The organism is Drancourtella massiliensis (assembly GCF_016900655.1).
GTDB classification, from domain to species: Bacteria; Bacillota; Clostridia; order Lachnospirales; family Lachnospiraceae; genus Sellimonas; species Sellimonas catena.
The window spans coordinates 115344-173014 of the sequence record NZ_JACJKH010000002.1 but is presented as its reverse complement, the minus strand read 5'-3'; the positions used below and the strand labels follow the sequence as shown (position 1 = coordinate 173014).

56 protein-coding genes and 1 tRNA gene (2 of these 57 cut by a window edge) are annotated in these 57671 nt (G+C 46.6%); 5 read left to right on the top strand and 52 right to left on the bottom strand.

Going from position 1 to position 57671, the window contains the following annotated elements; all coding sequences use genetic code 11:
• The 14 genes from H6A32_RS01865 to argS all read right to left on the bottom strand — a co-directional run.
• A protein-coding gene (locus H6A32_RS01865; protein WP_087168583.1) for an alpha/beta hydrolase crosses the window boundary here: on the bottom strand, positions 1-492 show its 5' portion. Its footprint begins 300 nt before the window's first position; 492 of the gene's 792 nt are visible here — the first part of the coding sequence; its start codon is at positions 490-492; its stop codon lies off the left edge, out of view.
• A gap of 106 nt (positions 493-598) precedes the next feature.
• Positions 599-3181 (bottom strand): FAD-dependent oxidoreductase, encoded by a 2583-nt coding sequence (locus H6A32_RS01860; RefSeq protein WP_087255155.1) that lies wholly within the window; start codon positions 3179-3181, stop codon positions 599-601.
• A gap of 129 nt (positions 3182-3310) precedes the next feature.
• Entirely contained in the window at positions 3311-4069 is a 759-nt protein-coding gene (locus tag H6A32_RS01855) for a hypothetical protein (RefSeq protein WP_087168585.1), read from the bottom strand.
• Positions 4070-4082: 13 nt separating this feature from the next.
• Complete coding sequence (locus H6A32_RS01850) at positions 4083-4769, bottom strand: ABC transporter ATP-binding protein (RefSeq protein ID WP_087168586.1); 687 nt, start codon at positions 4767-4769, stop codon at positions 4083-4085.
• Positions 4766-5131 carry a GntR family transcriptional regulator gene (locus H6A32_RS01845; RefSeq protein ID WP_087168587.1) on the bottom strand — a complete coding sequence of 122 codons (366 nt, stop codon included), beginning with the start codon at positions 5129-5131 and terminating at the stop codon, positions 4766-4768. Before H6A32_RS01845 ends, H6A32_RS01850 begins: the two co-directional genes overlap by 4 nt.
• Before the next feature lie 175 nt (positions 5132-5306).
• Positions 5307-6650, bottom strand: a complete 1344-nt coding sequence (locus tag H6A32_RS01840; protein ID WP_138372433.1) for an MATE family efflux transporter — start codon at positions 6648-6650, stop codon at positions 5307-5309.
• 4 nt (positions 6651-6654) lie between these two features.
• The gene (locus tag H6A32_RS01835) at positions 6655-7692 is read right to left on the bottom strand and encodes a hypothetical protein (protein ID WP_204863605.1); all 1038 of its coding nucleotides are present in this window, start codon (positions 7690-7692) and stop codon (positions 6655-6657) included.
• A gap of 9 nt (positions 7693-7701) precedes the next feature.
• Positions 7702-8997, bottom strand: a complete 1296-nt coding sequence (locus H6A32_RS01830) for a WD40/YVTN/BNR-like repeat-containing protein (RefSeq protein WP_204863604.1) — start codon at positions 8995-8997, stop codon at positions 7702-7704.
• Positions 8998-9163: 166 nt separating this feature from the next.
• On the bottom strand, positions 9164-10084 hold the full coding sequence (tsf, locus tag H6A32_RS01825; protein WP_204863603.1) for a translation elongation factor Ts: 921 nt from the start codon (positions 10082-10084) through the stop codon (positions 9164-9166).
• A 34-nt stretch (positions 10085-10118) separates the two neighbouring features.
• Entirely contained in the window at positions 10119-10874 is a 756-nt protein-coding gene (rpsB, locus tag H6A32_RS01820; protein ID WP_087169689.1) for a 30S ribosomal protein S2, read from the bottom strand.
• A 180-nt stretch (positions 10875-11054) separates the two neighbouring features.
• Positions 11055-12311 (bottom strand): NlpC/P60 family protein, encoded by a 1257-nt coding sequence (locus tag H6A32_RS01815; protein WP_087169682.1) that lies wholly within the window; start codon positions 12309-12311, stop codon positions 11055-11057.
• 187 nt (positions 12312-12498) lie between these two features.
• Positions 12499-13392, bottom strand: coding sequence for a CPBP family intramembrane glutamic endopeptidase (locus H6A32_RS01810; protein ID WP_191426879.1), 894 nt, complete (start codon positions 13390-13392; stop codon positions 12499-12501).
• The gene (locus H6A32_RS01805) at positions 13382-14548 is read right to left on the bottom strand and encodes an alanyl-tRNA editing protein (RefSeq protein WP_204863602.1); all 1167 of its coding nucleotides are present in this window, start codon (positions 14546-14548) and stop codon (positions 13382-13384) included. The genes H6A32_RS01810 and H6A32_RS01805 overlap by 11 nt, the downstream gene beginning before the upstream one ends.
• A gap of 4 nt (positions 14549-14552) precedes the next feature.
• Positions 14553-16319 (bottom strand): arginine--tRNA ligase, encoded by a 1767-nt coding sequence (argS, locus tag H6A32_RS01800; RefSeq protein WP_204863601.1) that lies wholly within the window; start codon positions 16317-16319, stop codon positions 14553-14555.
• A 166-nt stretch (positions 16320-16485) separates the two neighbouring features.
• Between argS and H6A32_RS01795 the strand changes: the two genes are divergently transcribed.
• Positions 16486-17388 carry a deoxyribonuclease IV gene (locus tag H6A32_RS01795; protein WP_087169686.1) on the top strand — a complete coding sequence of 301 codons (903 nt, stop codon included), beginning with the start codon at positions 16486-16488 and terminating at the stop codon, positions 17386-17388.
• Between the two features lie 52 nt (positions 17389-17440).
• Here H6A32_RS01795 and H6A32_RS01790 read toward each other — a convergent pair.
• Positions 17441-17512: transfer RNA gene (locus tag H6A32_RS01790), tRNA-Arg, on the bottom strand.
• 167 nt (positions 17513-17679) lie between these two features.
• On the opposite strand from H6A32_RS01790, the gene H6A32_RS01785 reads away from it, so the two are divergent.
• The gene (locus H6A32_RS01785) at positions 17680-18255 is read left to right on the top strand and encodes a xanthine phosphoribosyltransferase (protein WP_087169687.1); all 576 of its coding nucleotides are present in this window, start codon (positions 17680-17682) and stop codon (positions 18253-18255) included.
• A 62-nt stretch (positions 18256-18317) separates the two neighbouring features.
• On the opposite strand, the gene H6A32_RS01780 is transcribed toward H6A32_RS01785, so the two are convergent.
• From H6A32_RS01780 to H6A32_RS01675, 22 genes are all read right to left on the bottom strand, one after another.
• Positions 18318-19382 carry an XdhC family protein gene (locus H6A32_RS01780; RefSeq protein WP_204863600.1) on the bottom strand — a complete coding sequence of 355 codons (1065 nt, stop codon included), beginning with the start codon at positions 19380-19382 and terminating at the stop codon, positions 18318-18320.
• Positions 19336-20091 (bottom strand): selenium cofactor biosynthesis protein YqeC, encoded by a 756-nt coding sequence (gene yqeC / locus H6A32_RS01775; protein ID WP_204863599.1) that lies wholly within the window; start codon positions 20089-20091, stop codon positions 19336-19338. The genes H6A32_RS01780 and yqeC overlap by 47 nt, the downstream gene beginning before the upstream one ends.
• Positions 20064-21431, bottom strand: coding sequence for a selenium-dependent molybdenum cofactor biosynthesis protein YqeB (gene yqeB / locus H6A32_RS16785; RefSeq protein ID WP_204863598.1), 1368 nt, complete (start codon positions 21429-21431; stop codon positions 20064-20066). Before yqeB ends, yqeC begins: the two co-directional genes overlap by 28 nt.
• Positions 21428-23707, bottom strand: a complete 2280-nt coding sequence (locus tag H6A32_RS01765; RefSeq protein ID WP_138372440.1) for a xanthine dehydrogenase family protein molybdopterin-binding subunit — start codon at positions 23705-23707, stop codon at positions 21428-21430. Before H6A32_RS01765 ends, yqeB begins: the two co-directional genes overlap by 4 nt.
• A gap of 4 nt (positions 23708-23711) precedes the next feature.
• The gene (locus H6A32_RS01760; RefSeq protein WP_087168187.1) at positions 23712-24179 is read right to left on the bottom strand and encodes a (2Fe-2S)-binding protein; all 468 of its coding nucleotides are present in this window, start codon (positions 24177-24179) and stop codon (positions 23712-23714) included.
• Positions 24180-24926, bottom strand: a complete 747-nt coding sequence (locus H6A32_RS01755) for an FAD binding domain-containing protein (RefSeq protein ID WP_330616746.1) — start codon at positions 24924-24926, stop codon at positions 24180-24182. It abuts the gene before it with no gap.
• 80 nt (positions 24927-25006) lie between these two features.
• A complete protein-coding gene (locus H6A32_RS01750) occupies positions 25007-25894 on the bottom strand; it encodes a DUF5688 family protein (protein WP_087168189.1) in 888 nt (295 codons plus the stop codon).
• A 209-nt stretch (positions 25895-26103) separates the two neighbouring features.
• Entirely contained in the window at positions 26104-26661 is a 558-nt protein-coding gene (efp, locus tag H6A32_RS01745; protein WP_087168190.1) for an elongation factor P, read from the bottom strand.
• Between the two features lie 147 nt (positions 26662-26808).
• Positions 26809-27561, bottom strand: a complete 753-nt coding sequence (gene aroD, locus H6A32_RS01740) for a type I 3-dehydroquinate dehydratase (protein ID WP_204863597.1) — start codon at positions 27559-27561, stop codon at positions 26809-26811.
• Between the two features lie 17 nt (positions 27562-27578).
• Positions 27579-27932, bottom strand: coding sequence for a hypothetical protein (locus H6A32_RS01735; protein WP_087168192.1), 354 nt, complete (start codon positions 27930-27932; stop codon positions 27579-27581).
• Between the two features lie 83 nt (positions 27933-28015).
• Positions 28016-28522: a YqeG family HAD IIIA-type phosphatase gene (locus H6A32_RS01730; RefSeq protein ID WP_087168193.1), complete on the bottom strand. Its 507-nt coding sequence runs from the start codon at positions 28520-28522 to the stop codon at positions 28016-28018.
• The gene (locus H6A32_RS01725) at positions 28516-29493 is read right to left on the bottom strand and encodes a PfkB family carbohydrate kinase (protein WP_087168194.1); all 978 of its coding nucleotides are present in this window, start codon (positions 29491-29493) and stop codon (positions 28516-28518) included. The genes H6A32_RS01730 and H6A32_RS01725 overlap by 7 nt, the downstream gene beginning before the upstream one ends.
• Before the next feature lie 61 nt (positions 29494-29554).
• Positions 29555-30163 (bottom strand): N-acetylmuramoyl-L-alanine amidase, encoded by a 609-nt coding sequence (locus tag H6A32_RS01720; RefSeq protein ID WP_204863596.1) that lies wholly within the window; start codon positions 30161-30163, stop codon positions 29555-29557.
• Between the two features lie 379 nt (positions 30164-30542).
• Positions 30543-31997 (bottom strand): IMP dehydrogenase, encoded by a 1455-nt coding sequence (gene guaB, locus H6A32_RS01715; protein WP_087168195.1) that lies wholly within the window; start codon positions 31995-31997, stop codon positions 30543-30545.
• 88 nt (positions 31998-32085) lie between these two features.
• Positions 32086-32574 (bottom strand): DUF6106 family protein, encoded by a 489-nt coding sequence (locus H6A32_RS01710; protein WP_087252763.1) that lies wholly within the window; start codon positions 32572-32574, stop codon positions 32086-32088.
• A gap of 94 nt (positions 32575-32668) precedes the next feature.
• Positions 32669-34288, bottom strand: a complete 1620-nt coding sequence (gene groL, locus H6A32_RS01705) for a chaperonin GroEL (protein WP_087168197.1) — start codon at positions 34286-34288, stop codon at positions 32669-32671.
• A gap of 55 nt (positions 34289-34343) precedes the next feature.
• Positions 34344-34631, bottom strand: a complete 288-nt coding sequence (locus tag H6A32_RS01700) for a co-chaperone GroES (protein WP_087168198.1) — start codon at positions 34629-34631, stop codon at positions 34344-34346.
• A gap of 144 nt (positions 34632-34775) precedes the next feature.
• Complete coding sequence (locus tag H6A32_RS01695; protein WP_087168199.1) at positions 34776-35072, bottom strand: hypothetical protein; 297 nt, start codon at positions 35070-35072, stop codon at positions 34776-34778.
• A gap of 81 nt (positions 35073-35153) precedes the next feature.
• Positions 35154-35936, bottom strand: coding sequence for a GTP-sensing pleiotropic transcriptional regulator CodY (gene codY, locus H6A32_RS01690; RefSeq protein WP_087168200.1), 783 nt, complete (start codon positions 35934-35936; stop codon positions 35154-35156).
• A gap of 121 nt (positions 35937-36057) precedes the next feature.
• Complete coding sequence (gene topA / locus H6A32_RS01685) at positions 36058-38130, bottom strand: type I DNA topoisomerase (protein WP_087252764.1); 2073 nt, start codon at positions 38128-38130, stop codon at positions 36058-36060.
• A gap of 30 nt (positions 38131-38160) precedes the next feature.
• Positions 38161-39288 (bottom strand): DNA-processing protein DprA, encoded by a 1128-nt coding sequence (gene dprA, locus H6A32_RS01680; protein WP_242958980.1) that lies wholly within the window; start codon positions 39286-39288, stop codon positions 38161-38163.
• Entirely contained in the window at positions 39285-40811 is a 1527-nt protein-coding gene (locus H6A32_RS01675) for a YifB family Mg chelatase-like AAA ATPase (protein WP_346342219.1), read from the bottom strand. The genes dprA and H6A32_RS01675 overlap by 4 nt, the downstream gene beginning before the upstream one ends.
• 194 nt (positions 40812-41005) lie before the next feature.
• On the opposite strand from H6A32_RS01675, the gene sigK reads away from it, so the two are divergent.
• Complete coding sequence (sigK, locus tag H6A32_RS01670; RefSeq protein WP_430749564.1) at positions 41006-41641, top strand: RNA polymerase sporulation sigma factor SigK; 636 nt, start codon at positions 41006-41008, stop codon at positions 41639-41641.
• 44 nt (positions 41642-41685) lie between these two features.
• Here sigK and H6A32_RS01665 read toward each other — a convergent pair whose 3' ends face one another.
• The 7 genes from H6A32_RS01665 to mtaB all read right to left on the bottom strand — a co-directional run bounded on the left by H6A32_RS01665 (position 41686) and on the right by mtaB (position 47662).
• Positions 41686-42909 carry a peptidase U32 family protein gene (locus H6A32_RS01665; RefSeq protein ID WP_087168205.1) on the bottom strand — a complete coding sequence of 408 codons (1224 nt, stop codon included), beginning with the start codon at positions 42907-42909 and terminating at the stop codon, positions 41686-41688.
• A gap of 6 nt (positions 42910-42915) precedes the next feature.
• Complete coding sequence (locus tag H6A32_RS01660; protein WP_087168206.1) at positions 42916-43560, bottom strand: O-methyltransferase; 645 nt, start codon at positions 43558-43560, stop codon at positions 42916-42918.
• Between the two features lie 20 nt (positions 43561-43580).
• Positions 43581-45251, bottom strand: a complete 1671-nt coding sequence (locus tag H6A32_RS01655; protein WP_087252767.1) for a ribonuclease J — start codon at positions 45249-45251, stop codon at positions 43581-43583.
• A 67-nt stretch (positions 45252-45318) separates the two neighbouring features.
• Complete coding sequence (locus H6A32_RS01650; RefSeq protein ID WP_087168208.1) at positions 45319-45579, bottom strand: DUF1292 domain-containing protein; 261 nt, start codon at positions 45577-45579, stop codon at positions 45319-45321.
• Position 45580: 1 nt separating this feature from the next.
• Positions 45581-46012 carry a Holliday junction resolvase RuvX gene (gene ruvX, locus H6A32_RS01645; protein ID WP_087168209.1) on the bottom strand — a complete coding sequence of 144 codons (432 nt, stop codon included), beginning with the start codon at positions 46010-46012 and terminating at the stop codon, positions 45581-45583.
• Positions 46013-46014: 2 nt separating this feature from the next.
• Positions 46015-46278 carry an IreB family regulatory phosphoprotein gene (locus H6A32_RS01640; protein WP_087168210.1) on the bottom strand — a complete coding sequence of 88 codons (264 nt, stop codon included), beginning with the start codon at positions 46276-46278 and terminating at the stop codon, positions 46015-46017.
• Between the two features lie 52 nt (positions 46279-46330).
• Complete coding sequence (mtaB, locus tag H6A32_RS01635) at positions 46331-47662, bottom strand: tRNA (N(6)-L-threonylcarbamoyladenosine(37)-C(2))-methylthiotransferase MtaB (protein WP_204863595.1); 1332 nt, start codon at positions 47660-47662, stop codon at positions 46331-46333.
• Positions 47663-47799: 137 nt separating this feature from the next.
• Between mtaB and H6A32_RS01630 the strand changes: the two genes are divergently transcribed.
• The gene (locus H6A32_RS01630; protein WP_087168212.1) at positions 47800-48030 is read left to right on the top strand and encodes an HPr family phosphocarrier protein; all 231 of its coding nucleotides are present in this window, start codon (positions 47800-47802) and stop codon (positions 48028-48030) included.
• Positions 48031-48127: 97 nt separating this feature from the next.
• Here H6A32_RS01630 and thiI read toward each other — a convergent pair whose 3' ends face one another.
• The 8 genes from thiI to pheA all read right to left on the bottom strand — a co-directional run bounded on the left by thiI (position 48128) and on the right by pheA (position 56756).
• Positions 48128-49312 (bottom strand): tRNA uracil 4-sulfurtransferase ThiI, encoded by a 1185-nt coding sequence (gene thiI, locus H6A32_RS01625; RefSeq protein ID WP_087168213.1) that lies wholly within the window; start codon positions 49310-49312, stop codon positions 48128-48130.
• An 11-nt stretch (positions 49313-49323) separates the two neighbouring features.
• On the bottom strand, positions 49324-50481 hold the full coding sequence (locus H6A32_RS01620) for a cysteine desulfurase family protein (RefSeq protein WP_204863594.1): 1158 nt from the start codon (positions 50479-50481) through the stop codon (positions 49324-49326).
• Between the two features lie 62 nt (positions 50482-50543).
• The gene (locus tag H6A32_RS01615; RefSeq protein WP_204863593.1) at positions 50544-51284 is read right to left on the bottom strand and encodes a 16S rRNA (uracil(1498)-N(3))-methyltransferase; all 741 of its coding nucleotides are present in this window, start codon (positions 51282-51284) and stop codon (positions 50544-50546) included.
• A 5-nt stretch (positions 51285-51289) separates the two neighbouring features.
• Entirely contained in the window at positions 51290-52261 is a 972-nt protein-coding gene (prmA, locus tag H6A32_RS01610; RefSeq protein WP_204863592.1) for a 50S ribosomal protein L11 methyltransferase, read from the bottom strand.
• On the bottom strand, positions 52258-52977 hold the full coding sequence (locus H6A32_RS01605) for an NUDIX domain-containing protein (RefSeq protein ID WP_087252771.1): 720 nt from the start codon (positions 52975-52977) through the stop codon (positions 52258-52260). The genes prmA and H6A32_RS01605 overlap by 4 nt, the downstream gene beginning before the upstream one ends.
• An 18-nt stretch (positions 52978-52995) precedes the next feature.
• On the bottom strand, positions 52996-54282 hold the full coding sequence (locus tag H6A32_RS01600; RefSeq protein ID WP_204863591.1) for a serine dehydratase subunit alpha family protein: 1287 nt from the start codon (positions 54280-54282) through the stop codon (positions 52996-52998).
• A gap of 26 nt (positions 54283-54308) precedes the next feature.
• Positions 54309-55601 (bottom strand): ATP-binding protein, encoded by a 1293-nt coding sequence (locus tag H6A32_RS01595; RefSeq protein WP_204863590.1) that lies wholly within the window; start codon positions 55599-55601, stop codon positions 54309-54311.
• A 24-nt stretch (positions 55602-55625) separates the two neighbouring features.
• Positions 55626-56756, bottom strand: coding sequence for a prephenate dehydratase (pheA, locus tag H6A32_RS01590; RefSeq protein WP_087168220.1), 1131 nt, complete (start codon positions 56754-56756; stop codon positions 55626-55628).
• 144 nt (positions 56757-56900) lie between these two features.
• On the opposite strand from pheA, the gene pyrB reads away from it, so the two are divergent.
• On the top strand, positions 56901-57671 hold the 5' portion of the coding sequence (gene pyrB, locus H6A32_RS01585; protein ID WP_087168221.1) for an aspartate carbamoyltransferase. Its footprint extends 150 nt past the window's final position; only the first 771 of its 921 coding nucleotides appear in the window; the start codon lies at positions 56901-56903; its stop codon lies off the right edge, out of view.

Sequence of the window (57671 nt, the reverse complement as noted above, 5' to 3'; positions counted from 1 at the left end):
CGCAGCCTCTTCTTTTACCCTTCTTGCTACATCCAGTACTCCGGACATAGATGCCGCTGCACCGAATGTCTCCGGTGCTCCAAGGCCAAGTTTCCACGCTCCGTATCCTCCCATGGAAAGTCCGGCTGCCAGCGTATCCTCCCTCTTTTCCGACAACTGTGGAAAAAATTCACGGCAGATTTTTGGAAGCTCCTGTGAAAAAAAAGTCCAGTAAGGAAGTCCGTATTTCGTATCTGTATAAAATCCAAGCCCTGCATCCGGCATAACTACCGCAATCCCGTATTCACTGACATATCGTTCAATGGACGTCCTCCGCTGCCAGGTTGTATGATCATCACTCATTCCATGGAGCAGATAGACTGTTTTGTATTTTCCAGCCTTTGCATTTCCTTTCATTCCAATCTGACTGGTCGTATTCTGCGGAAGGATCACATCCATATTCATACACTTTTCCAGAACTTCCGAGAAAAAATCCACATGTAATAATGCCATTTCCTTCTTCCTCCTTTTCCTCGCTTTTCTTACTTTTAATTATAGCTTAAAAACAAGAGCAGGGACACAGTAAAATACTGCATCCCTGAACTCTTCTCCTTCATCCTTAACAGGTTGCTCCGCCTTTCAAATGTTTCTGTGCAGCCAGATTTTCCTGCTTTCTTTCAAGAAGTTCATCAGAAAGAAGCTGACTCTGTACGTTTTCAAATCCGAGACGTTCAATCGTATCGGCAAAACGCTCTCCGGTAATTCCCTGTTCACGGAAGAGAAGAATTGCCTTTTCTACAACATCCAGTACTTCTTCTTCACTTGTAAATACCCTTTCCAGAGCACGTCCGTGAGCCACTTTCTTACCCCATCTTCCTCCGATGTAAACTCTGTATCCTTCCGTCTCCGTATTCACTGCGCCAAATGGGCATTTCCCCACACAACGTCCGCAGTGATTACACTGACTTCCATCGATCCGGATCTTTCCATCTTCCATCCTTGCCACATGGATCGGGCAGTTGTTTTCCACCTGGCAGACTTTACAGCCGCGGCACCTGGAGAGATCCACAGCCGGAACTCTCTGCCCGATAATTCCAAGATCATTAAGATCCGGTTTCACACAGTTATTCGGACATCCGCCTACCGCAATCTTGAACTTGTGCGGAAGCTTCACCTGATTGTAGCCGTGATAAAACCGCTCATGGATCACTTCCGACAGATGGAAGGTATCAATCAGTCCATACTGGCAGGTCGTTCCTTTACAGGATACCACCGGACGTACCTTCGATCCGGTACCGCCCGTTTCCAGTCCTGCATCCGCCAGGAATTCCCGCAGCGGTTCGATATTCGCATATGGTACTTTCTGAATCTCAATGGTAAGCCGGGAGGTCATGGTGATTTCCCCGCTTCCGAACTTCTCTGCCGCCTCGGCAATTACACGGCTTTCCTCCGCGGTAATCTTTCCGTTTCGTGTGATGACGCGGGCGTTAAAGCAGTCCTCGGTCCGCTTATCCTGAAGAAATCCCAGAGCCTTTACTCTCGTAATATCTTCCGGGGAAACCTTGAATTTTACCCCTTCTACTTTGACATCATTAAAGTACTGGGCACCTTCAAGCACGACTGTGTTTGTATATCCATATGCCTTTAACCGGTTCTGAAGGAAATAGCTTCTTTTGCCTTTCAGGCAGACAAGCAGCAGCTTTTCGTCTTTGTCAAGCCCGTCAATCGGTCCGTTGACTGAGGAAAGATTCACATAAAATGCTCCTGCAATCTGCGGATTCGGGCAGACGTCTACCACCTTATAGCCTTTTGCTTTTCCTTCGGCATACTCCGCCGGAGTCATGCTGACCATTTCTCCGCTGATTTTGTTTTCCAGAATATACGCTGCCTGTACAAGCGGATGGATCGCCGTGGAAAACGGCGGCGCATAGGCCAGATCCAGATTCTCCAGATCTTCCAGCCGGGCATCCATCGCAATTGCCGTTGCGGCAATATCTGTCATCTTATCTGCTGCTCCGGCCCCAAGCACCTGGATTCCAAGAAGTTTGTGGGTTGTACGGTCTGCAATCATCTTTGTCGCAAAGGAATCTGCATCCGGATAATAATGGGCTTTATCATCTGTCACGGCAAGAACCGTTTCTACATCATACCCTGCTTCCTTTGCCTGCACCTCGGTAAGGCCGGTTCTTCCTACATTCATTCCCGGGAGCTTTACGACGCCTGTCCCAAGTACGCCCGGATAGTTCTTTTCTTTTCCGGCAAGAATCTGTGCCAGTGTTCTTCCTTCATAGTTTGCGGAAGATCCCATGGCTGACCACTGCGGTTTCCCGGTAATCCGGTTCTTTACGACAACGCAGTCTCCTGCCGCGTACACGTCCGGAAGGTTCGTCCTCATCTGTCCGTCCACTACAATGGTTCCTCTGTCCATCTTAATTCCGCTGTCCTTCAAAAATGCAGTATTCGGACGGATTCCGATTGAAACAACGACCATATCTGACTGAATCGTTCCCTGATCCGTCTGAATACCGGACGCCTTTTCCCCGCCAAGTACTGCTTTCAACGCAGTGCCTGTCTGAATCCGGATTCCCTTCTTCTGAAGATGGCGCTTCGCATAGGCCGCCATTTCCGGGTCAAGAACATTTGGCATGATCTGAGGCGCCATATCAATGACCGTCACTGCAATTCCTTTGGCATGGAGGTTTTCCGCAATTTCCAGTCCGATGAAACCGCCTCCTGCCACCACCGCACGTCTGACCTCATGCTCCTCCATATAGGACCTCATATTTTGGGCATCCTCCGGTGTCCGCATCTGAAATACCCCCGGAAGGCGGATTCCCGGCACATCCGGGACAATGGCAGACGCTCCGACAGCAAGAATCAGGTTGTCGTAGGTATACTCCTCTTCCGTGCCGTCATCCAGATTTTTTACATGTACGGATTTCCGTTCCGGATCAAGACCAACCGCCTCTCTCCCGGTCAGCACCTGCACACCTGTGAGACCTGCAAATTTTTCCGGTGTATTAACAATCAGCTCCTCTTCTGTTTCAATCAGTCCTCCTACATAATATGGAAGACCACAGCCTGCATAGGAGATCTCTCTGCTTTTTGTAAGCAGGGTCACCTCTGCGCTGCGGTCTTCTCTTTTCAGTTTTGCAGCAGCCTTAGTTCCGGCCGCGACACCTCCGATCACGAGTGTTTTCATTTCTTCTTTTCCTCCTGTGGATGAATCTCTTTCTTTTCCAGTGTTACATCCATTATATACCCGAATCACACTCGTGACATATTATGATTTTTAATTATATTATAAGTATTTTTTATGATCTTCCTTCTATCAGACACTCAGCTTCTCATCTGCAATCCATCCGGTCAGGAAAAATGCCAGGACTGTCATGACAATATAGAAAATGTAGTCAAAGAGGCTGACTCCGCCCATCCCGCCAAGCGGTGCCATATCAATGAGGGAATCGAAAAGTACATAGATCCTCTCAATCCCGATGTTGATCAGGAAAAATACGATCACTGCAATCACTCCTCCAAATCTTGCATTCAGCAGCACCGTTCTTGTCAGAATGATTGCGAGAAAACCTACCATCATTACATTAATCCAGGAGATCAGAAGAAGCAGGCAGACTCCGAAAAAAGCCCCCCAGTCAACATTACTGTTTGTGACTTCCTTAAAGAGCCGTCCCAAAGATCTCAAAAGATCTCCCAGAGATCCTTCACTTGCCGCTGTCACAGTGACGGTTACCACTCCTGCAGCAAAAAATGCAAGAAAGACAAATACCATCTGAAGAATTCCTGCAATCAGTTTTGCTCCAAGAATCTCGTATGTGGAATGCGGTACCATCCAGAGCATATAACTCTGCTTTGTCTTCAGGTCCCTGTTTAAAATCACCAGATTTTCAATTCCTACGTAAAAGATGCCAAACATCCCTGCGAATGTGATAATTAAAATACTGACCGCAACTATGGTTTCATTTTTGATCAGACCGCCGATTAAAAAAAGTACAATAAAAGCCAGAAGGCAGGCCAAGATCAAAATTCTAGTCAGTCTTTGCTTTCTCCATTCATACTTAATCAGATTTCCCATTTTCCTTCCCCCTTTACATCAGTTCCCTGTACAGATCAGCCGCGCTTCTTCCGGAACGCATTCGTTCTTCTTCTACGTCACATTCATAAATCACACTGCCGTCTTTCATAAAGATGGCGTGGTCGATAAAGGACTCAATCTCCTCAATCAGATGTGTAGAAATGATCACTGCATTTTTCTCGCTGACTGTTGTCAGAATGACATCAATAATCTCTTCTCTTGCCTTCAGATCGATACCATTTAGCGGTTCATCCAGCATGTACAGCATCGCTTTTCTCGAAAGCGTTGCGATCACCTTCAGCTTTGCCATCATACCGGTGGAAATCTCCCGCATTTTCATTTCTTCCGAGAGACCTACTTTAGCAATCAGATCGTGGAACTTTTTCTGATCAAATTCTTCAAAAAAGTCGCTGTAGTATTTTCCTACCATGCCGATATTCATAAAATCGTAGTAAAACGGCTCTGTTGACATGTAGGCAACCTGATTCTTCGCCCGGTAATTCCATGGAGCCCCGTCAAAAACAACTTCCCCCTGTGTCGGCTTGATAAATCCTGTCATCATCTTCATCCAGGTTGTTTTCCCGCTTCCATTCGGTCCAAGAAGCCCGTAAATTGATCCACTTCGTATCTTCAGCGAAACATCCTTTACCGCTTTCTTTCCCATAAATGCCTTGGTCAGTCTTCTGCTTTCTGCAATCATAACTCTTCCTCCTCATCAAATGCTTCTATCCGGGTAATGATTTCGTTTTTACTAAATCCAAGATCCAGCATTTCTTTTATAAATCCACTTAATAGTGCCTCTGCCATCTCTTTCCTTAACTCTTCCTGCATCTTTTCGTCCTCCGTAATGAAAGTTCCAAGTCCCCGCTTTGTATAACAATATCCTTCCGCTTCCATCTCTTTATAGATTCTTGCCGCCGTATTCGGATTCACCTTATAAAGAACGGCAAGCTCTCTGTTGGACGGAAGCTTTTCTCCGGGAAGCAGCTGTCTGCGGACGATCCGCTTTTTAATATCTCTGATAACCTGCATGTAGATCGGTGCTTCAACACGATATTCCATTCTTGTCCTCCTTTCTGTATCAGTGAACTAGTTAAATAGTACACTAGGATATTATGTTTGTCAATCTGCTTCGACCAATCTTTCGTTTTTCTTAATAATCTTCATAAATACACAAAAAAGCTCCGGTCTGAATCTCCTGTGTATCGGACAGTTCAATACCGAAGCTCTCTTTGTCTTAAAAGGCATACAGCCAGTTTGCCTTTTTATAGTAGATAAAAAATGCGACAGAACTCAAAGTCCATGTCAGCGGATAGATCCAGTAAACTACCGCAATAGACGGAATCAAAATCGACACGCCTGTCAGCACCGCCACACGGATCACGCACCAGAAAATCATCATGACAATCATAGGTATAACGGATTTGCCGGCTCCTCTCAGTACCGCCGCTATAGAGTGCGAATACGCCAGCAGGAAGTAGAACAGCGCAGATGTCCGTGCCCTCTCGGTTCCAAATACAATCACCTCCGGTGTCCGGTCAAACGCCGCGACAAAGACCGGTGCCGCAATAAAGATAATAATGCCAATGACCTCCGCCAGAATCATGGCACAGGCAATACCGAATCTTGCACCCTTTTTCGTGCGCTCATAATTCTTCGCTCCCAGATTCTGACTGACAAATGTGGTAAGTGCCATTGTGAAGCTGGTGATCGGCAGGAATCCGAACCCCTCGATTTTGGAGTATGCTCCGCATCCTGCCATGGCCATTTCGCCAAAGGAATTGATATTGGACTGTACTACAACATTTGCAATGGCGATGATGGAATTCTGAAATCCGGATGGAAGACCGAACTGAATCACCTGTTTAAAGATATCCCATTCAAACCGGATTTTCCGCAGGTTCAGACGGTATTCCGCTTTGGACCGCATCAACTGGATCATACAGAGTACAGCGCTGACCACCTGAGAAATATCGGTAGCAAAGGCAGCTCCGCCCACTCCCATATCAAATACCGTAATAAACACAATATCCAGAACTACATTAATTATGGATGACAGAATCAGATAATACAATGGATGTTTGCTGTCTCCCACTGCCTGCAGGATTCCTACGAACATATTGTACATGACAAATCCCGCGGATCCCATAAAGTAGACCCGGAAATATTCCGTTGACTCCGGCATGACATTAGCCGGCGTCTGCATCCAGACAAGAATCTGAGGGGCAAAGAATACTCCGACAATCGTCAGGACAATACTCGCCACGATTCCGAAAGCTACCGTTGTATGTACTGCCTTCTCCACGTTCTCCTGGTCTCTTGCCCCAAAATATCGCGCAATCACAACTCCTGCTCCAAGTGCGATTCCATTGAAAAATCCGATCATCAGATAGATCAGATTTCCTGACGAGCTGACCGCAGCCAGCGCATTGCTTCCAAGAAAATTACCGACTATCAGCGAATCCGCTGTATTATACATCTGTTGAAACAGATTGCCCAGAAAAATGGGCACTGCAAAAAAAGTAATCTTCTTCCAAATTGATCCCTCAGTCATTAGTGTGGCGGAATCACTCTCTCTCATACCATCATTCCCCTTTCTCTTTCCATATTCTTTCGTATGACTGATACTTCTCTTCCATCTCAGCACGTCTTGCTTTCGGCATATGAGGAATTGCCTCTTTCAGTTTTCCAAGCGTCTCTTTCAGGGCACCCCAGTCCTCTTTTGCCTTCAGCGCTTCTGCCTCCCATACAAGATAATACGCCTCTTCCTCCGGCCGTTTCTTCATACACGCAAGCAGGTCCAGCGCTTTATCGTATTCCGAGCTCTGGCAGAGTGCAATCGGAAGATAGATCTGCAGTGTCGGAATCATGCTTTCCCACCGTCTTTTGGCCCTGCTGTAGTAGCACAGGAAAAAAATAATCATCTCTCTGCTCTGCTGCCTTTCCACAAATTCTGACAGAATTCTTGCCGTGTGGATACTGTCTCTTCCGCAAAGCCACGCAAATCCCACTGCAATGACCAGTCCAAGGAACCAGATCTGCCAGTTCCCTCTAATATTCGCCGCCAGGCCTGCAATCAGTCCCACGGCCAGAAGTCCAATACACCATCTGAGCTCCCAGATCTGCATTTTTACCAGAAGAGTCTTCTGCACCTGCTCATCAATCCGGGGGGCTTCTGTAAGCTGAGTCTGATCGCGGCATTCCGGGAACAGCCCCATCAGTGTCTTTTTCATCTTTTCTTCCTGCAACCGTCTGCTTTTTCTGCTGAACAGGCTCTGCCAGATAAAAACCAGAGCCGCACACAGTACAATTCCGGCAGTCCTGAACTGAAAACCCAACGGCTGATACCGGAATACATAAAGGGCCGCCCCTGTGGAGACAAGTGCAGCACTCCCTTCCGCAAGAGCCATCTTCCAGGTTTTGTATTCTTTCTGTCCTTCTTCTCCAAAGCTTCTCACAAATGCAGTCAGGAAAAACAGTGCGGCACATCCTCCTGCAAAAGCGGAGTAAAGGCCTTCCCGTCTTGCCCCATACTGAAAAAACAGGATTCCTCCTTCAAATAAAAGCATTCCCGCAAGAAACAGCGAAAGAATGCAAAGTAATCTCCAAATTTTCTTCGTCATCTTGTCCTCCTATCCTGCTTCCTGCAAAGAATCTGTGATTTCTTTTTCAAATGTAAACTGTTCTCCATCCTCGGACCGGAACAATGCTTTGATCAGATTTCCCTGATCCGTATAATCTCCATCGTCCCCCTGCCCAACGACCATATAATAAACACCGTTTTCCAGATAGAACTGCTCCACCTGGTCAAATGGATTGTATCCCATCTTTTCGATAACCGCATCCGCCTGAGGAAGCGTGATTTCCTGCCAGGTCTGTCCCTGATCGACAGTCCGGTAAAATACACTCTGCTCCTGTCCGGATGCATAATATCCTGTCTGAGCATCGACCCAGAACGCGGCACTTACATTGGTCATCATGCTCTCGCCAGTGGAAATCTGTCTCCATGTTTTCATATCGTCCGTCATCCAGATCCCATAATAATCCGTTCCGAGCGACCGGTCCATAGCAAAAACCGCCACACAGCCATCTCCGATTCTTGACAGGTACGTACCCGCTTTATATCCCAGATCTGTGATCCTGCTCTCCTGCCAGACTGCTCCCTGATCGGTACTGTAAATCATAACAGTCCCCTCACTGTCAAATCCGAGAAATGCGGTAAACTCCGGAGATATCAGATAACTTCCATCCTCCAGGTTTTCATCATACAGGCCGTTTGTCTCCCGGCAGACTCTTTCATAGCCATCCGGTACCTCTGCAAAGGTCCCTCCGCCGTCATAGGTAACATAAAGCACTCCGTCATCAATATAATAGGTCTCTTCTCTGTCTGTCCGCATCGCATAATGCTGGGTTTGAGGTGTCCGGATCTCCTCCTGAAATTCCGGAGACTGAATCTGATAATCCACCGGACGCATTTTTTCCGTAATCTTATAGATTCCGTTTTCCTCCTCCAGTCTTACTACCATCTGTCCCAGGTAAAGATATCTTGAATCAATACCGGACAGGGCATGGTCCGCTCCCTGACCGCCCAGATACACCAGTTCCAGATTCTGAATGATTTCACTGTTCACAGCGGCCGGTACCATGGTGTAATCCAGCTGCACATAACCATTGCCGTCCAGCACTTCCACCTGATTCAGAACGGCATCGTAAATCCGGTATTCGTACGGCACATTCATTCCCTGAAGCGCATCTGTATAATCCGAAAACCATTCCCGGCATGCTTCATCCTCGGATTTTCCCACACCGGCAATTTCCGAACCAATAATCTCAGGTATCTCAAACTGATTCCAGCGAAATTGCGTCCAGGCTCCACAAAGGAGCACCGCTCCTGCAAGGCAGAGAATCCCCGCAGCCAATCGTTTCATCCTTCATCTCCTTTTTACTTTAAGTCGCTGTCACTTTAAGTCACTGTCTTGAAACATTATATCACCTTTTGTTGTGTTATAAAAGCGGTCAATTTTCTTCGATACAAAAAAGCCCTTGAAAATCCCGCAAAACGGGTATCTTCAAGGGCCCTAATACTTTTAAAAATTACATACCAGCCTGAGCTGCTACTTCTGCTGCAAAGTCGTCAACTTTCTTTTCGATTCCTTCGCCTGTTTCAAAACGAACGAATTTCTTAACAGTAACTTCTGCGTTGTTCTCTTTTGCAACTTTTTCTACATATTTTCCAACTGTCAGGTCACTGTCCTGAACGTATACCTGATCTAACAGACAGAACTCTTTGAGTTCTTTGTTGAGACGTCCGATGATCATCTTTTCGATAATGTTGTCCGGCTTGTTCGGATTTTCTTTCTTAGCCTGAGCAAGAAGGATTTCTTTTTCGTGATCCATGAATTCCTGAGAAACTTCATCACGGGATACGTACTTCGGAGACATAGCTGCTACCTGCATTGCTACGTTCTTTAAGCATGCTTTGATTTCATCGTTTACAACGTTTGTATCAGCTTCTACAAGAACACCGATTCTTCCGCCGCCGTGAATGTATGCAACAACGCATCCTTCAGATGTGATTTTCTCAAATCTTCTGATGTTCAGTTTTTCTCCGATCACAGAGATCTTTTCTGTCAGGGCATCCTGAACTGTCTTGGACGGATCTGCGTTCCATGCTTCAGCCATGAATGCGTCCATATCAGCTGCTTCTGTATTCAGAGCCTGGTTTACTACAGCATCAACAAATCCCTGGAACTCTGCGTTCTTTGCAACGAAGTCTGTTTCAGAGTTTACTTCTACGATTGCTGCTACCTTGTCATCTTTTACAGCTGCTTTAACAAGACCTTCTGCTGCGATTCTTCCAGCTTTCTTCTCAGCCTTTGCCTGACCATTTTTTCTTAAAAATTCAACGGCTGCGTCCATGTCGCCGTTTGTTTCATTAAGAGCTTTTTTACAGTCCATCATTCCTGCGCCTGTCATTTCTCTTAATTCTTTTACCATGCTTGCTGTAACTGCCATTTTGCTTTCCTCCTGAATCTTAGTACGAAATGGATTATTCTTCTACAGTTTCTTCTGCTTCTTCAACTGCTTCTGTATCTTCGCCTTCGAATACTTCTTCGCCAGTTGCTCCCTGATTTGCTTCTACAACAGCGTCTGCCATCTTGGAAACGATCAGTTTAACTGCTCTGATTGCATCGTCATTTCCCGGGATTACATAATCCAGTTCTTCCGGATCACAGTTTGTATCAGCGATACCGATCAGCGGAATTCCAAGTGTATGTGCTTCCTGAACACAGATTCTTTCTTTCTTAGGATCTACTACGAAAATAGCGTCAGGCAGTCTCTTCATGTTCTTGATACCGCCAAGGTTTTTCTCAAGTTTTTCCCATTCTTTCTTTAATGCGATAACTTCTTTCTTCGGAAGCACGTCAAATGTTCCGTCTTCAGCCATTGCTTCGATCTCTTTTAAACGCTCGATTCTGCTCTGGATTGTCTTGAAGTTTGTCAGCATACCGCCAAGCCATCTTTCGTTTACATAGAACATTCCGCAGCGCTCTGCTTCTGTTTTGATAGCATCCTGAGCCTGTTTCTTTGTTCCTACGAAAAGGATTGTGCCGCCTTCTGCTGCGATATCGGATACTGCCTGATAAGCCTCATCTACTTTTCCAACGGATTTCTGTAAGTCGATGATGTAGATTCCGTTTCTCTCTGTGTAGATGTACTCAGCCATCTTAGGGTTCCATCTTCTTGTCTGATGTCCAAAGTGAACACCGGCTTCCAAAAGTTGTTTCATTGAAATAACGCTCATGTTTTTTCCTCCATATTTGTGGTTTTTTACTTCCGCATGTTTCTGCCTTCCGGAACCGCGCTTTTGCCGGCACCGCCGAAAGTAACCGCATGCGTGTTTTTTTGCAACATTCGTAGTATAACATAGAAAAAACGGCCATGCAAGCCGTTTTTTCATGAATTCTTATATTTTACGTTGATTTTACCAGTATCTTCTGTACCATGGGCTTCCGTAAACGCTCTGAACCTTTACGACATCTCCCGGCTGCGGTGCGTGAATCATCTGTCCGCCTCCGATATAGATACCAACATGTCCAACATAGCATACGACATCTCCCGGCTGCGGGCTGGATACTGCCTTACCGCCTGCTCCAAGAGCGGAGGATGTTCTCGCTACGCTGATACCTGCCACACTGTGGCAATATTTTACAAGACCGGAACAGTCAAGTCCTGATCCCGGTGTGTTGCCGCCCCATACATACGGTGTACCAAGACAGCTTCTTGCAGCGCTTACAATCACACTTGCAGCACTTGCATTGCTTGTGCTGGATCCGCCTGAACTGCTGGAACTGGATCCGGAACCTGTACTCGGTTTGGATGTGCTGCTTCCGCTGTTAGATGTTCCACTATTAGAACTTCCACTGCTGGAACTTCCGCTGTTAGAACTTCCACTGCTGGATGTCGTATTCCCCGAGGATGAGCCAGAGGATGTATTGCTGTTCTGGTTTCCCGATGAACCTGACTGGCTGGAAGTCGTATTGGAACTGGAAGAGCTTTCCGCCGCTGCTGCAGCCGCTTCCTCCTGCGCCTTTCTCCGGGCTTCCTCTTCCGCCTTTCTTCTTGCCTCTTCTTCTGCTGCTGCCTGCGCAATCGCTGCCTGAAGCTCCTGATCAAGATTTTCTACTTCTGCCTGTTTCTCAGCCAGTGTCTGACTTAATTGTTCTTTCTGGCTTTCGAAAGATGTCTGCATCTCTTCCAGATTTGCAAGATCTTCTTCCAGGGTCTTTTTCAGGTTTTCAATCTTTTTTGTTGTTTCTACATATTCCTGAAGCTTTTCTCTGTCGTAATTATGTACGGTTTCAATATAGTCTGCCTGATTCAGAAAGTCTGCAATGCTGTTTGATGTAAACAGATCTTCCAGAGCTTTCGTATCGCCCTGTTCATACATATATTTAATCCGGACTTTCATCGACTCATACTGCTGCTGCTGTTTTTCCTCAGCTGCGGCGAGATCTTCTTTCGCCTTCTGGATTTCCTCTCCTTTGCTGACCAGCTTTTCTTCTGTCTCAGAAATCTTGGAAACCATCGTCTGAAGCTGTGCCTGTACAGACTCGACTTCTTTTTCTTTCTGTTCCTTTTCAGCTTTGATTTCATCGGTATTCGGTGCCGCATAAACCGGAGTTGCAAGCATTGAGCTAGCCATCAATGCTATCACCAGTCTCTTCCCAAATTTGTTCATTCTCTTCTCTCCTGTCTAAAACTGCATGTCCGAACTCTTTCGGTCCTTCTTTTTTCACTACAAGGTCTAGTATATCTTATTCTTCTATTCTTTGCAATGTTTTTTAATAATTTTGTAACATTTTTTATGACTATTCCTTCATACAGCCTGAAATCAATGAAATACGTCCAATTCGCACGCCTGAAATCTATGGCTGGCCATGCCCGCTTTTTTTTGTGTTCTCCATATTTCGAATCTGTACAAAGAACACAGACGCCGCAAATGCACAAACAACAGTAATAATTCCCATCCTCAGCGGTGTCTGGAATATCCATTCATACGCATTCGTTTCCGTCAGAAGCACTGAGCCAAGATTTGCTGCACAGTGCAGCAAAACCGGTGCTTTGATACTTTCGTAAGTCTCATAGGCATATGACAAAAGCAGTCCGAATACAAACGCATACAGAAACTGTACAATATTTCCATGCACAACGGCAAAAATCAGCGCGGAAAACAAAATGGCTTTTCTGGCATCTACCATGTCCCGGATTCTTCTGAAAATAACTCCTCTGTACAGGCACTCTTCAAGAACCGGTACAATCACTCCGAGTCCAATCACTTCGATGATCACCGGTGAAGCGTAAAGTCCTGCTGACGTTGTCTGATAAGAAGCGCTGATGCTGCTGATATTGCTCAGAATCAGGATATTGTTCAGCGCAACTCCGGCTGTCACTCCAAGCAGAACTGCATACAGATAGGTCCATGCCGGTGTTTTGCCGGAATCCGGATCCGGTACCGTAAACAACCTTCGGTATTTCTCATCCTTTCTCATCATGTAGATATAAATTGGAAGCGCCAGCACTGCCGCCGCCGACGTAATTTCCGTCGAATGGCTCAGCGCAAATGTCAGTGTTTCTTCCATAAATGTCTGAAACGCAGTCTGGCTTTCATAGGCATGTAGCAGATCCTGTGCACGCGCAGCCAGATAAGCCGCGACAACAACAATATCCACAAGGAAATTGATCGCCCAGTAAATCAAAATCGGAATAATGATTCTCGCAAACGGATTTCCCGGCTGTCTGTTTGGCTGATTATTGAACATTGATTATCTCCTCAAAATATGTTTTGATTTCCTCTTCGTCACCTGTAAGAGAGCCCTGGATCATGCCCGGCTTTCCGCCGCCCCGTCCATGAAATCTCTCGTTCAGCTTTTTGCCCAGATCACGGATATCCCTTTTCTGGCTTCCGATTACATACTGGTACTGCTCGCCCCGTTTCAGGAAAACAGCGCACACAGCAACACTTCGTTCCAGAACGTGATTCATCAGTTCCCGGATGCTGGTCTGATCCAGATCCGTCTCAAACAGGCACTGGCTGTATGTTCCTTCCGGAACCTGCTGTGCCTTCAGGGCAGTCATTTTTCTCTGCAGTTCAATGATCTGATGCTTCTGGTTTTCATTTTCATCCTTCAGTCTCCTGACTGCCTCCGGAAGTTCATCTTCTTTTGCAGAAAGCATCGCCGAAATCTCTTTCATATCTTTTTCGCGTTTTTCATGATCTGCCAGAGCTCTGTCCCCGCTTACCATTGTCACGCGGACTCCACCCTTATAATTCATCATGGCGATCACTTTGATCTGTCCGATTTCTCCGGTAGAGCCGACATGGGTAGCGCAGCAGGCACACCGGTCATACCCCGGGATCCAGACAATGCGCACCTGACCGTCGATTTCAATCTTGCTTCGGTACTCCATTCCTTCCAGTTCTTCTTCGGACGGATAGAGAATCTGAACCGGGATATTCTGGTAAACAGCCCGGTTGGCCTCCTGTTCAATCTCTTCCATCTGCTCTTTTGTGACCGGTCCGTTAAAGTCCATGGTGCACAGATCATCTCCGAGATGAAATCCTACATTCTGATATCCGAACCGTTTATGTACCAGCCCGGACAAAATGTGCTCTGCTGTATGCTGCTGCATTCTGGAAAACCGGATCTTCCAGTCTATCTCTCCGTCGATCGTGCTTCCTGCTTCCAGCGGCTCTTCCGTATAATGGATGACTTCCCCGTCTTTCTCCTGTGTATCCGTCACCCGGATCCCGGAAAGCCATCCGATATCTCCATACTGCCCTCCGCCTTCCGGAAAGAAGGCGGTACGGTCCAGAATTACTTCATATCCATCCCTGCCGGATGCTTCCTGGCAGGAACGAACCGTTGCAGTAAAGGTTTTTGTATAGACATCCTGATTATACAGTCGTTCTGTCATAGTCCTACATCCTTTCCGGCGCTTCAAATCCAAGCAGATCGATGGAGGTCTCCAGAATCGTCCTTACCAGATCAAGCAGTGCGATATATCCCTGCTTCTTTTCTTCATCCTCTTCGCCAAGGATTCTGTTATCATGGTAGAAACGGTTGAAGCTGTTTGCCAGATCGTAAATGTAACCGCAGATCTTATGAGGAGCAAGCTCTTCATATGCCTGATCCAGGACTGCGGTAAATTTCGCTGCTTCCAGCATCAGCGCCCGCTCAGAATCAGAGTGCGGTGCTTTCACGGAACATGTATCCAGATTTCCTCCGTTTTCGGCGTATTTATTCAGGATGGATTTGATCCGGACAATGGTGTACAGAATGTACGGTCCTGTATTTCCTTCAAAAGAAGAAAATTTGTCCAGATCAAAGACATAGTCTTTGGATGCCTGGTTGGAAAGGTCTCCGTATTTTAATGCTGCAAGTCCGACCATCTGAGCTGTCTTTTCAGCCTCCTCCGGAGCAACTGTCCGGTTTTCCGCAATCTTCTGGGACATCTCTTCGTTGATTTCACGAATCAGATCGGAAAGACGCATGACACCGCCTGCTCTTGTCTTAAACGGCTTTCCGTCTTTTCCATTCATTGTTCCAAAACCGATGAAAGTCAGCTTGGTATCCTCCGGAACAATTCCCGTTTTCTTTGCGCAGCGGAACACCTGTACAAAGTGAAGTTCCTGACGCTTGTCTACCACATAGATTACTTCATCCGGCTGATAGAGTTCTTCTCTTTCCACAAGTGTGGCAAGATCTGTCGTATCATAGAGGGCTGCTCCGTCTGACTTCAGAATCATGCACGGCGGAATTTCCTTCGTATCTGTTTCTTCCTTGACATCTACCACGAGAGCACCCTGATCCAGATGGGCGAATCCTTTTTCTTTGAGCATTTCCACCATATCCGGAATATACGGCTGTGCATCTGCCTCTCCTTTCCAGAGGTCAAATGTTACATTCAGGTTTTCATAATTCTTTTTCAGATCGGCAATCGATACGTTCATGATGTGCTTCCAGAGTGCACGGTATCCTCTTCTTCCGTTCTGAAGCTCAAATGTCGCTTTCAGCGCTTCTTCTTTATACTCCTCGTGCTCCTTTGCATAGGCACTTGCATATGGATAGATTTCTTCCAGGTCATTGATTGTAAACGGTGCCTCTTCCGGATATTCGCCGGTGAACTGTTCGTCAAAATACGGAAGATCCGGATTCCGTTTCTGAAGCTCTGTAATGACAAGTCCCATCTGGTATCCCCAGTCTCCAAGATGAACATCTCCGATAACCTCATGTCCCTTAAACCGCAGAATCCGTTTTAAACTTTCCCCAATTACTGCTGAACGAAGATGTCCCACATGAAGCGGCTTTGCCACGTTTGCGCCTCCGAAATCCATAATGATGCGTTTCTTCTGAGCTGCATGCTCTACGCCAAGCTGCCCGGACTTTCTCATCTCTTCTGCATAAGAAGAAAGAAACTCTTTTTTTACTTTCATATTGATAAATCCCGGATTTACTGCCTGTACATCCTCCAGTGCTTCACTCTCTTGAAGGTGAGTCAGTACGTCCCCTGCAATCATAATCGGAGCTTTGTGGTAGGTCTTAGCCGCTGCCATCGCTCCATTGCACTGATATTCACATAAATCCGGACGATTGGACAAGGTCACTTTCGCAAAGCTTCCGTCATATCCTGCTTTTTCAAATGCTGCTTTCATTTCCTCTTCCAGAAAATCTACCAGTTTTTTCATCTCATTCGTCCTTCTTTCTTTATTTCTCTGATTTTTATATAAAATTACGTTCCTTATATTCTAACATAGGAAAGAATCTCCAACAACCATATTTTTGAGCTCTTGCGCTTTTTTCTCTTTTAGTATATAATAACAGAAATCATTATTGTTTTGAGAGGAAATCACTATGACAAAAGAAAAAAGACAAACTCCGCTTCTCGGCTCCCATGTCGGGATGAGCGGAAAAGATATGCTGCTTGGTTCAGCCAAAGAAGCGGCCTCCTATCAGGCTGATACCTTTATGTTTTATACCGGCGCGCCTCAGAATACAAGACGGAAAGACATCAGCGAGCTTCGTATCCCGGAAGCGTGGGATTTTATGAACTCCCATCACATTTCTGATATTGTCGTTCACGCACCTTATATTATCAATCTTGGGAATTCTGTGAAACCGGAGACCTTTCAGCTTGCGGTCGAGTTTCTCGCTCTGGAAATCGAACGTACAGCAGCATGCCAAAGCCGCACGCTCATTCTTCATCCGGGTGCCCATGTCGGCGCCGGTGTAGATGCCGGGATTGCTCAGGTCATCAAAGGGCTTAATGAAGTACTGACAAAAGATACCCCTTGTCAGATCGCGCTGGAAACGATGGCAGGCAAAGGCTCAGAGCTTGGCCGCTCCTTTGAAGAGCTGGCCCGGATTTATAGCGGCGTCACCTATAATGAAAAGCTTCGTGTCTGCTTTGACACCTGCCACACACATGACAGCGGATATGACATCCGGAATGATTTTGACGGTGTCATCGAAACCTTTGACCGGATTCTCGGAAAAGACCAGATTGCGGTCTTCCATATCAATGACAGCAAAAATCCGCGGGGTGCACAAAAAGACCGCCATGCCAATATCGGTCAGGGCGAAATCGGATTTGAGGCTCTTGCTTCCATCGTACACCATCCGGATTTCATGGAAGTACCAAAGATTCTGGAAACACCTTATATCCCTTCCGTCGAAAATCCAAAGAAAACGCTCCCGCCTTACCGCCGCGAAATTGAGATGCTCCGAAACCGCAAGTTTTCTGAAGAACCTGCGTAACATTTCCCGGACAACAACAAAAAAACCTGTCGGAAAATCCGACAGGTTTTTACACACCTAGGCGGATTCGAACCGCCGCACCCGCCTCCGGAGGGCGGTGCTCTATCCCCTGAGCTATAGGTGTATTTCTGCGTCATGTGAACGCATTGATTATAATACCACATCTTTTGCAGATTGTAAAGAGAAAAAATTCGACGAATTTCCGGATATTTTTCAGTTTTTCATTGAAATTTTTCTTTCCATTCAGTATGATATATGTTAAATAAAAAATCTTGTAAGGAAGGAATTATCATGCAGCTTCTTAAAGAACGTATATTAAAAGACGGGGTTGTCAAGCCGGGAAATGTCCTGAAGGTCGACAGCTTCCTGAATCATCAGATGGACATTGACTTAATAAATGAAATCGGAAAGGAATTCCGCAGACGGTTCCCTTCTGAAAAGATTACAAAAATATTGACAATCGAAGCTTCCGGAATCGGGATCGCCTGTATCGCGGCACAGTATTTCCATGTTCCGGTTGTTTTTGCGAAAAAGGCACAGAGCATCAATATCGACGGAGAAGTTTACCATTCCAAGGTAGAGTCTTTCACACACAAACGGACTTACGATGTGATTCTCTCCAAGAAGTTCCTCGGACCGGACGATCATGTTCTGATCATCGACGATTTTCTGGCAAACGGATGCGCCCTTCTCGGGCTGATCTCCATCGTCAAGGATGCGCAGGCTACCATTGAAGGTGCCGGAATCGTTATTGAGAAAGGCTTCCAGCAGGGCGGCGACAAGATCCGTGATCTTGGTATCCATCTGGAATCTCTTGCGATCATTTCATCCATGACCGACACTTCTCTCACATTTAAAGAAGATTAGATAAGGCAAAGCAGAAACCAGCGAGGACTGTGCCATCCCGGCACAGTCCTCGTTTTTTCTTTCTATCTGTTTTTTCCCGTTTCCATCAGGACTTTCACATGTCCTCCGCATACGAGCCCTTCATCGGCCGCATCCCGGTTATTCAGGTCAGACTCTTCGATTCTCCAGTCCTCTCCCTGTTTCATCATTTCCTGCGATGCACGGACGATATCTGCCTCCAGCTTTCCTCCGCCGATGGTTCCAAAACAGTTCCCGGATTCCGACACAATAAAATGCGTTCCTTCTTTTCTTGGGGCGGAACCTCTTCTTTCCAGAATCGTGGAAAGTACAAAGCGTTCTCCCTCCTGCATGTTCTCGAGGGCATGACGAAATACTTCGTAACCGGTTTTCATGGAGCATCCGGCCTTGCTCCTCTCCTGAAGAATCTCTGCCATGACAGACACCGCAATCTCTTCCGGCGTCTGCGCGCCGATTTTCAGACCGATCGGTGCATGCAGCCTCTTAGTCCATTCCCGGTCAATTCCGGCTTTTTCCAGTTCTTCCCGCATCATGGCGGCCCTCGTTCTGCTTCCCATCATCCCGGTATAGTAGGATTCTTTTTTGGCAATCTCCATCAGACATTTCTGATCATAGGCATGCCCTCTTGTCATGACAACATAGGCGGTATTTTTTTCATCGTTCAGACTTCGCACCGCTTCATCAAATGGAAGGCAGATCACCTCATGGGCACCGCTCTTTTTGGCAAGCTCCGCGAAATATTCCCGATCCTCCAGAACAATAGTCCGGATTCCGGCAAAGACAGAAAGCTTCGCCAGTGCATGTCCGACGTACCCTGCTCCGCAGATTACAATCCGGTCTTCTTTTTCTGCATTCTCCAGAAACAAAAATCCGCCGTCTTCATCCCAATCCATGGCAGTCCCCGAGAGGGACGCCTTTTGATACAATTTCCGGATCCGCTCCTTCCATTTCTCCGGAATCAGTTCCGTCTTTTCTTTCTTCAGTTCTTCCTGGTTCTTCAAAATCCATGTCCGGACTTTTCCACCTTTCTCTGCCAGATGGAGGATCATCCCTCCGTCTTTCTCATAAAGGCTCTTGATCCGTTCTAAAAACTCTCTGTCTGTCATCATTTCGCTCCCATATATAAACAGGCATCTCCTGTTGTCTCATCCATCGAAAAACCTCACGGTATTCTTTGAAGAGGGCTTCTCCCATCCCCGGTTCCACCCCGCTTAGGACCGCCCTTTTTATCTGTCTGCAATTCTGGAAAATTCCATCTTTGTCAAGCCATAGTCTGCAAAGGTCCTTCATCTCTACCAGATCCTCCGGTCTTTTTCCAAGCCTTTCCGCACAGATTTCCGACCGGTGTGCCACTTCCAGAAAGGACTTTCCCAGCGCTTTCTGATTAAGAATCCCTATCACCGCATCAGAAAAGTCCGGCACCACAGGCTCCCGGTCATTTGGAATTTTGATCCATTTGCCCTTTGCCCCGTCTGCTTCCACACACAGACGGACTCCCTGATCCACCAGAGTCTTTAGGGCATTTAAGGGTATGGATCCGATCTTTCCATCCGGAAGTTCCCGGCCGATGGTCACCGGCCTCATCCCGTGTAATCTAATCCATTCTTTGACTTCCTCTGTGGAGAGGTCATCACGCCACAGAAGAAATCCTTCCTGCGGCTTCCACATCTTTGTTGTTGTCACAGCCGCTGCCGGCAGACCTTCTTCCCGCATTTCCCGCACACAGGTATAGACGGCCGTCGTCTTTCCGCCGGCACCCGTAAATGCGATGCATCTTTTGTTTTCCAGACCTAATTCTCCAAGCATGTTTTCTCCCATTCTTCCAGCGCACGGCAGACACTTCCCCCGATGGCAAGTGCTTTATCCGAAATCACAAAGCATCTCTCATTGCTGTCTGTTCTTGGATCGATATCCATGATTTTTAACCCTTTTGTGACCGGGTATCCTTCCTTGATTGCACCGCGCAGGTATCCGGTGAGCGTCGCACGGACATCCATTTCCCCGATCACTGCCAGAACTTCTCCCTCTTCAACGAGATCGCCCACCTGTTTCAGATACCGAATCGCACCGCTGCAAGGTGCATGGATCACCCGCTCTTTGGCATATCCCGCAATCATACCTGGCACTCCGGTATTTGGAATGGCTGTTCCGCTTCGGTAGATTTTCCCAAGAGTCTCTCCTCTCATGGTTTCAATGACCAGGTCCGTATCCACTCCCGCTGTAAATCCCGGCCCAAGTCCGATCGTCAGCGGTGCCATATCGATGGTGGTCCCCAGATTCTTTTTCGCAAGAATCCCGTCCACCAGAGCAATCGGATGGAGCCAGGACAGGCAGCTGCATTCCGGGTCAATCAAAACCGGAACTTCCCCGCATTCCCAGGCCTCTTCTGTCTCCTCCCGGGACAGCACTTTCCTTGCCGTCATTCCTTCCACGGTGCAGCTTCCTTCATACACCGCTTCACAGAAGGCAACCTGCCGTCTGATACATGCGGGACATCCGGTTTCCAGTACGAGCACCCGGTATCCTTTTTGGGCAAGCAGATAAGCAGTTCCTGTCGCCAGATCCCCTCCGCCCCGCACAACTACGGTCTTCTTCTCATCCATATCCCAGACTTCCTCTTTTTTTGCCTCCAGACGGTACAGATCGTCCAGATGTCGTTTCAAAACTTTCTTCCCGCCTTCATCACCGGAAAGGTTCAAAAGTTCCGGAAAATACCGTTCCTGAAACACGCAGGGATTTTTCGGGCCATTCCAGTCGATACAGCCGATTCCCTTCCGGCTTCTTTGAAAACCTTCCAGCATCGCTTCCAGTGTTTCTCTCTTTAGAAACGGCTGGTCACAGACGCAAAAGCATACCGCGTCGCCGCTCTGCCACTCAGGCTGATGCCGGATCGTTTCCAGGGCAAGGGCGATGGAAGAAGAAATCCCCCTCTCCGGATGTTTGTTGACTACACAGATTTCCGGAATATCGAGTCTCTTTTCTTTTTCACCTGAAACAACAAGAACTGTACTTCCTTTCCAGGAAGCGTGAATCTTTCTCGTCTTATCAAGCAGGAGGAAGAGAATTTCTCTTCCTCCGATCTGCTCCATCAGTTTATCTTCTTTTCCGTAACGAAGGCTTCTTCCTGCCGCAAGAAGCGCAAAGTGTATTTTCATCATGATGAATGTTTCATTCCCATATATACTTTCTCCGCCGTAATCGGAAGCTCCCGGATATGAACGCCTGTTGCATTGGCAACTGCGGCTGCCAGTGCCGGAGAAGGAGTGTTGATTACAATCTCTCCGATGGATTTTGCTCCAAACGGTCCGGTCGGCTCATAGCTGCTTTCAAATTCCACGCGGATTTCTCCGGTATCCTGTCTCGTCGGAATCTTGTACTGCATAAAGGAATTGCTGAAATTCTGTCCTTTTGGATTATATACAACATCCTCATAAAGGGCCATTCCGATTCCCTGTACCAGTCCGCCTTCTGTCTGTACCCTTGCAAGACTCGGATTGACAACAGTACCACAGTCTACTACGGCAACGTAATCAATCGGTGTCACTTTTCCAGTTTCCAGATCCACTTCCACTTCTGCCATACCAACCATGAACGGCGGTGGAGACGTTGGTGAGTAATGAGCCTCTGAAGCCATCAGCGCTTCTTCGTTTGCGCACATGATACGGTTTCCGATTTCTTTTAAGGTGATCTCTTTTCCGTCCTTCGGACACCATACACGCTTACCGTCAAACTCTACCTCTTCCTTTTCGCAGCCCAGATATTCGGCTCCTTTCAGGCAGATCTTCTCTTTGAGTTTCTCACAGGTCTTGATCACTGCCATTCCGGTCACATAAGTCGTACTGGACGCGTAAGATCCGGTATCGTACGGAGAAGAATCCGTATCCACGCCGGATACAATAATATCTTCCATCTCACAGTCCATACAGTCGGCCGCCATCTGTGCCAGAATGGTATCACATCCTGTTCCCATGTCAGAAGCTCCGACCATCAGGCTGTAGAATCCGTCGTCATTGACTTTCATTGCAACGGAAGCGGTATCCACGTTGGAAATTCCGGATCCCTGCATTGCCATGGCAACGCCGACTCCTCTCACCTTTCCATTACCCATATCTCTTGCCGGATATTTTTCGTCCCAGCCGATCATCTCTTTTGCTCTTGCCATACAGCGGTCCAACGCACAGCTCTGTGCAGTCTCGCCATAGTACGCAGGCATAACCTGTCCTTCTTTTACCATATTGAGCTCACGGAGTTTCACCGGATCCATATGCATCTGTTCCGCCAGCTCGTTGACCGCGGATTCTACCGCAAAAATTCCCTGTGTGGCTCCATATCCACGGTATGCGCCCGCTGACATGACATTCGTATAAACGACATCATACCGGAACCGGAACGCATCTGTTTTTCCATAAAGAGGAATGGATTTGTGTCCGGAAAGTCCAACCGTTGTCGGCCCGTGCTCTCCGAATGCTCCCGTATTGGATAGGGTATAGACGTCAATCGCCCGGATAATTCCGGCCTCATCGGCTCCTACCCGCACATGCACTTCCATCTCATGACGTGGGGATGATGCGATCTGTGATTCTTCTCTTGTGTAAATGATCTTTGACGGACGTCCTGTCTTCCATGTAACAAATGCCGGATATACTTCGGACACAACGGTCTGTTTTGCTCCAAAACCGCCTCCGATTCTCGGTTTGATCACACGGATCTTTGATTTCGGTATTCCAAGGGCATTGGAAAGAATTCTTCTTGCATGGAAGGTAACCTGGGTGGATGACACCACATTCAGCCTTCCATAGACATCCATGTAGCAGTAAGTGCGGAATGTTTCCATCATCGCCTGCTGGTTTGCCTGGGTATGGTAGGTCTGCTCTACCACATACTTACATTCTGAAAGGACCTGATCTACATCCCCGGCTTCATCCTTACCGCTGGCGCACAGATTTCTCTGATTGTCTGCTCCGACATTGCAGAGACTTCTCCAGTTTTCCTCCGGATGTACCAGGATATCATTATCTTTTGCCTTTCTGAAGTCCAGAAGCGGAGTCAGTACTTCATACTCCACCTTGATCATCTTCATGGCTCTGTCTACTGCTTCTTTTGTCTCTCCCGCAACGATCGCCACCGCGTCCCCTACGAAACGGACTCTCTGATCGAGGATCAGACGGTCATACGGACTTGGCTCCGGATAGGTCTGTCCAGCCATTGTAAACCGCTCATTCGGGCAGTCCTCATAGGTAAATACTGCCACCATACCCGGCACTTTCATCGCTCTGGCAGAGTCAATGTTCTTAATCAGCGCATGGGCATGCGGACTTCTCAGTACTTTCACGACGAGACAGTCCTTCGGTGCCAGATCATCTGTATAGACCGGCTTTCCTGTCACCAGCGCTTTGGCGTCGATCTTTGGTATCGCCTGATTTACTTTCTTCATGGATCTACCCCCTGCTTTCTCTCAGATATTTTTCCACAGCGCGCAGCTGTCCTGCATATCCTGTGCAGCGGCACAGGTTTCCGGCCAGATATTCCCGGATTTCTTCCGCGTCCGGACAATGTCCGGATACACAGAGCTCTCTTTCCATGGCAAGGACATTCATGATAAATCCAGGAGAACAGTATCCGCACTGCTCTGCCCCTTCTGCCGCCAGATATGCTCCGAACCGGGCCGCTTCTTCCTGAAGCCCCTCCAGTGTCGTAATCTTTCTTCCTGAAATTCCTGCTGCCAGAATCGAGCAGGAAAGCCGTGGTGTTCCGTCAACCCAGACGGTGCACAGTCCACAGTTGGTTGTCTCGCATCCGCACTTTACACTGTAGCATCCAAGATCTCTTAATACATCCAGAAGCACTGCACCTGCTTCAATCTCTGTATGGACTGGTTTCCCATTTAATTCAAACTGTACTTCCATCTACACATTCCCCTCTTCCAACGCTTTTTTCGCCCGACCGGCAAGGACTCGTCCCAGATGCTTCCGGTACTCTCCGCTTCCACGCATATTGCTTCCATAGGTGAAGGTATCAGCCGCCTGTTCCATCTCGTCTATTGTAGTCTCTGTCACATCCGCCTTCATTGGTCTTGCGCCGATGGAAAGTAGAACTGTTCCGTCTTTTTCAGATGCCGCACAGGTCAGCACCGGGAAATCAGTCTGACTTCTTCTCTCCGAGAGATAAACTGCCTTTCTGCCGTCCTTGGCCACAATCAGTTCTTCCAGAATATCTCTGTCACGATCCATTCTGATAAATTCAGAAAGAGGAACGATTCCTTTTTTATAAAGCTTTACTTTCGTATCCAGTACAAGAAATGCCGTCAGAATATCTGAAAATCCATATCTTCCGAAAATGCTTCCCCCTACTGTCGCCCCGTTCCTAAACTGCACTCCGACAATATGTCTGGTACACTCTTTAAAAAAGTCTCCAAATGTCTCTTTCAGCCCACTGTGTGTCTCGAGCTGACGAAGAGTACTCATACAGCCGATGCGAAATTCTGTTTCGGTCTCTGTGATCTGATCAAGCCCAAGCCCGGACAGATCAATGACTGTATTAACATTTCCTCTGCCCATTCGGATCCACATCATCCCTCCAATGATCCGGTTGGCCCGTTTCTGATTCAACTCATATGCCTCCTCGAGTGTGCCGGGCTTTACATAGTTTTTCACTGTTATCAAAATGTCTCTCCTCCCGTTTCTCTGAAATTATCCATAGTTCTTTTTATTTTAGCATAACCTTTCTTTAATATCTACATGCAAAGCCGCTTTTTCCTGTAATTATAATAATATACTGTGTCCGAAAGGTATTCTTCCCCCGAAACCTCGGAACGGTTGATGCTGTAGACCGCATCTTTTAATTCACAGATACCCGGACTTTTACTCTCCGGCACAAGAAGAACTTCATGAATACTGCTTGGAAGAATATAAAAATTTTCCTTCCACTCCTCCCCGATCATTTCCAGAAGCCCCGGGTACAGAATTGCGGCCGCACCATGGCTTCTCTGCATATTGGTAAGGACATACATATAGCCGGCAAAGCAGCTTTCTCCACGGCAGTCCGGAATCAGTTCCATGACTACATTCTGAATATCCTGAAGCTCTGCCGGGAGAAGGCGGGGCGTATTTTGTCCGGCCGCCTGCCTGATCTCTTCCCGGGTGATCCCCCACATTTTCAGATGTTCATTTGTAATCATCATGGAAATGGCACTGTACTTTTCTACCGAAAACAATACGCAGAACACAATATCCAGGTCCAGATAGGAAAGATGCGGAACCTCTTTTAGCAGTTGCCTGTTTCTCTCCCCGTTAATCAGCCTGTATACAATCTTGTCCTTCATCCGCTCATAGTTGTCCAGATACTCCGCTTCCATCAATGGTTCCGGGACCTTCTGGCTCTGACTGTACCACTCCAGAAGACCTTCCGTTACTCCTTTCATTTCCATGCCTCTGAGATACCGTTCATAGTAATCTTCCATATAGACAATAGGCGAGATCCCCTCTTCACATTTCCGGAATAAAAAACCCTGACGCACTTCGCCGTTATTCTTCGTTGTCCGGTAATCTTCTACATGGACATCCGCCGGCAGCTCCTCTATTAGTCTTTCTTTTACATTTGATAAAAATAACTGATACTCCATCTAAGCTCCTTTCGGGCCCGCTGAAGTCTGAATTGATCTGATTCTGATCTGATAAAAATGAGTTTATGAATTGAGTGTTTATTTGGTATTGAATCTATTATACGTGCTTAAAATGCAGAATGCAACTGTTTTTTACACTGAGGTTTCCTGTTAATTCAAGAAAAAGAGTCCCGCACAATGCGGAACTCTTGATTATCTGTAAACTTTTCCTATACACGTGATAAATATTCCCCTGTACGTGTATCGATCTTAAGCACATCGCCTTCGTTTACGAACAGCGGTACCATAACGGTAGCTCCTGTCTCTACTGTAGCCGGCTTTGTAGCACCTGTTGCAGTGTCACCTTTTACACCCGGCTCAGTTTCTGTTACTGCAAGTTCTGCAAATAACGGCGGTTCTACCGCGAATACTTCTCCCTGATAGGAGCAGATCTTCACTTCTTCATTCTCTTTTACAAATTTCAGAGCATCTCCGATGGTCTCCTCATTCAGTGCGATCTGGTCATAAGTCTCGCCGTCCATGAAGTGGTAGAGATCACCATCTGAGTACAGATACTGCATGGTTTTTCTCTCAATGTGAGCTTTCGGGAATTTTTCAGTTGGTCTGAAAGTCTTTTCAACCACACCACCACTTATAACATTTTTTAATTTGGTTCTGACAAACGCTGCTCCTTTTCCTGGTTTTACATGCTGGAATTCCAGAATCTGGTATACGTTTCCGTCAATTTCGACGGTTAAACCGTTTCTAAATTCGCCTGCTGAAATCATCTTTAAATCCTCCTTAAACGAATACGAACGTATTCTTTTCTAATTCTAAACTTTCATTAAGTCTTATTTTATATGATTCCTGTCCTTTTTTCAACTGAAAGTTACGAAAAATACCGTCATCTTACAAATTTCTCTCGTTTTCCCGTATCAGACATGCAGTTTTTCAATAATTTCACGTACCTCTTCCACCTGCATCTGCCCCGGCGCGGATGCTTTTTCATAGGCTGCAAATGTCACAGCCGAACCGTAAAGCTCCCCGCAGAGCCGGCTGATCATTCCTCTTTGCCCCATGGACATTGTAATCACCGGAGTATCCGGATGGAATTTTTTCATAGTCCATGTCGCGTTCAACAGTTCGATAACATCCTGCTCTTCCTTCGGCATAACTGCAATTTTTGCCAGATCAGCACCTGCTTCCTGCATGGCGCACAGTCTTCGGACAATTTCTTCTTCCTGTGGAGTTTTCTCAAAATCGTGGTTGGAAAGCACCGTCCTGACTCCATGTGCTTCTGCCTCCCGGATCAGGCTCTTTACAGTCTCTTCCGTCTTGAAAAACTCGACATCCACCAGGTCAATCAGGCCGGACCGGATCATTGTTCTATTCAGTTCCCGGTAGCGCTCTTCAGAAATCGCCGCACTACCTCCCTCTTCCCTTGTCCGGAATGTAAAAAGCAACGGCATATCCCCCAGAACACTCCGCAGTTTTTCCGCTGTCTGAAGAATATGGCTTTCATTATTCCAGTCCGGATCTGTATCGATGCGCCATTCCGCCAGATCTGCACGGCTTTTCTTTATACCCTCCGCTGTCCGGAGCACAGCCTCCTCGTCACCCATCATCGGAACACATACTTTCGGCTTTCCCCCGCCAATTACAAGATTTCTGATTGTGACCGTTTTCATCGCATTCTCCATTTCTTTTACCAGAGTCTTTCAAAATCCAGCCTTGTAAAAGACTGCGTACCGCATGTATCTTCCCGTATGTAAATCAGATCCAGTCCGTTCTTCTGGAAATTTCCGACAACAAGGTCCATCTGTTTCTGGTCCTCTTCCAAAAGGATAACCGAACTGTAATGCCCTCCGCTTTTCCGGATCTTTCCGATTACCTTGTCCATGGAGCAATGCCTGTCGAACGGTACGACTACCAGTTCCGGTTCTCCATGAATCTCATCCAGACACTGAATCTCTGTAATCTCATACCTGTATTTTAACTGCTTTTTTATAAACTCCAGTATACTCATCATTCTGCCCTCTTTTGTAAATTCTCTTTCCATTATACTCCCCCCCCCCGAAAAATTTTCGTCAAGTCTTTTCAGAAGGGAAAGTTTTCAGATAAGCTGGCCCGGGCAGGTCAATTTTACACGTGTTTCTTCTTTTCTTTTATATAAAAATGAAGTACGATTTTTTCCAGATAACGTTTCAACACGATCTGGATTTCTTCCTTTGGATGAATCGGACGCACGAGAATATTTCGGATTCCAGTCCTTTTCGCTCCCCATACATCTGTAAACAGCTGGTCTCCTACAAACAGTGTGGTCTCACGGTTTGTTCCCATCAGACTCATGGCTTTCCGGTAGTTTTTCACCGCCGGCTTATGGGCGTTGCAGATATAATGGACACCGATCTCTTCGTTGAACATCTTTACCCGAGGCTCCTGATTGTTCGAGAGCAGACAGCAGGAATATCCCATGCTCTTCAGCTCATGGAACAGCTTTTTGGACCTCTCGTCCGCAGGCGCCCCGTGGGGAACGAGCGTATTATCGATATCAAAAATAATTCCCCTGTATCCTTCTTTATACAGTTTTTCAAAAGGAATGACATAGGTAGATGCCATATATTCATCCGGGAAAAAACGTTCTAACATTCTCTCTCCTCCATACTGTGGATCAACGCTTCCACTTCCCCGCGTTCCGGCATGGAACGGATCGCCCCTTTTCTCGTTGTAATAATAGCCGCTGCCGCGTTGGCAAATGTCAGCATTTCTTTCAGATCACTTTCGGTAAGCTCTTCAAGTCCATGATCTACAAGATAATTCAGTGCACTTCCGCAGAAAGTATCTCCTGCTCCGGTTGTCTCGATCGTATCACAGGAAAATCCCGGGCATTCCACCCTCATTCCCCGATAATAAGCCCGGCTTCCATCGGCTCCCATGGTCAGAAGTACAAGCGGAATGTGGTACTCCTCTGTCAGCTGACGCACGCCCTCATCATAATCTTCTTTACCGGTAATAAACTGAATCTCATTATCCGAAATTTTCAGAATGTCGCAGAATCCAAGACCGTACCGGATCTGCTCCTTTGCATTTTCCATGCTGTCCCAGAGAGGCGGTCTTAAATTCGGATCAAAGGAGATCAGCATTCCTGCCTCCTTCGCCGCTTTCAGAGCCTTTTTTGTCGCCTTGCGTACTCCTTCGTGTGTCATGGAAAGAGTCCCGAAATGGAACACTTTTCCTTTCTTCAAAAATTCGGTATCCACTTCATCTTCCGTCAGCATCATATCCGCTCCCGGATTCCGGTAAAAGGAAAAATCTCTGTCTCCATTTTCCAGCGTGTGAACCAGCGCCAGCGTTGTATGCACTTCGGAATCCATATACAGATGCTCCGTATTGATGCCGGCCTGTTCCAGTGTCTCTTTCAGCCGTAAACCAAACTGGTCCTTTCCTACTTTTCCGATAAAAGCTGTTCTTTTTCCAAGCTTGTTCAGCATGGCAAGCACATTACACGGCGCGCCTCCCGGACATGCCTCAAACATCTGGTTCCCCTGGCTGCTCATTCCGTTCATTGTAAAATCAATTAACAGTTCACCCAGCGCGATTACATCAAATTCTTTTTCCATAAATCAAGCTACCTCCATCCACTTCTTTTGTTCCCTTTTCGCTTTTTCTATCATAACCAGTTTACTGCATTTTTTCAAGCATTTTCCTGGCATCGCCGCAAAACTCATCCCATTTTTCAGGATAGTCTACAAAATACTTCGGACATATCTTTCCGGTAATATCATAGTGGCGGATCAGATCATTTTCTGTAAGTCCGAACTTTAGACAGAGCCATGCAGAAAGTTCTACCATGGAGTCATATGTCGCCTGATTAAATGCTCCCGTTTCATCCGGATGACAGCACTCGATGGAAACGGTATCTCCGTTTCTGCTGTTGGACGCATACGCCACCTCCCAGGTCGGGATGCACTGGACGATCTCACCTTCCAGCCCTACAATAAAATGGCTGCTTGCCTGTGTCAGATGTGTGTCTTTGAGACCCTCAAAATAATCCCGGTTCTGCTGCGCCGTAGCTCCCGGATTGGCAGTATAATGAATGACAATATTCCGGATTCTCGATGTTCCGGTCTCCGGTCTGGAATACGGATTCGGTGTCAGAAGCTCCACCTCCATATCCGGACGATAGGCATCCACAGCCTCTCCTTCCAGCTCTCTGTATCCATTAAAAATCGGTCCTGCCCCGGTAAGTTTCATTCCCCCCAGCACAACCGCCAGGAGGATTAAAATCATAAGACCTGCCTTCAGCAGTCTGTCCGACCCTCTGCTTTTTCTTTTTCTTCTTTGTCTTCTCTTTCGCACGATACTATTCCCCTTTTCTTTTTCCCTCTTTCTATTATAAACAAAAAGGTTCCGGCGTTTTTAAAAATTTTGATTCGAATTTCTTAAGCTTTTCTTATCTTGTTCTCATACCGAAAAAAAGCAAAGGATTCCTCTCGAGGAACTCTCGCGCCGGGCACAGTCGCTTTAGCGACAAATTTCTGCTTTGCGCGCGCGATCCCGCAGAGCGTTTTTGTTTAGCAGGGAACGAAGTTTCCTGTTAAATCAAAAAACCTCCCGCTTCCCATAAAAAGGAAGTCAGGAGGTCTGTTATTTAATTTATCGCATGCCTTTACTCATCAACACTGTAGTTCGGTGCTTCTTTTGTAATATGGATATCATGCGGATGGCTTTCTTTCAAGGAAGCAGCTGTAATCTTAACAAATCTTCCGTTTTCTTTCAGCTCTTCCACTGTCTTTGTTCCACAATATCCCATACCGGAACGAAGTCCGCCCATAAGCTGGAATACCGTATCCTCCACGGTACCTTTATATGCAACACGTCCTTCCACACCTTCCGGTACCAGTTTCTTGGCATCCGTCTGGAAATAACGGTCCTTGCTTCCGTTTTCCATCGCAGCGATCGAGCCCATTCCACGGTAAACCTTGTATTTTCTTCCCTGGAACAGTTCAAATGTTCCAGGACTCTCGTCACATCCTGCAAAGATACTTCCCATCATACATACATTGGCTCCGGCAGCAATCGCTTTCGTCATATCTCCGGAGTACTTGATACCGCCGTCTGCGATAATCGGGATACCGTACTCTTTTGCCGCTTCATAGCAGTTCATGACTGCTGTCACCTGAGGAACACCGATTCCTGCAACGACACGTGTCGTACAGATGGATCCAGGTCCGATTCCGACTTTGACAGCGTCTGCTCCGGCCTCGATCAGCGCTTTTGTCGCTTCCGCTGTTGCAACGTTTCCTGCAATTACCTGCAGATCCGGGAATTTCTCCTTGATCATGCGTACACAGCGGAGCACGTTTGCCGAGTGCCCGTGCGCGGAGTCGAGAACGATCACGTCAACTTTTGCATTGACCAGTGCCTCTACTCTCTCCAGACAGTTGGCTGTGATGCCGACTGCTGCACCGCAGAGAAGACGTCCCTGCTCGTCCTTTGCGGAAAGCGGATATTTGATCTGCTTTTCTATATCCTTTATTGTAATCAGTCCTTTGAGATTAAAATCCTTATCTACAATCGGGAGTTTTTCCTTTCTGGCTTTGGCAAGGATATTCTTTGCCTCCTCCAGAGTGATGCCCTCCTGAGCCGTGATCAGTCCTTCTGAAGTCATGGACTCTTTGATCTTCTTTGAAAAATCTGTCTCAAATTTCAGATCCCGGTTCGTGATAATACCAACCAGTTTTCCGTTTTCTGTGATCGGCACACCGGAAATTCTGAATTTTGCCATCAGATTGTTGGCATCTTCCAGTGTGTGCTCCGGCGACAGATAAAATGGATCTGTAATAACACCGTTCTCAGAACGTTTTACCTTGTCCACCTCTTCAGCCTGAGCCTCAATCGACATATTCTTATGGATGATTCCGATACCACCCTGGCGTGCCATAGCAATGGCCATACGATGTTCCGTTACCGTATCCATCCCGGCACTCATCATCGGAATATTTAACTGAATCTTCTTTGTCAAGTGTGTAGACAGATCGACCTGATTCGGAACAACCTCCGAATAAGCCGGTACCAGTAATACATCATCAAACGTAATACCTTCTCCAATAATCTTACCCATGACTTCTTTTCCTCTCTTTCTCTGACTGTTTTTGTATTAAATGATATAATACCGAAAAAAATATCTGCTGTCAACTCTTTCTTTTTCTCTATAAAATGACTTTTCTTGGTGCCAGCATCCTCATTCCGTCAAGAATAACCTGCTCCGGTTCAAAAATCACTTTTGTCTGATGTCCGTCTTTGGTAATCACCATTACATAACATCTCGCATTCGGCATATGGGAGCTGAAGTCGAGTACCTTGCCGGTTCTGTACTGGTTGAGCTCTCCTGCTCCAAGCGGCGCAAGCAGATCCATGTCATTGACATTCATGGAAAATACTCTTTTTCTCTTCTGTTTTCCCATGATCTTGTCGATATCCAGATCTCCGTTCACATACAAATACTCATATTCCAGATCCAGTCTCCGGAACATAAAGTAGTCCAGTACAATCATCAGCACCGGAAGAATCAGCAAAAACGGCAACAACAAAACAAAGAAAAAGGAAAGGACCGTACAAAACACCAGCAGAATCTTAATGATAATGTCTTTCCCTTCCGGTTTCTTTTTGACTAATTGTTCTGTGTAATAATCGCTCATACACGTTTCCTCCATCTGTTTATTCCTAATCAGTATATCATTTCTGATACAAAAAGAAAACTCCTCTTGCGAGGAGTTTTCGAATTTTTTATATTTACATCATACCCATGCCCGGATTTCCTGCTGCTGCCGGTGTTTCTTCTTTGATGTTGGCAACGACAGACTCTGTTGTCAGAAGTGTGGAGGCAACACTCGTCGCATTCTGAAGGGCACTTCTTGTAACCTTTGCAGGGTCAAGAATTCCTTCTGCAACCATGTCTACATACTCTTCTTTGTATGCGTCAAATCCAATGCCCGGCTCTGATTCTTTCACTTTGTTGATAATTACGGAACCTTCCAGTCCGGCGTTTGCCGCAATTCTGTAAAGAGGAGCTTCCAGTGCTTTCATGATAATCTGAGCACCGGTTTTTTCATCCCCTTCCATTTCGGAAACAAGTTTTTCCAGAGCTTTTGTCGCATGTACATATGCAGATCCGCCTCCGGCGATAATTCCTTCTTCTACAGCTGCTCTTGTTGCAGCAAGAGCATCTTCCATACGAAGTTTTGCTTCTTTCATCTCTGTCTCTGTAGCTGCTCCAACCCGGATGACTGCTACACCGCCTGCAAGTTTTGCAAGTCTTTCCTGAAGTTTCTCTTTATCGAAATCAGATGTTGTCTCTTCAATCTGAGCCTTGATCTGCGCGATCCGTGCTTCAATTTCAGATTTCTCTCCCATACCGTCAACGATAGTTGTATTTTCTTTCTGAACTTTTACAGATTTTGCACGGCCAAGCTGATCCAGAGTTGTCTCTTTCAGATCCAGTCCCAGTTCTTCAGAGATTACTTCTCCGCCTGTCAAAATTGCGATATCGCGAAGCATTTCTTTTCTTCTGTCGCCGTATCCCGGAGCTTTCACAGCAACAACATTGAAAGTACCACGCAGTTTGTTTACGATCAGAGTCGTCAGTGCTTCTCCTTCTACATCTTCTGCAATGATAAGAAGTCTTGCACCCGCCTGAACAACCTGTTCCAGAAGAGGAAGCAGCTCCTGAATATTGGAGATCTTCTTATCTGTAATCAGAATATACGGATCTTCCAGATTTGCTTCCATCTTATCCATGTCCGTTGCCATGTATGCGGAAATATATCCACGGTCAAACTGCATACCTTCTACCAGGTCAAGCTCTGTCTTCATTGTCTTGGATTCTTCGATTGTGATAACACCATCGTTGGAAACTTTTTCCATTGCGTCCGCAACCATGTTTCCTACTTCATCATCACTGGAAGATACAGCGGCAACTCTTGCGATCTGAGCCTTGTCTTTTACTTTGCTGCTCATTTTTGCGATCTCTTCCACTGCGAGGTCAGTTGCCTTTTTCATACCTTTTCTAAGAACAATCGGATTTGCGCCTGCTGCAAGGTTTCTCATACCTTCATGAACCATTGCCTGGGCAAGTACGGTTGCGGTTGTTGTACCATCTCCAGCTACATCGTTTGTCTTGGACGCAACTTCACGAATCAGCTGAGCTCCCATATTTTCAAATGCGTCTTCCAGCTCGATCTCTTTTGCGATTGTCACACCATCGTTTGTGATCAGCGGTGCGCCGAATGATTTGTCAAGTACGACGTTTCTTCCTTTTGGTCCAAGTGTAACTCTGACTGTGTCAGCAAGTTTATTTACGCCTGCTTCAAGCGCTTTTCTGGCTTCTGCTCCATATTTGATTTCCTTAGCCATTTCAAATCCCTCCATAATCTGTTTATTTTAAATATTATTATCTGTCACTCTGAATTTAAGCTTCGATCACTGCGAGGATATCGCTCTGTCTTACGATGATATATTCTACATCGTCAAGCTCTACTTCTGTACCTGCATATTTTGAATAAATGACTTTATCTCCAACAGAAACTTTCATTTCCACTTCTTTCCCATCGACCAGTCCTCCCGGTCCTACCGCGATGACTTCTGCCTGCTGCGGCTTTTCTTTATTCTGTCCCGGAAGCACGATCCCGGATTTGGTTGTTTCTTCTGCTTCCATCTGTTTTAATACAACTCTGTCACTTAATGGTACTAATTTCATGATTGTTCCTCCTTCATTGCCTATTAGTTTATCAGCACTCATTGAACTAGAGTGCTAAAACACTCTAGTAATAAAATAGCACTCTCTATTTTATTTGTCAACATCCATTCTCATTCTTTATAATTCGTTTATAATTCTGTCCGTTTAAACTTTATAAAACCCGTTCTGAATCCGGAATACAACCTGATCCTTCTCCTGGCTGCGGAAACGTTTCCGAATGACTCCTTCGCATCCGAACCGGCCTTCTTTCACTTCAAAAATACATTCATATACAGCATCCAGGGAAAACTCGTCCACATCGCCCCGGCTTGTGTAAAGCGTCATCTCTTCTTGCTGCGGATCATAGTTTTTTATGCGTGTCATATATTTTTTCCGGTTATATTTCTCATCTTTCAAAAATACCTTTTTCATTTGTAAAACAGCAGCTCCGTCCTCGTACATTTTTATTTCTCCTTTCCTAAAAGGGAGCCTCAGAATACTGACGCTCCCTTCTATTTGCATATCCTACTGTTCAATGCCTTTCTATTTTTGCTTTTCTTTTTTTATCTTTTCCAGTTCCGTGAATACGTAGTCGTTCACCACCTTAATATAGGTTCCTTTCATTCCGGAGGATCTGGACTCAATCACGCCTGCGCTTTCGAATTTACGAAGCGCATTTACAATGACAGATCTTGTGATTCCTACTCTGTCCGCGATCTTGCTTGCGACAAGAATTCCCTCCATACCGTCAAGCTCGTCAAAAATATGGATAATCGCTTCCAGCTCTGAAAACGAAAGCGTGCTGATCGCCGACTGAACAATATGTTCTTTTCTCGTCTCCTCTGCATTCTCTTCATTGACAGAACGGAGCATCTCAAGTCCGACTACTGTTGTACCATACTCGCTGAGAATAATATCGTCAATTTCATATTCTTCATCCTGTTTATAAATAAACAGAGTTCCAAGCCGTTCTCCCGCGATCTCAATCGGAGATACAATCGCCTGGTAGCCTTTCGCTGTTTCGGCATCGAATCCCAGTGTCTGGAGGTTGACATTTTCCTTCGTTGATAGAACGCTCAACAGACGTTCGTTCAGCATGGAATCAATATGTCCGCCAACTTCTCCATTAATCAGTTCTGTCAGCGGGCGGATCTCCTCTTTTTTACTGATTCCCAGAACTTTCCCTTTCCTACTTACCACAAGGATATTTGAATTCAGAATTTCCGTAAGCACTTCACATATATCATTGAAAACAACTTTACTGGAATTATTATTGTGAAGCAATTTGTTTATTTTCCTCGTCTTATCCAATAATTGTACACTCATAATTTTCCTCCATTCAAATTCATGACGTTGTTCCATGTAATTGTACGAACAAATTATAGAATATGCGGCTCATATTTTAATATTATCATACAATTTCCATGTTATCAATAAATTTCGGAAATTATTTTTTTTCTTTTTTTTCAACATACCCGCAGGAGGTATCAGAGCATACAAGTTTGTTCCCTTTTTCTACCATATAACTGCCGCATTTCGGGCATTTCCTGTCAGACGGCTTCTGCCAGGACATAAAATCGCATTCCGGATTATTTTCGCATCCGTAGTAGCGTCTTCCTTTTTTGGTCTTCCGGATTACCACATCCTTTCCGCATTTCGGGCAGGATACACCCGCCTTTTCCAGATACGGCTTCGTATTGCGGCATTCCGGAAATCCCGGACATGCCAGAAATTTCCCGTGAGGTCCGTATTTGATGACCATATTCCGTCCGCATTCTTCACAGATAACATCGGTCACCTCATCTTCGATTTTGACTTCCTCAAGCTCTTTTTCCGCTATTTCCACTGCTTCCTCCAGATCCGGATAGAAATTGCTGATTACCGATTTCCACTGCACTTTGCCTTCGGCAACCCGGTCCAGAAGTCCTTCCATATTGGCTGTAAAATTCACATCCACAATACTTGGGAAAGATTTCAGCATCATATTGTTGACTACTTCGCCCAGCTCGGTCAGATAAAGATTTTTATTTTCCTTTGCAACGTAACGTCTTGCAATAATCGTGGAAATCGTCGGAGCATACGTACTAGGCCGTCCGATTCCCAGTTCCTCCAGTGCCTTTACAAGAGACGCCTCTGTGTAGTGTGCCGGCGGCTGCGTAAAGTGCTGCTTCTTTTCAAAATCCTCTTTTGTCAGGACGGACTGTTCATCCAGTCCTTTGAGCAGGACATTGTTCTCTGCCTTTTCTTCATCCGGCTGTACATAAACGGAACGGAATCCGTCAAATGCGATTTTGGATGCTGCAACGGTAAACCGGTAATTGCCCGCGTCAATCTTGACGGAAGTCGTCTCAAATCTCGCCGGCTGCATCTGGCTCGCCGCAAAGCGTTTCCAGATCAGCTGATACAGGCGGAACTGGTCTCTCGAAAGAGACTCTTTGAGAGAAGCCGGTGTTCTGGAAATATCCGTAGGACGGATTGCCTCGTGGGCGTCCTGAATATTTTTTCCCCCGTCCTTTTTCTTTTCTGTGTCCGCTACATATTCTGCACCGTAAACAGAGGAGATATATTCTCTCGCAAGACGCTCCGCTTCCTCGGAAACACGGGTGGAATCCGTACGGAGATAGGTAATGATACCAACCGTTCCCTGACCCTTGATATCAATTCCTTCATATAGCTGCTGGGCAATCCGCATTGTCTTCTGTGTCGCAAAATTCAGTACCTTGGATGCTTCCTGCTGCAGGGTACTGGTAGTAAACGGAAGCGGAGACTTCTGGGTGCGCTCTCCTTTTCTGACCTCTGCAACATGAAAATCGGCATTCTCAAGTTCTTTTTCTATCTTCTGTTCTTCTTCGGCAGAACGAATCACTATTTTTTCTGTTTTCGTCCCATAGAATTTGGCACGCAGAGGCTTTTTCTCTCCCTGTACCTTTAAAACCGCGTCCAGCGTCCAGTACTCTTCCGGTATAAACGCATCAATCTCCGCCTCTCTATCCGCAATAATCCGAAGCGCCACAGACTGTACCCGGCCTGCACTTAAGCCGCGTTTTACCTTCTTCCAGAGCAAAGGGCTGATTCTATATCCTACAATCCTGTCAAGCGCCCTTCTCGCCTGCTGTGCGTCAACCAGATTCATATCGATTTCCCGGGCGTTCTTGATGGACTCCTTGACTGCGTTCTTTGTGATCTCGTTAAAACTGATACGGTAAACCTTTTTCCCTTCCAGTTTCAGCGCCTTGGTCAGATGCCATGAAATTGCTTCTCCTTCACGGTCAGGGTCAGTCGCAAGATAAATCTTGTCCGCCTTTTTGACCTCTTTGCGAAGCTGCGCAAGGATCTCTCCTTTTCCGCGAATAGTAATATACTTTGGTTCAAAATCGTGCTCTACATCAATACCGAGCTGGCTTTTCGGCAGATCGCGCACATGTCCCTGGGATGCCATCACCACATAATTGCTTCCCAGAAATTTTTTGATCGTTTTTACTTTCGCAGGTGACTCCACAATCACCAGATAACGTGCCATAATACCTATTCCTCCATCCAACTTCAAATCTTACTTCAATCGGATATAATCATTTTTTGAAACTTCCTGGATCCATCCATTCATCTCCAGATTCAACAGCGCTTCCATGATTTCACCTCTCGGAAGCGATAACTGATCCTCGATTTCCTGTATATTTTTAGGCTCCAAACTCAGAACACTATACAACAATTTTTCAGGACTTTCAAGCATTATTTCATTTTCGTTTGAATTTTTAACCGGATTTTTACAGAATTCTATGAGTGATTTCTGCAATTTATACGGCAAATCACAAAGGAATTCCTCCGGTGAAACCAAAATACCAGCGCCCTGCCGGATCAGCTGGTGGCACCCCCGGCTCAAGTCACTGGTCACAGGCCCCGGAAGGGCATATACGTCTTTTCCCTGTTCCAGCGCAAAGTCAGCCGTGATTAAAGAGCCGCTCCTTTTTCTTGCCTCCATTACAAGAACCACATCGGCAAGCCCGCTGATGATCCTGTTCCTTGGAGGAAAATTACGGGCAAGCGGCGGTGTTCCAGGCGGATATTCCGAGAGGATCCTTCCGTCTTCCCAAAGTCTCTGATAAAGCCTTTGATTGTCTTTCGGGTAACAGACATCCACTCCGGAACCAAGCACTGCACAATGCCCTTTCCCTTCCAGCAGCGCTCCTTCCAGTCCTGCAGCATCGATTCCTCTTGCCATGCCACTGATGATGTTCATTCCGGCTTTTGCCAGTTCTCTCCCATACTCATATGTCATCTGCCTGCCGTATGCGCTTGCCTCTCTTGCTCCTACAATTGCCGCAGTCACACCCTCAAAGGCAAAACATTCCTTCCCGGCTCCGAACAGTGCATAGGGTGGCTGCACGATCCGGGAAAGCTTTTCCGGATAGGCACTGTCTGTCCAGTATGTAAGCTTGATCCCCTTTTTCCTGGCCTTTTCCCAGACTCTTTTCCGTTCATCCAGAACTGCCTCCTTCTGATGCTCTTTGAGAGCTGCTTTCTCCTTTTCCGTTAAAAACCAGCATGATTTCCGTCCTGTTTCTTCTATATAATAGACTGCTTTCGCACAGCCGAATGTCTCCTGCAGGAGTCTTTTTTTGGAAGATGAAATTCCCTGGATACATGCCAGCCAGAATACAAACTCCTCTTCTTTACTCATCTTTTCTGATTCCCCCATATTGTCTGGTCTACCATCCGGTAACTGATTGCTTCCGCAAGATGATTCGTACGGATCTGTCCGCTTCCTTCCAGATCCGCAATGGTCCGCGCTACTTTCAGTGTCTTGTAGTAGGTGCGGGCTGTCAGATTCAGGCGTTCAAACGCGCGTTCAATCATCTGCTTCTCTTTTTCTTCTAAACAGCAGAATTCCTCGATTTCCTTCCGTCCCATTCTGCTGTTTGTCAACATCTCCCTTTCCCGATACCTTTTCTTCTGGATTTTCCTGGCCCGAAGCACTCTTTCCCGGATTGTTCCGGAAGATTCTTCCTGCTTTTCGCATGTCAGCTCCCCGTAGGAAATTTTCGGCGTCTCGATACAAATATCCATCCTGTCCAAAAACGGCTGACTGACCTTGCCAAGATACCGGTGAATCTCGCCGGGTGTACAGCGGCAGCGCTCCAGATCCGGATAGTTTCCGCACGGACACGGGTTCATAGCTGCAGCAACCAGTACATCCGCCGGAAAGATGTAAGTGCCTTTTTTTCTTGTTATCCGTACCTGCTTTGTCTCCAGAGGCTCTCTCAGCGCATCCAGCACCGTTCTCTGATACTCGGAAAGCTCATCCAGAAAAAGAATTCCCCCATGGGCAAGGCTTAATTCTCCCGGTGTCGGATATCTGCCGCCTCCAAGAAGTGCTGCTTTTGTTACCGTATGGTGGACTTCCCGGTACGGCGGCCGGATAAGCAGCGGCTGCGCTTCATCTAAAAGTCCTGCTGCACTGTAGATCGTCGTTACCTCCATCCCGGTCCTGGCGTCCAGATCCGGCAAAATGGTCTGAAGCCGCTGTGCCGCCATGGTTTTTCCCGAACCCGGCGGGCCAAGATATAAAATGTTATGACCTCCTGCGGCAGCCACTTCCGAAGCTCGTTTCAGACCACTTTGACCCTTTATATCCGCAAAGTCAAGCTCACTTTTGTCTCTGTCACGCACTTTTGCCGCCTGCTGCTTTCTGACCGGCCGTTCCCCTGTTTCAAGAAAATTCCATACTTCGGAAAGCGTGGCGGCTCCAACCACCTCGATTCCCGAAACCAGCTTCCCTTCTGTCTCATTTTCCCACGGTACGACACAGATCTCGTATCCATTTTCTCTGGCATAAGAAACAATCGGCAGGATACCTCTTACCTTCCGTATTCTGGCATCCAGGCTCAGTTCTCCAATGAAAAGGACCCTCTTTTCACACCGGTCCATAATACTCCCCGCCGACAAAGCAAGGGCTACCGCAATCGGAAGATCAAATGAGGCACCTGTCTTTCGAATGTCTGCCGGCGACAGGTTGACCACCATCCTCTGAGGCTGCAGACGCGCCCTTGTATGGCGGATCGCTGTCCGAACACGTTCTCCAGCCTCTTTTACTTCGGACGAAAGATACCCTACCATGTGAAAAACCGGAAGGCCGCTCCCTGTATCAGCCTCCACGCAGACTTCTCTTACAGTTAGTCCATCCATCACTGCTGATTTTACCATTGCAAATCCCATATTTCTTTTTCTGATTTCCCGTTGAAATGCCCAGGTGAATCCCCGTTTCTGCCGGAACCGGCATGTGAATTTTCAGATCTTTGCTTTCATGGTAGTCCCTTCGTCCCTAAATGTCAATTCTTATTTTGGAAAAGCACAAAAAATCCTGCATTCTCATAAACTGATAGCAAACATGTTAAGAGGTGCGTATTCCCTTGAAATCATTTCCACAGCCCCTCACTGCCGACGAAGAACAGTATTATATGCAGAAGTATACAGAGGGAGATCTGGAAGCAAAATACATCCTGATTGAACATAATCTGCGCCTTGTAGCACATGTGGTCAAAAAATACCAGCATCTTTCCGAAGATACCGAGGACCTGATCTCCATCGGAACCATCGGACTGATCAAAGCTGTCATGACATTCAATCCGGACAAAGGCGTACGTCTTGCCACCTATGCCGCCCGCTGCATTGAAAATGAACTTTTGATGCTGATGCGCTCCCGGAAAAAAGTATCCGGGGAGGTTTCCCTCTACGAACCCATCGGAACTGACAAGGAGGGAAACGAAATCCGTCTTTTTGACATTATGGAATCCGAGGCACGGGAAGTGGATGAGCAGATCACACTCCAGGATGATATTGGAAAACTATATCAAAAAGTAGAATCCGAACTTTCTCAGAGAGAACGTCTAGTGCTGAAACTTCGTTACGGTCTCTACAACGAGGAAATCCTGACACAGCGTGAAATCGCGAAAAGGCTTGGCATCTCCAGATCCTACGTCTCCCGGATTGAGAAGAGCGCTATCGAAAAACTCCGTCTCTTCTTTGAGGATTAAAAAAACACGGCGTTTTCTGCCGTGTTTTACATACTATGTCTTCTTTATTCTTCTTTTTTCCTCAGAAGGTCGTATCTGGATGCTTCCCTGTCAAGCTTCACCCACAAAAGCTGTCTGGCGTGCGGGGCAGATTCCTGACTTTGCATTTCACTGTCATAGATTGCAAGGACTTTCGTCTTCACATCGCTTCCATCCGGCTTCATGATCTCAATCTCCTCACCTACAGAGAATTTATTTTTCTGTTCCAGCCGGATGAGACCGTCCTTTATCTCGTCTACAATACCAAGATACGTATAATTTTTCAGATAGGTATTGTTATCGTAAATCTGCGCCTCTTCATTCGGCTTTCCGAAGAAGAAGCCTGTTGTAAATTTGCGGTAGGTACAGTTTGCGATCTGCTCTTTGTACCAGTCCATATGTTCCTCGTAAAGCTCCGGGCTCTCCTGATAGTCATCGATCGCTTTCCGGTAGGTCCGTGCCACAGTGGCTACATAGAGAGCCGTCTTCATTCTTCCCTCGATTTTGAAACTGTCGATCCCGGCTTCCATCAATTCCGGAATGTGCTCAATCATGCACAGATCCTTGGAATTAAAAATGTAGGTTCCACGTTCATTTTCATAAACCGGCATGTATTCGCCCGGTCTTGTCTCTTCCATGATGGAATATTTCCATCTGCACGGATGGGTGCATGCCCCCTGATTCGCGTCCCGGCCGGTAAAATAATTGCTCAGAAGGCAGCGGCCGGAATAGGAAATACACATTGCCCCGTGAATAAATGTTTCGATCTCAAGGTCATCCGGAATGTGCTCACGGATCTCCCGGATTTCATCCAAAGACAACTCTCTTGCCGTCACAACCCTCTCCGCTCCCTGGTGATGCCAGAAGAGGTAGGTACCATAGTTTGTATTGTTCGCCTGTGTACTGATATGGCGAGGAATCTCAGGACAGACCTCCTTTGCGATCTCAAACACTCCCGGATCTGCAATGATCAGTGCATCCGGTCCAATTTCCTTTAATTCCTGAAAATATGCCCGTACGCCCTCAAGGTCTGCATTGTGCGCAAGAATATTGGCTGTCACATAGACTTTCACCTGATGTTCATGCGCAAAGGCAATTCCTTCTTTCATGTCTTCCATGGAAAAATTTTTCGCTTTCGCACGAAGGCCAAAGGCCTCTCCACCGATATATACGGCATCTGCCCCGAAAATCACTGCGGTTTTCAGCACTTCCAGGCTGCTCGCCGGCACTAATAATTCCGGATGACGCATTTTTGTTCACTCCTTCTTTACACTGACAGACGCCCCGTCCCCGATTGGCACGACAGCTGTCTCCAGTCTTTCGTCATGTTTTAAAAGATAGAGATACTCTCTCATTCTACTGTGGATCGTCCGGTCACGCCGCTCCACAGCAAACCGGGATTCCATAATTCCGCCGTCCTGAAGGACATTGTCCGAGATCAGCATCCCGTCCTTGTTTAAAAGCCGCATCACTTCCGGAAAATAGGCAATATACTGTGCCTTCGCTGCGTCGACAAAGATCATGTCATACGGTTCTTCCAGTGTCTTTAAGATCTCCATCGCATCCCCTTTCAGAAGATGAATCTGCTCTTCTTTTCCGGCTCTTTTGATATTTTCTTCAGCTTTCTGAATCCGCTTTTCATAATTTTCGATCGTATCGATTCTGCATCCGTTTCCAGCATACTCGCTCATGAGCAGTGCCGAAAACCCGACCGCGGCACCGATCTCCAGAATCCGTTCTGGCCTTTTCAAAAGCAGAAGCACTTTTAAAAAGCTCTGCATTTCCTTTCTGATAATCGGAACCCGCTCTTTAAGTGCTTCCTGCTCAATCATTTCCAGTATTTCGCTGTTTCGTGTTTCCAGTGAACGGATGTAATCTACGATCCTCTCATCCACTATCATCCGTTTTGTCCCTTTCCCGCCTATACATTGACGTCCATAATGATCGGAAGAATCATCGGTCTTCTCTTTGTTCTCTTCCAGATAAACTCATTCATGGTATCACGGATTACAAGTTTGATTTTGCTCCAGTCTGCGTTACGGCTGCTTAAGCATCCCTCCAGAGCGACACCAAGCACCTCTTTCGCCTCTTCCATCAGCCCTTCGGATTCCCGTACATAGACAAATCCGCGGGACACAATATCCGGTCCGGCCAGCAGCTGGTTTGTTCCTTTTGCAAGGGTCAGAACAACGATCAGGATTCCGTCCTCTGCCAGATGCTGGCGGTCTCTTAACACAATATTTCCCACATCGCCGACGCCAAGTCCGTCGACAAGGATCGCTCCCGTCTGCACATGGTCAGCAATCTTTGCACCCTTGTCATCCAGCTCCAGCACGTCTCCGGCATGGAGAATGAAAATGTTTTCCTTCGGAATTCCAAGCTGCTCCGCAATCCCCGCATTTGCTTTCATATGGCGGTACTCTCCATGTACCGGAATCGCATATTTCGGCTTCACAAGAGAATAGATCAGTTTCAGTTCTTCCTGGCAGGCATGTCCGGATACATGGGCATCCTGGAAGATCACATTTGCCCCTTTTGCAGAGAGCTCATTGATCACTCTCGATACAGACTTCTCATTTCCCGGGATCGGGTTGGAACTGAAAATAACCGTATCTCCCGGCATAATGGTCACTTTTTTATGAATATCCGCTGCCATGCGGGAAAGTGCCGCCATGGACTCTCCCTGGCTTCCTGTCGTAATCAGAACCGTCTTCTCCGGAGGATAGTTTTTCAGCTTGTCAATCTCGATCAGTGTATTCTTTGGAATGTCCAGATATCCCAGTTCCGCGGCGGTAGAGATGATATTGACCATGCTCCGTCCTTCCACGACAACTTTTCTGCCATATTTGTAAGCAGAGTTGATAATCTGCTGCACACGGTCCACGTTCGATGCAAACGTCGCGATAATAATTCTCGTATTAGTGTGCTCCGCAAAAATATGGTCAAATGTCCGTCCGACCGTACGTTCAGACTGGGTAAATCCCGGCCGCTCCGCATTGGTGCTGTCCGACATCAGCGCCAGTACGCCTTTCTTTCCAATCTCGGCAAAGCGCTGCAGATCAATCGCGTCACCGAATACTGGCGTGTAATCCACCTTAAAGTCTCCCGTATGAACAACAATCCCCGCCGGTGAGTAAATGGCAAGCGCAGACGCATCCTGAATGCTGTGGTTTGTTTTGATAAATTCAATTCGGAATTTCCCGAGATTAATAGACTGGCCGTGGCGTACGACTTTCCGCTTCGTACTCCTCATCAGATTGTGTTCTTTTAACTTGTTTTCGATAATGCCCATCGTAAGTTTTGTCGTGTAAATTGGAAGATTAAGTTCTTTCAATACATACGGCAGCGCTCCGATATGGTCTTCATGTCCGTGGGTAATCACAAACCCTTTCACTTTTGAAATATTATCTCTTAAATAGGTGACATCCGGTATCACAAGATCAATTCCCAGCATGTCGTCCTCCGGGAATGCAAGACCGCAGTCTACCACAATAATACTGTCTTCATATTCGAAGGCAGTAATGTTCATTCCGATCTGCTCCAGTCCGCCTATCGGAATGATACGCAATTTTGAATTGTTCGTTTTTTTCAAATCTACACCTCCATGATTTTATTTTCCGTCCATTCATTCTCTGACTGGTAATAAGATCCGCAAAAAGCTACAGTTCGATCCCCACATCTTCCAGAAGTTCTTCAAACACTTTCGATACTGCCTGAAGTTCCACTTCGTCTTCTACGATCTCATACAGGGAGTCCTCCCCTTCGCTATTGCTTTTATCTTTTAAAATCAGACATTCCGCATCTCCCTCTTCTTTATCCGTCACAAGAATATAGGAAATTCCCCTGATTTTTGTCTGTTCCAAAACATAGAATGCTGCCGGCTGATCCGAACCTTCCGGCATAAACATAATTTTCTCCATTCTAAACTCCTCTCATACCAACGGAATCCAGATATCCCTGCAGTATGAAAACTGCTGCAATTTTATCTATATAGAGTTTCCTGTTTTCCCGGCGCACGCCGCTTTCCATCAGTACTTTCTCAGCAGAGACTGTCGTGAGCCTCTCATCCCATAATTCCACCTCAAGCCCGGTCCGTCTCTCAAGCATTTCCTTAAACGCGAGTGTCTTCTCGGCACGCTCTCCGATATCATTATTCATGTGTTTCGGGAATCCAAGTACAATTTTTTCCACCTTAAAATCTCCGGCAAGTGTCTCGATCCTCGCCAGTGTCTTTCTCAGCTTGTTCTCCTGCGTCCTAGTAATTGTTTCGACCCCCTGGGCAGTCAGACCTAAAGGATCGCTCACAGCGACTCCTACGGTCTTCGCGCCAAAGTCCAATCCCATTACTCTCATCGTTACTCCCAGCCATTGTGCTCAATATATGCTTTGAGCATCTCTTCGACCAGTTCATCTCGTTCCATCTTCATGACAAGACTTCTTGCACCGTTATGGCTTGTGATATAAGTCGGGTCTCCGGACATGATATAACCAACCATCTGGTTGACCGGATTGTATCCTTTCTCACGCAAAGCCTTATAAACGATCTCAAGAATATCCTTTGCCTGAATCTGCGGGCCCTGGCCCACCTGGAAAAACTGTGTGTTTGATAAATCTTTCATCGTTGCGACCTCCAATACTACTACTCTATTCTAATATAATCCCATCTAAAATTCAATCCATAATTTGAGAATGATTCTCAATGGTCATTTCCAGAATCTGATTTTCCCTCGTATTATCAGCCTTTACCGCAACTTTTACATATTCTTTTGTAAGGCCCGTCCGGTAAAGGACCCCGTCTTTTTCAAAGGTTTCCTCCAGAAGGACTTCTACCTGCTTTCCGATCATCTGATCTTCAAACTCTTTCTTTTTCTTTTTACAGAGATCAAGCAGGATCTGGCTTCTTTCCGCCTTTTTCTGTTCCGGCACCTGGTCCGGCATGGACGCCGCCTTTGTACCGTTTCTTCTGGAGTACTTAAACACATGAGTCTCATAAAATCCGACTTTTTCAATAAACGCCCTGGTCGTCTCGAACTCCTCCTGCGTCTCTCCCGGGAATCCTACAATAACATCCGTTGTAATCGCCGGATGCTCAAAATACGTTCTTAAAATACCGCATTTTTCATAGTATTCTCTGCTCGTATAGTGTCTGTTCATTCTCTTCAGCGTTGCATCGCAGCCGCTCTGCATGGACAGATGGAAATGCGGGCAGACCTTTGGAAGCTTTGCAAGTTCTTTTGCGAATTTTTCTGTAATAATTCTCGGCTCGATCGAGCTTAAGCGTATTCTCCTGATTCCTTCTACTTTATGGATCTGCCGAATCAGGTAGAGAAGATCTTTTTTTTCTCCCTCCATAGTCACCCAGGAATCCAGATCCATCTTCGGATTCACAAAATCCACCCCGTAGGAACTTGCATGAATTCCGGTCAGAACTACTTCCTGATAGCCGGCATCCGCAAGCCGTTCCACTTCTTTTACGATTTCCTCCGGTTGTCTGCTGCGGATCCTGCCCCGCACATACGGGATAATACAGTACGTGCAGAACTGGTTGCATCCGTCCTGAATCTTGATGTAGGCTCTCGTATGATCTCCGGCTGAATCCACGTAGAGTTCTTCAAACTCGCCGGTATGATTGATATCAATCACCGCCTTTATATCCTCATGCTGTTCATGTGCATGGAGAAGGCTGATCAGATTCTTTTTCTGATTGTTCCCGATCAGAATGTCGATTCCCTCAATCGCCTGTCCCGCTTCTTCCTGTGCCTGGACGTAGCATCCTGCCGCCACTATCACCGCCTCCGGATTCAGCTTTCTTGCACGGTGGATCATCTGTCTGGATTTTCTGTCAGCAATATTTGTCACTGTGCAGGTATTGATTACATAAACATCCGCCTTCTCATGAAAAGGGACAATCTCATATCCATCTTCTTCAAGAAGTTTCTGCATGGCCTCTGTCTCATATCCGTTTACTTTGCATCCGAGATTATGAAGTGCCGCTTTTTTCATTTTTTCCTCAGTCCTTTTCTAAAATTTTATAAAATATGACGAAATTTCTTCCATTTCTTTGGCAAGTTGTTTCTTGACTTTTTAATTGTACTATCATAAGATATTGATATAAACAAAGAGAGAGGAGTGTGTTTCCAATGAAAACAGTAAAGATTTCATTAAACTCGATTGACAAAGTAAAATCATTTGTAAACGACATTACAAAATTTGATTACGATTTCGATTTAGTATCCGGCAGATACGTAATCGACGCAAAGTCCATTATGGGTATCTTCAGCCTGGATTTATCTAAACCGATTGATTTAAACATTCACGCTGATGCTGGCGTTGATGAAGTTTTAGAAGTTTTAAAACCTTATCTTGTTTAGATGAAATCGAATCCCCCACGTTGAGCGCGGGGGATTTTTTTATTCAATAAGAGAGTCAAAAAAACCCTCATTCACTCTGGAAACTTTTCCAATTCTCCTATGCTTCCACATCGATGACTTCTGTTGTATCAAGCGCTTCCTGTACGAGACGGTCAATATCTTCCGACAGCCTTGTCTCAGACCGCTTGATCACATCCAATTTCGGCCTGGTCACCGGATGCTTTGCGACAAAGATCGTACAGCAGTCTTCGTACGGAAGAATCGAAGTCTCATAAGTATCAATCTTTTCTGAAATCTCTACGATTTCCTGCTTGTCAAATCCGATCAATGGGCGGTATACCGGAAGGGTACATACTTCATTTGTCACAAGAAGACTTTGCATCGTCTGACTTGCAACCTGTCCGATACTTTCCCCTGTGATCAGTCCCAGACAGCCATTTTCCTTTGCAATCGTCTCGGCAATCCGCATCATATATCTTCTCATAATGATCGTCAGCTCATCATGAGGACATTTATCATAGATGTAAAGCTGAATATCTGTAAAGTTGACAACATGGAGCCGGATCGGTCCGGTGTAAGCCGCCACCTTCTTTGCAAGATCCACTACCTTCTGTTTTGCCCGCTCGCTTGTGTACGGAGGTGCATGGAAATAAACCGCCTCAAGACCGACGCCTCTTTTTGCTACCATATAACCTGCAACCGGGCTGTCAATTCCTCCCGAGAGGAGCAGCATGGCACTGCCGTTTGTTCCGATCGGCATTCCGCCAGGCCCCGGTATGATGTGGGAATAAATATAAACCTCTTCCCGTACCTCCACGTTCAGGAGCACATCCGGATTGTGAACGTCCACCCGCATCTCCGGAAACGCATCCAGGATCGCCTCTCCCAGATCACAGTTCATCTCCATGGAGTTGACCGGGTAGGTCTTCTTTGCGCGCCTCGACTCCACTTTAAATGTCAGATTTTTGTCCGGATATGCTTCGTCCATGTATGCCACTACATCTTTTTTCAATTCTTCAAACTCTTTGACCTCTGTCCGGACAACCGGGCAGATGCCGACAATCCCGAATACCTTTTTCAGGCTCTCAACGGTCTCATCATAGTCATAATATCCGTCGCAGTCCACATAAATGCGCCCCTGACATTTATGCACACGGAATGTTCCTTCTGTGTTGCGAAGAGCAAAGCGGATCTGACGCACCAGTGCGTCTTCAAACATGTAACGGTTCTTCCCTTTGATCGCAATCTCTCCGTATTTTATCAAAAACGTCTGAAATGTCATTTCTTTCTCCTTTATCTCCGTCTGTATCTTCTGAGCATCGGTATACAATTATATAATGTTTTCAGCGTATAGTCAATTTCTTCTTCTGTCGTGAACTCTGAAAGACTGAACCGCAGTGTTGCATCCAGATATTCACGCTCCACACCGATTCCCTTTAACACCCCGCTGATACCAGGATGATTTGAAGAACAGGCCGAGCCTGACGATACATAGATTCCTTTTTCTTCCAGTGTATGAAGCAGTACTTCACTCCGGATTCCGGCAATTCCGACACTGACAATATGCGGAGCGCTTGTTTCATCCGGCAGTCCGTGTACAGACACATGGTCCACCTGCCTGATTCCTTCTATGAAACGCTCTTTCAGTTTCCGCATCCGCGCCGTCTTTTCTTCCAGATCCGAATAAACCATTTTTGCAGCCAGAGCAAATCCTGCGATTCCCGGCACATTTTCCGTTCCGGACCGGATATTTTTCTGCTGTTCCCCTCCGAACACAATCGGACGGATTTTCACCTTGTCGCTGATATAAAGCGCTCCCATTCCTTTCGGTCCGTGAATCTTGTGGCTGCTGACTGTCAGGAGGTCGATTCCTTCTCTTTTTGGAAAAATTCTGTACTTTCCAAATCCCTGTACGGCATCCGAGTGGAAAATAATCTCCCTGTTGTATGCCTTCACAATGCCGCCCGCCTCCTTGACCGGCTGAACAGATCCGACCTCATTGTTTACATACATGATGGAAACAAGAATCGTCTCCTTGCAGAGTGCTTCCCGGAGCGCGGAGAGCTTCACTCTGCCGTACTGGTCCACCGGCAGGTAGGTGACCCGGAATCCTTCCTCGTCTTCCAGATACCGCATCGTATTTAAAATGGCCGGGTGTTCAATCGCCGTTGTAATCAGGTGGTTACCGCGTCTTTTGTATGCCCGTGCCGTCCCGATCAATGCAAGATTATCGCTTTCTGTCCCTCCAGAAGTGAAGAAAATCTCCTTTTCCTGGACTTTCAGGATTTTCGCGAAAGTCTCCCTCGCGCTGCGGACATACTGCTCTGCTTCCATCCCTTTCCGGTGCAGGGATGACGGGTTTCCATAGTCCTCACACATCACCTTCCGGACCAGATCGCCGACCTCGTCAAATGCTTTTGTTGTTGCCGAATTGTCCAAATATACTTCCATCAGATCTTACCTTTCCGCCTTTTTTATTACCATATGATTTCTTCCGGATCTTGACACCGGTTTTATTCTTCCATCAGATACGAGAGAACAGAAAGTACAAATAGTCCCGCCGTCTCGGTACGCAGGATCCGTTTTCCAAGTGTAACCGAAGCCGCTCCGGCTTCCGCTACGGCTTTTTCTACTTCTTCCACCTCAAATCCGCCTTCCGGCCCGATAAAGATCCCTAAAGATTCTCCCTTTTTCAGTGACTGAAACTGTTTTCTCGTCTCTTCCATTCCTTCGGCAAGTTCATACGGTATGAGTACATGATCCAGTACCCTGCCAAAAGCAAGTGCATCCGAAAAGCTCATCACATCGTGAACCTCAGGTATCACTCCGCGTCCCGCCTGTTTTGCGGCGCTCTCGGCAATTGCCTGCCAGCGGTCTGTCTTCTTTTTTGCTTTCTTCGCATCAAGCTTTACAACCGCCCTGCGGGTAGCCATCGGAACAATCTCGGATACACCAAGTTCCACGGCCTTCTGCACAATCCAGTCCATCTTGTCGCTTTTCGGCAGGCCCTGAAACAGGACGGTCCGGCAGGCCGGCTCCGTATCCGTCTGGTAAATCTCCAGAATCCCTGCCCGGACTGTATCCGAAGTCATTTCCCGGATCTCACACAGATATTTTTTGTTATTGCCGTCACTGATTTCAAGCTGTTCGCCTTTCTTCATGCGCAGCACATTCCGGATATGGTTCACATCACTTCCCGTAATCGTAATCTCTTCTTCCTCCACCTGTTCCGGTGTCACAAAAAAATGCTGCATACCGATTACTCTCCCGCCTTTTCCAGCGGCTTTCTCGCTGTGACGCAGACCCATTCTCCCTGATATGTCACATCAAGAAGCTCCAGTCCCGCATCGCTCACCGCCTGTTTTACGACTTCTTCCTTGTCGTCAATAATACCGCTTGTAATATAAATTCCACCCGGTTTCAGCTGATTTACTATCACCGGAGTCAGTGTGACAAGAACATCCGCAAGAATATTGGCTGCGACAATATCGTATTTTTCATATCCGACACGATCCTGAATTTCTTTATCATCGATGATATTTCCGATCATGACCTCATAGCGATCTTTTGACACCCCGTTTTCTTTCATGTTTTCGTGAGTGGCGTCAATCGCGCACGGATCCAGATCCGTTCCTACGGAATAGTCTGCGCCAAATTTCAGTGCCAGCATGCCGAGAATTCCGCTTCCGCATCCTACATCCAGAATTCGTGTGGTATCTGTCACATACTTTTTAATCTGCCGGATGCACAGCTGTGTTGTCTCATGCATCCCGGTTCCAAACGCGGTTCCCGGATCGATATGGATAATCATCTTTCCTTCATCTTCCGGCTTTACGTCTTCCCAGGACGGAATAATCAGGATATCATCCACGTAAAACTGATGGAAATACTGTTTCCAGTTATTGACCCAGTCCACATCCTCGGTCTGGGATTCCTCGATCGTGCAAGGTCCCAGATCCATGAATTCTCTCATTTCGTCCAGTTCATTTCTGACTTTCTCAAGAACTGCTTCTTTGTCCTCGCTCTCTTCCAGATAAAAACTTAAATACGCCACGCCGTCATCCAGTGCGGTCTCCGGCAGAATGTCAACAAACATCTGCTCCTTTTCTTTCTGTGTAAGCGGAACCTTGTCCTCGATCTCCACGCCCTCGATTCCGATGTCCGTAAGAATACTACTGACAACATCCTCCGCCTGAGTTGTCGTCTGTAGTCTGAATTTATTCCATTTCATTTGATTTTTGTCTCCTTTTTTGCTCTTGCGTTTTCCATCCTGCGTTTCAGTTTCAGCCAGGCAAGAAGCAGAATGGCCGCATGATCAGATGCCACATGGCCGCGGTCCCGGATGACAGTCTCTTCTTTTCGGATCAATTCCCCGGTTTCCCGGAGACAGACCAAAGGTTTCAACAGAAGCTTCCGTTCCGGATTAGAAAGCTCCATCGCATAGAAGCTCCCTTCTTCTGTCTCTTTTTCGCTGACATCAATTGTAAACCAGGCCGCATCCTTCGCATCATCGCCTGCCTGTGCTTTCACATCTTCCAGCCGGACAAGAGCCATAAATGCAGTAGTGATCACTCTCGCTCTCGGGTCTCTTCTGACATCCCCGAAGGCCCGGATCTGCTCTGTCTCGACTCCTTCAATATGTGTCTCTTCATAAAGTTCCCGTTTTGCGGATTCTTCCAGATCTTCATAAAGATCGATAAACCCGCCAGGCAGTGCCCAGTCTCCGATACTCGGATGATTCTTTCTCCGGATCAGGAGGACTTTCAGGTCCTCTGCCCGATCCGGTTCTGTTCCGGAATACCCGAATACTGCCATGTCCACCGTACAGCATGGATTTTTGTATTTGTAAGGATCATACTTTTCCAGAAACGCTTCCAGTGATTCTCCCTTTTCGTTTCTGCTTCCATCCCCGCGAAATGCTTCGATGTCATCGAAAAAAGCCGGCATCTTTTCACCTACTTTCGTTTATTTACACCCTTCTCCTACCATGATATCAATGATCTCGACATTAGTCTCCCTCATGCCTTCTTTGCCAAGACGTCCGATATTTCTGATCGTTTCATCAACGCCTTTCGTCACGATACCATCGCCTGCATAGAACTGCTGTCCGCATTTATACATGTTATATCCAAGAATTCCCGCCTCCACTGAAGATGCGATCTTGGCTGCGCAGGATGCCTTTGCCCCGTCGCAGACAATTCCGGATACGATCGCAAGCGCATTGACTACCGTATGTGCAATCTCTTCATATCCGCCTCCGTGCAGATAAGCGATTCCGGCTCCTGCCGCCGCACCTGCGCAGACTGCCCCACAGTATGCGGACAATCTTCCGATTCCGGTCTTCTGATGGATTGCCACAAGGTTTGACAACGTCAGTGCCCGGTACAGCTTTTCCTCCCCGGAATTCAGTTCTTTAGCATATTCAATCACCGGAAGAGAGCAGGTCATTCCCTGATTGCCGCTTCCTGAATTAATGATTACCGGAAGTTCACATCCGTTCATTCTCGCGTCAGATCCTGCTGCTGCCATCGCTTTTGCCCGGACACGGATATTGTCCCCTTCCATTTCGAGAAGAACACTTCCGATATTTGCACCATAGTTTCCTTTTAATCCCTCCTGTGCAATCGCCGTATTATACCGGATCTGGCGTCCGATCACTTCTCTGACATCTTCGATGTCCACGGTTTCTGCAAAATCCAGAATATCTTTCATATTCAAAAGAGAGCGGTCCGTCAGTCCCTCTTCTTTTTCTCCTTCTACCTTTTCTTCAAAAAGCACCTGTCCGTTCTTTTCGATCAGGACAATGTTTGTATGATAGTTCGCGATCCGTACTGTCGCGCTGGATTCCCCTTTTGTCTCTGTCACAATGATGTCGAAAGTGATGCCGTTGTCCACGTATTCTACGGAAATATCTGCATTTTGAAGGAAGTCCTTCATCTCCTCAATCTGTTCTTTGGATACTTCTGCGATAACTTCCAGCTCTTTTTCCGGTTTTCCCGCAATGATTCCGGCCGCCGCTGCCGCCGGGATTCCTTTGAGATGATCTGTGTTCGGTACAATGACCGATTTTACATTTTTAATAATACTTCCGCTTGCGCCGATCTTCACTGTATCCGGTTTTTCCCCAAGGACTTCTCTTGCCTTCGCTGCCGCATAAGCCAGTGCGATCGGCTCCGTACATCCCATTGCCGGTACCAGCTCTTCCTTTAAAATCTGCACATACGCTCCATACTTTACATCCTCTTTTTTCATCGTCTCATCCTCTCTTTTCTTATGTTTTATGCTTTCCCCAGCAGGTAGTCAATAAACTGCTGTGCTGTTCTTCCTGATCTGCCGCCGTGGGTCATCTCCCATTGATTTGCCTGCAGCAGAAGTTCGTTTTCCTCCATCTGAATGCCGTTACGCTTCGCAAGTTCGAGAACAATATTCTGGAACTCCTTCTTATCCGGACCGACAAAAAAGATTGATACCCCAAATCTTGCCACAAGGGACAGCTTCTCCTGTACCGTATCCGATGTGTGAAGATCATCATCTCTTCTGTCATTTTTATCGCTCCACTGTTCCCGTACCAGATGTCTTCTGTTGGATGTGGCATAGATCAGAACGTTATCCGGCTTACGCTCCAGACCGCCTTCAATCACCGCTTTCAGATATTTATATTCAATCTCAAATTCTTCGAAAGAAAGATCATCCATGTAAATGATAAACTTGTAATTCCTGTTTTTGATCTGGGCAATGATATCATTGAGATCCTGGAACTGGTGCTTGTACACTTCGATCATACGCAGTCCTTCTTCATAGTACTGATTCAGAATTGCCTTGATGGAAGTGGACTTTCCGGTTCCCGCGTCCCCAAACAGCAGGCAGTTATTCGCCTTTCTTCCCCGTACAAAAGCCTCTGTATTTTCAATCAGCTTCTTCTTTGGGATCTCATATCCTACCAGATCATCCAGTCTGACATGGGCAATCTTGGTAATCGGAACAATCCTGGCACCCTCTTTAGTATGTTCGACCCGAAAAGCCTTGTGAAGCCCGAATTTCCCTACCCCGAACTCCTTGTAAAACTGGGTCATGACTGTTTTAAATTCTTCCGGAGAAGAAGTCCCTGCAAGGTGGACAGCCAACGTGCAGATTCGGTCTCTTACCCTACGGTTGTAGACATGTCCTTCCTGCCTCGTTCCCTGATAGTCAAATAAAATCCTGTGGGCTTTCGTGCCTAGTTTCTCACCGAGCCCCTTTACATCATAGTCAAACAGCTCCTTCATAATCGCGAAATCATGCAGCGCCACGTCATTGACACTTCCCTCAACCGCTCCCCGGATCTCGCAGGCTGTGCTGTAGGCATTTTCGTCGTTAACGAGCAGAAATGTCAGATAGGTATGCCACAGATTTCCCTCCAGACCATGCTGTTCCGAAAGCTCAAGGATCTTATTGACACATTCAAAGAACAGATTTTTCAGATCCTCCGGATTATAATAATCACTTCCCGCATGCTCCATCAGAAAAGTCATATCCTGGAGAATCCGACCATATTCCATATTTCTGTAAATCATCAGTTCGTTTGTATGCATCTTCTCTTCCTTCTTTTCTGTTTTCTAGTAGTTCCCCAGTATTTTCATGCTCTTCGTCTCTTCACGCAGTCCCCGGATCGCGTTTTTCACGCCTCCGTCTGCCAGATTCCCCTCAAAGTCCACGAAAAAGCGGTATTCCCAAGGCCTGTCCTCGATCGGCCGTGATTCGATCTTTGTCATATTGAGATCGTTGTAGATAAAGTGGGACAGTATCTGATAAAGCGAGCCGCTCTCGTGCGGAAGTTCAAAACAGATACTGATCTTGTCCGCATGCTCCAGAAAAATCTTCTGGTTGGTCACAATAATAAAGCGGGTGGAATTATGACGGTTGTCGTTGACCTGCTCCCGCAGAATTTCCAGTCCGTACAAAGAAGCCGCGTAGGCGCTGCAGATTGCCGCATGGTGCACATCCTGCTCCTCCACAATCTTGCGTGCCGCAACCGCAGTATTCGGTACGCTGATCTTCTCCATTGCAGGATGGTCATACAGATATTTCTCACACTGCATCAGCCCCTGCGGATGGGAATAGACTCTTGTGATCTCATCCTCTTTGCTCCCCTTCAGTCCCGCAAGTACATGGCTGACCGGAAGCACGGTCTCTCCCACGATATAATTTTCATATTCTACAAGCAGATCGTATACCTCATTCACTGCGCCTGCTGAAGAATTCTCAATCGGGAGCACGGCAAAATCCGCTGCTCCATCCTCGATGGCGTCCATCGCATCTTTCCAGGTACGTACATGATAACTGTTGACTTCATCTCCGAAATACTGCTTCAGCGCCGCCTCACTGTAGGCTCCCTCCACTCCCTGGAATACAATCCGTGAATTCTTTACATCCAGCTCTTTTACTTCTATAAACGGAAGTCTCCCCGTTGTCCCGCAGGCGGAAAGTTTCTGATATTGAAGTTTCCTGCTGACCGACATCAGAAGGGTAAACAGCTCCTGTACTCCTTTCTTGTTGTACGCATGCTCCACCCGGGATGCTGCTTTTAGCAGCTTCTCCTGCTCCCTTGCCCGGTCATAGACTTTTCTTCCATTTTCAATCTTATAGTCTGCAACTAAAGAACAGACTTCCATCCGTTTTTCAAATAAAGCGATGATCTGCTCATCAAGACAATCCAGCTCACCGCGCAGTTCCTCTAACGATGCCATCTGCTTCCTCCTTCGCTTAAACTCTTCCATATTATAATACATTTCTTCTGCAAAATCTACGTTCATATTTGAATTGGCTGTTGAAAACAAGATCAATTTATTATATATTATTAGGAGAGCTAGGTAGCAAGAGGAGGATGTTATATGAGACACTTAATGAGTCCGCTGGACTTTTCCGTGGAAGAACTGGACAAGCTTTTAGATCTTGCCAATGATATTGAAAATAATCCAGCGAAATATGCACATGCCTGTGCAGGAAAAAAATTAGCAACATTGTTTTATGAGCCAAGTACCCGTACCCGTTTAAGTCATGAAGCTGCCATGTTAAACCTGGGCGGAAGTGTTCTTGGCTTTTCTTCTGCCGATTCGAGTTCCGCTGCAAAGGGGGAAAGTGTATCGGACACGATTCGGACTGTGGCATGCTATGCTGACATCGTTGCGATGCGTCATCCAAAGGAAGGCGCTCCGATGGTAGCCGCTGCCCATTCTTCTATTCCGATTATCAATGCCGGTGACGGGGGACACCAGCATCCGACCCAGACGCTGACGGACCTTCTGACGATCCGTTCTTTAAAAGGGCGTCTTAACAACCTGACAATCGGTCTTTGCGGAGATCTGAAGTTCGGGCGTACTGTCCATTCTCTGATTCAGGCACTTGTCCGTTATGACAATCTGAACTTTGTACTGATCTCCCCTGAGGAGCTGCGTCTTCCAACCTACATCCGCCACGATGTACTGAGACGCAACAATGTTCCATACAAAGAGGTTGTCCGTATGGAAGAAGCACTTCCGGATCTGGACATCCTTTACATGACCCGTGTTCAGAAAGAACGTTTCTTCAACGAGGAAGACTATGTCCGTATGAAAGACTTCTACATTCTGGACAAGAAAAAGATGGAACTTGCCAGCAAGGAT

Coding starts and splice junctions, on each gene's coding strand:
- H6A32_RS01860 (WP_087255155.1), bottom strand. CDS start 3,181: ATGAAAACACTCGTGATCGGAGGTGTCGCGGCCGGAACTAAGGCTGCT.
- H6A32_RS01855 (WP_087168585.1), bottom strand. CDS start 4,069: ATGGGAAATCTGATTAAGTATGAATGGAGAAAGCAAAGACTGACTAGA.
- H6A32_RS01850 (WP_087168586.1), bottom strand. CDS start 4,769: ATGATTGCAGAAAGCAGAAGACTGACCAAGGCATTTATGGGAAAGAAA.
- H6A32_RS01845 (WP_087168587.1), bottom strand. CDS start 5,131: ATGGAATATCGTGTTGAAGCACCGATCTACATGCAGGTTATCAGAGAT.
- H6A32_RS01840 (WP_138372433.1), bottom strand. CDS start 6,650: ATGAGAGAGAGTGATTCCGCCACACTAATGACTGAGGGATCAATTTGG.
- H6A32_RS01835 (WP_204863605.1), bottom strand. CDS start 7,692: ATGACGAAGAAAATTTGGAGATTACTTTGCATTCTTTCGCTGTTTCTT.
- H6A32_RS01830 (WP_204863604.1), bottom strand. CDS start 8,997: ATGAAACGATTGGCTGCGGGGATTCTCTGCCTTGCAGGAGCGGTGCTC.
- tsf (WP_204863603.1), bottom strand. CDS start 10,084: ATGGCAGTTACAGCAAGCATGGTAAAAGAATTAAGAGAAATGACAGGC.
- rpsB (WP_087169689.1), bottom strand. CDS start 10,874: ATGAGCGTTATTTCAATGAAACAACTTTTGGAAGCCGGTGTTCACTTT.
- H6A32_RS01815 (WP_087169682.1), bottom strand. CDS start 12,311: ATGAACAAATTTGGGAAGAGACTGGTGATAGCATTGATGGCTAGCTCA.
- H6A32_RS01810 (WP_191426879.1), bottom strand. CDS start 13,392: ATGTTCAATAATCAGCCAAACAGACAGCCGGGAAATCCGTTTGCGAGA.
- H6A32_RS01805 (WP_204863602.1), bottom strand. CDS start 14,548: ATGACAGAACGACTGTATAATCAGGATGTCTATACAAAAACCTTTACT.
- argS (WP_204863601.1), bottom strand. CDS start 16,319: ATGAAAAAACTGGTAGATTTTCTGGAAGAGGAAATGAAAGCAGCATTT.
- H6A32_RS01795 (WP_087169686.1), top strand. CDS start 16,486: ATGACAAAAGAAAAAAGACAAACTCCGCTTCTCGGCTCCCATGTCGGG.
- H6A32_RS01785 (WP_087169687.1), top strand. CDS start 17,680: ATGCAGCTTCTTAAAGAACGTATATTAAAAGACGGGGTTGTCAAGCCG.
- H6A32_RS01780 (WP_204863600.1), bottom strand. CDS start 19,382: ATGATGACAGACAGAGAGTTTTTAGAACGGATCAAGAGCCTTTATGAG.
- yqeC (WP_204863599.1), bottom strand. CDS start 20,091: ATGGGAGAAAACATGCTTGGAGAATTAGGTCTGGAAAACAAAAGATGC.
- yqeB (WP_204863598.1), bottom strand. CDS start 21,431: ATGATGAAAATACACTTTGCGCTTCTTGCGGCAGGAAGAAGCCTTCGT.
- H6A32_RS01765 (WP_138372440.1), bottom strand. CDS start 23,707: ATGAAGAAAGTAAATCAGGCGATACCAAAGATCGACGCCAAAGCGCTG.
- H6A32_RS01760 (WP_087168187.1), bottom strand. CDS start 24,179: ATGGAAGTACAGTTTGAATTAAATGGGAAACCAGTCCATACAGAGATT.
- H6A32_RS01750 (WP_087168189.1), bottom strand. CDS start 25,894: ATGGAGTATCAGTTATTTTTATCAAATGTAAAAGAAAGACTAATAGAG.
- efp (WP_087168190.1), bottom strand. CDS start 26,661: ATGATTTCAGCAGGCGAATTTAGAAACGGTTTAACCGTCGAAATTGAC.
- aroD (WP_204863597.1), bottom strand. CDS start 27,561: ATGAAAACGGTCACAATCAGAAATCTTGTAATTGGCGGGGGAAAGCCG.
- H6A32_RS01735 (WP_087168192.1), bottom strand. CDS start 27,932: ATGGAAAGAGAATTTACAAAAGAGGGCAGAATGATGAGTATACTGGAG.
- H6A32_RS01730 (WP_087168193.1), bottom strand. CDS start 28,522: ATGTTAGAACGTTTTTTCCCGGATGAATATATGGCATCTACCTATGTC.
- H6A32_RS01725 (WP_087168194.1), bottom strand. CDS start 29,493: ATGGAAAAAGAATTTGATGTAATCGCGCTGGGTGAACTGTTAATTGAT.
- H6A32_RS01720 (WP_204863596.1), bottom strand. CDS start 30,163: ATGATTTTAATCCTCCTGGCGGTTGTGCTGGGGGGAATGAAACTTACC.
- guaB (WP_087168195.1), bottom strand. CDS start 31,997: ATGGGTAAGATTATTGGAGAAGGTATTACGTTTGATGATGTATTACTG.
- H6A32_RS01710 (WP_087252763.1), bottom strand. CDS start 32,574: ATGAGCGATTATTACACAGAACAATTAGTCAAAAAGAAACCGGAAGGG.
- groL (WP_087168197.1), bottom strand. CDS start 34,288: ATGGCTAAGGAAATCAAATATGGAGCAGAAGCCAGAAAAGCGCTTGAA.
- H6A32_RS01700 (WP_087168198.1), bottom strand. CDS start 34,631: ATGAAATTAGTACCATTAAGTGACAGAGTTGTATTAAAACAGATGGAA.
- H6A32_RS01695 (WP_087168199.1), bottom strand. CDS start 35,072: ATGTACGAGGACGGAGCTGCTGTTTTACAAATGAAAAAGGTATTTTTG.
- codY (WP_087168200.1), bottom strand. CDS start 35,936: ATGAGTGTACAATTATTGGATAAGACGAGGAAAATAAACAAATTGCTT.
- topA (WP_087252764.1), bottom strand. CDS start 38,130: ATGGCACGTTATCTGGTGATTGTGGAGTCACCTGCGAAAGTAAAAACG.
- dprA (WP_242958980.1), bottom strand. CDS start 39,288: ATGAGTAAAGAAGAGGAGTTTGTATTCTGGCTGGCATGTATCCAGGGA.
- H6A32_RS01675 (WP_346342219.1), bottom strand. CDS start 40,811: ATGGTAAAATCAGCAGTGATGGATGGACTAACTGTAAGAGAAGTCTGC.
- H6A32_RS01665 (WP_087168205.1), bottom strand. CDS start 42,909: ATGCGTCATCCGGAATTATTAGTGCCGGCGAGCAGCCTGGAAGTGCTG.
- H6A32_RS01660 (WP_087168206.1), bottom strand. CDS start 43,560: ATGATAGTGGATGAGAGGATCGTAGATTACATCCGTTCACTGGAAACA.
- H6A32_RS01650 (WP_087168208.1), bottom strand. CDS start 45,579: ATGGAGAAAATTATGTTTATGCCGGAAGGTTCGGATCAGCCGGCAGCA.
- ruvX (WP_087168209.1), bottom strand. CDS start 46,012: ATGAGAGTAATGGGATTGGACTTTGGCGCGAAGACCGTAGGAGTCGCT.
- H6A32_RS01640 (WP_087168210.1), bottom strand. CDS start 46,278: ATGAAAGATTTATCAAACACACAGTTTTTCCAGGTGGGCCAGGGCCCG.
- mtaB (WP_204863595.1), bottom strand. CDS start 47,662: ATGAAAAAAGCGGCACTTCATAATCTCGGATGCAAAGTAAACGGATAT.
- H6A32_RS01630 (WP_087168212.1), top strand. CDS start 47,800: ATGAAAACAGTAAAGATTTCATTAAACTCGATTGACAAAGTAAAATCA.
- thiI (WP_087168213.1), bottom strand. CDS start 49,312: ATGACATTTCAGACGTTTTTGATAAAATACGGAGAGATTGCGATCAAA.
- H6A32_RS01620 (WP_204863594.1), bottom strand. CDS start 50,481: ATGGAAGTATATTTGGACAATTCGGCAACAACAAAAGCATTTGACGAG.
- H6A32_RS01615 (WP_204863593.1), bottom strand. CDS start 51,284: ATGCAGCATTTTTTTGTGACACCGGAACAGGTGGAGGAAGAAGAGATT.
- prmA (WP_204863592.1), bottom strand. CDS start 52,261: ATGAAATGGAATAAATTCAGACTACAGACGACAACTCAGGCGGAGGAT.
- H6A32_RS01605 (WP_087252771.1), bottom strand. CDS start 52,977: ATGCCGGCTTTTTTCGATGACATCGAAGCATTTCGCGGGGATGGAAGC.
- H6A32_RS01600 (WP_204863591.1), bottom strand. CDS start 54,282: ATGAAAAAAGAGGATGTAAAGTATGGAGCGTATGTGCAGATTTTAAAG.
- H6A32_RS01595 (WP_204863590.1), bottom strand. CDS start 55,601: ATGCATACAAACGAACTGATGATTTACAGAAATATGGAATATGGTCGG.
- pheA (WP_087168220.1), bottom strand. CDS start 56,756: ATGGCATCGTTAGAGGAACTGCGCGGTGAGCTGGATTGTCTTGATGAG.